This window comes from Sphingopyxis sp. (assembly GCF_035686825.1).
Taxonomy (GTDB): domain Bacteria; phylum Pseudomonadota; class Alphaproteobacteria; order Sphingomonadales; family Sphingomonadaceae; genus Sphingopyxis.
Map to the genome: position 1 here is coordinate 451,489 of NZ_DASRYZ010000004.1, position 44,167 is coordinate 495,655.

General features: G+C 63.5%; 41 protein-coding genes and 1 tRNA gene (1 of these 42 cut by a window edge). 29 read left to right on the forward strand and 13 right to left on the reverse strand.

Annotated features, from left to right (window positions below; genetic code table 11):
- Positions 1–1,679: the 3' portion of a TonB-dependent receptor gene (locus tag VFG17_RS10925; protein ID WP_325029491.1), read on the forward strand. It extends 745 nt beyond the left edge of the window; the window shows 1,679 of its 2,424 coding nt (coding positions 746–2,424); the start codon falls outside the window, past its left edge; the stop codon is at positions 1,677–1,679.
- Between the two features lie 79 nt (positions 1,680–1,758).
- Here the strand turns inward: VFG17_RS10925 and VFG17_RS10930 are convergent, their stop codons facing one another.
- Complete coding sequence (locus VFG17_RS10930; RefSeq protein WP_325029492.1) at positions 1,759–1,920, reverse strand: hypothetical protein; 162 nt, start codon at positions 1,918–1,920, stop codon at positions 1,759–1,761.
- A 358-nt stretch (positions 1,921–2,278) separates the two neighbouring features.
- Here VFG17_RS10930 and katG point away from each other — a divergent pair, with 358 nt between their 5' ends.
- Positions 2,279–4,474 (forward strand): catalase/peroxidase HPI, encoded by a 2,196-nt coding sequence (katG, locus tag VFG17_RS10935; protein WP_325029493.1) that lies wholly within the window; start codon positions 2,279–2,281, stop codon positions 4,472–4,474.
- 129 nt (positions 4,475–4,603) lie between these two features.
- On the opposite strand, the gene VFG17_RS10940 is transcribed toward katG, so the two are convergent.
- On the reverse strand, positions 4,604–5,260 hold the full coding sequence (locus VFG17_RS10940) for a hypothetical protein (RefSeq protein ID WP_325029494.1): 657 nt from the start codon (positions 5,258–5,260) through the stop codon (positions 4,604–4,606).
- 176 nt (positions 5,261–5,436) lie between these two features.
- Here VFG17_RS10940 and VFG17_RS10945 point away from each other — a divergent pair, with 176 nt between their 5' ends.
- Positions 5,437–6,021, forward strand: coding sequence for an inner membrane-spanning protein YciB (locus VFG17_RS10945; protein ID WP_325029495.1), 585 nt, complete (start codon positions 5,437–5,439; stop codon positions 6,019–6,021).
- On the opposite strand, the gene VFG17_RS10950 is transcribed toward VFG17_RS10945, so the two are convergent.
- Positions 6,022–7,269 (reverse strand): aspartate kinase, encoded by a 1,248-nt coding sequence (locus VFG17_RS10950; protein WP_325029496.1) that lies wholly within the window; start codon positions 7,267–7,269, stop codon positions 6,022–6,024.
- Between the two features lie 221 nt (positions 7,270–7,490).
- Here VFG17_RS10950 and ubiG point away from each other — a divergent pair, with 221 nt between their 5' ends.
- Both ubiG and VFG17_RS10960 read left to right on the forward strand, forming a co-directional pair.
- The gene (ubiG, locus tag VFG17_RS10955; RefSeq protein ID WP_325029497.1) at positions 7,491–8,216 is read left to right on the forward strand and encodes a bifunctional 2-polyprenyl-6-hydroxyphenol methylase/3-demethylubiquinol 3-O-methyltransferase UbiG; all 726 of its coding nucleotides are present in this window, start codon (positions 7,491–7,493) and stop codon (positions 8,214–8,216) included.
- Positions 8,204–8,806, forward strand: a complete 603-nt coding sequence (locus VFG17_RS10960) for a YdeI/OmpD-associated family protein (protein WP_325029498.1) — start codon at positions 8,204–8,206, stop codon at positions 8,804–8,806. The genes ubiG and VFG17_RS10960 overlap by 13 nt, the downstream gene beginning before the upstream one ends.
- Before the next feature lie 41 nt (positions 8,807–8,847).
- On the opposite strand, the gene VFG17_RS10965 is transcribed toward VFG17_RS10960, so the two are convergent.
- The 7 genes from VFG17_RS10965 to VFG17_RS10995 form a co-directional block, all read right to left on the reverse strand.
- Entirely contained in the window at positions 8,848–9,519 is a 672-nt protein-coding gene (locus VFG17_RS10965; RefSeq protein WP_325029499.1) for a glutathione S-transferase family protein, read from the reverse strand.
- 181 nt (positions 9,520–9,700) lie between these two features.
- On the reverse strand, positions 9,701–10,126 hold the full coding sequence (locus VFG17_RS10970) for a hypothetical protein (protein ID WP_325029500.1): 426 nt from the start codon (positions 10,124–10,126) through the stop codon (positions 9,701–9,703).
- 202 nt (positions 10,127–10,328) lie between these two features.
- Entirely contained in the window at positions 10,329–14,858 is a 4,530-nt protein-coding gene (gene gltB, locus VFG17_RS10975) for a glutamate synthase large subunit (protein WP_325029501.1), read from the reverse strand.
- A 27-nt stretch (positions 14,859–14,885) separates the two neighbouring features.
- Complete coding sequence (locus VFG17_RS10980) at positions 14,886–16,046, reverse strand: DUF2059 domain-containing protein (RefSeq protein WP_325029502.1); 1,161 nt, start codon at positions 16,044–16,046, stop codon at positions 14,886–14,888.
- A gap of 22 nt (positions 16,047–16,068) precedes the next feature.
- Positions 16,069–17,511, reverse strand: coding sequence for an NAD(P)-dependent oxidoreductase (locus tag VFG17_RS10985; RefSeq protein WP_325029503.1), 1,443 nt, complete (start codon positions 17,509–17,511; stop codon positions 16,069–16,071).
- Positions 17,512–17,670: 159 nt separating this feature from the next.
- Positions 17,671–18,471, reverse strand: coding sequence for an undecaprenyl-diphosphate phosphatase (locus VFG17_RS10990; protein WP_325029504.1), 801 nt, complete (start codon positions 18,469–18,471; stop codon positions 17,671–17,673).
- Positions 18,471–19,409, reverse strand: coding sequence for a complex I NDUFA9 subunit family protein (locus VFG17_RS10995; protein WP_325029505.1), 939 nt, complete (start codon positions 19,407–19,409; stop codon positions 18,471–18,473). The genes VFG17_RS10990 and VFG17_RS10995 overlap by 1 nt, the downstream gene beginning before the upstream one ends.
- 201 nt (positions 19,410–19,610) lie before the next feature.
- Between VFG17_RS10995 and VFG17_RS11000 the strand changes: the two genes are divergently transcribed.
- Together VFG17_RS11000 and VFG17_RS11005 are read left to right on the forward strand one after the other, a co-directional pair.
- Positions 19,611–19,697 (forward strand) — tRNA-Leu (locus tag VFG17_RS11000).
- A 173-nt stretch (positions 19,698–19,870) separates the two neighbouring features.
- A complete protein-coding gene (locus tag VFG17_RS11005; protein ID WP_325029506.1) occupies positions 19,871–21,097 on the forward strand; it encodes a tyrosine-type recombinase/integrase in 1,227 nt (408 codons plus the stop codon).
- 5 nt (positions 21,098–21,102) lie between these two features.
- Here the strand turns inward: VFG17_RS11005 and VFG17_RS11010 are convergent, their stop codons facing one another.
- Positions 21,103–21,303, reverse strand: coding sequence for a helix-turn-helix domain-containing protein (locus VFG17_RS11010; protein WP_325029507.1), 201 nt, complete (start codon positions 21,301–21,303; stop codon positions 21,103–21,105).
- Between the two features lie 520 nt (positions 21,304–21,823).
- On the opposite strand from VFG17_RS11010, the gene VFG17_RS11015 reads away from it, so the two are divergent.
- The 13 genes from VFG17_RS11015 to VFG17_RS11075 all read left to right on the forward strand — a co-directional run bounded on the left by VFG17_RS11015 (position 21,824) and on the right by VFG17_RS11075 (position 35,005).
- Positions 21,824–22,573, forward strand: coding sequence for a DUF7146 domain-containing protein (locus VFG17_RS11015; protein ID WP_325029508.1), 750 nt, complete (start codon positions 21,824–21,826; stop codon positions 22,571–22,573).
- Positions 22,574–22,605: 32 nt separating this feature from the next.
- Entirely contained in the window at positions 22,606–24,615 is a 2,010-nt protein-coding gene (locus VFG17_RS11020; RefSeq protein WP_325029509.1) for a chromosome partitioning protein ParB, read from the forward strand.
- Positions 24,616–24,754: 139 nt separating this feature from the next.
- Entirely contained in the window at positions 24,755–29,050 is a 4,296-nt protein-coding gene (locus VFG17_RS11025; RefSeq protein WP_325029510.1) for a strawberry notch family protein, read from the forward strand.
- A gap of 14 nt (positions 29,051–29,064) precedes the next feature.
- On the forward strand, positions 29,065–29,208 hold the full coding sequence (locus tag VFG17_RS11030) for a hypothetical protein (RefSeq protein WP_325029511.1): 144 nt from the start codon (positions 29,065–29,067) through the stop codon (positions 29,206–29,208).
- A gap of 143 nt (positions 29,209–29,351) precedes the next feature.
- Positions 29,352–29,834: a hypothetical protein gene (locus VFG17_RS11035; RefSeq protein WP_325029512.1), complete on the forward strand. Its 483-nt coding sequence runs from the start codon at positions 29,352–29,354 to the stop codon at positions 29,832–29,834.
- On the forward strand, positions 29,827–30,870 hold the full coding sequence (locus tag VFG17_RS11040) for a hypothetical protein (RefSeq protein ID WP_325029513.1): 1,044 nt from the start codon (positions 29,827–29,829) through the stop codon (positions 30,868–30,870). The genes VFG17_RS11035 and VFG17_RS11040 overlap by 8 nt, the downstream gene beginning before the upstream one ends.
- Entirely contained in the window at positions 30,870–31,145 is a 276-nt protein-coding gene (locus tag VFG17_RS11045; RefSeq protein ID WP_325029514.1) for a zinc finger domain-containing protein, read from the forward strand. The genes VFG17_RS11040 and VFG17_RS11045 overlap by 1 nt, the downstream gene beginning before the upstream one ends.
- Before the next feature lie 33 nt (positions 31,146–31,178).
- Positions 31,179–31,814 carry an antitoxin of toxin-antitoxin stability system gene (locus tag VFG17_RS11050; protein WP_325029515.1) on the forward strand — a complete coding sequence of 212 codons (636 nt, stop codon included), beginning with the start codon at positions 31,179–31,181 and terminating at the stop codon, positions 31,812–31,814.
- Positions 31,795–32,055 carry a hypothetical protein gene (locus tag VFG17_RS11055; protein WP_325029516.1) on the forward strand — a complete coding sequence of 87 codons (261 nt, stop codon included), beginning with the start codon at positions 31,795–31,797 and terminating at the stop codon, positions 32,053–32,055. Before VFG17_RS11050 ends, VFG17_RS11055 begins: the two co-directional genes overlap by 20 nt.
- A gap of 91 nt (positions 32,056–32,146) precedes the next feature.
- Complete coding sequence (locus tag VFG17_RS11060; protein WP_325029517.1) at positions 32,147–33,340, forward strand: DUF932 domain-containing protein; 1,194 nt, start codon at positions 32,147–32,149, stop codon at positions 33,338–33,340.
- Positions 33,341–33,397: 57 nt separating this feature from the next.
- Positions 33,398–33,706 carry a hypothetical protein gene (locus VFG17_RS11065; RefSeq protein ID WP_325029518.1) on the forward strand — a complete coding sequence of 103 codons (309 nt, stop codon included), beginning with the start codon at positions 33,398–33,400 and terminating at the stop codon, positions 33,704–33,706.
- Positions 33,707–33,989: 283 nt separating this feature from the next.
- Positions 33,990–34,226 carry a hypothetical protein gene (locus VFG17_RS11070; RefSeq protein WP_325029519.1) on the forward strand — a complete coding sequence of 79 codons (237 nt, stop codon included), beginning with the start codon at positions 33,990–33,992 and terminating at the stop codon, positions 34,224–34,226.
- 77 nt (positions 34,227–34,303) lie between these two features.
- The gene (locus VFG17_RS11075) at positions 34,304–35,005 is read left to right on the forward strand and encodes a hypothetical protein (protein ID WP_325029520.1); all 702 of its coding nucleotides are present in this window, start codon (positions 34,304–34,306) and stop codon (positions 35,003–35,005) included.
- Between the two features lie 33 nt (positions 35,006–35,038).
- Here the strand turns inward: VFG17_RS11075 and VFG17_RS11080 are convergent, their stop codons facing one another.
- Entirely contained in the window at positions 35,039–35,230 is a 192-nt protein-coding gene (locus VFG17_RS11080; protein ID WP_325029521.1) for a hypothetical protein, read from the reverse strand.
- Positions 35,231–35,522: 292 nt separating this feature from the next.
- On the opposite strand from VFG17_RS11080, the gene VFG17_RS11085 reads away from it, so the two are divergent.
- The 7 genes from VFG17_RS11085 (at position 35,523) to VFG17_RS11115 (ending at position 41,862) form a co-directional block, all read left to right on the forward strand.
- A complete protein-coding gene (locus tag VFG17_RS11085; protein WP_325029522.1) occupies positions 35,523–36,167 on the forward strand; it encodes a hypothetical protein in 645 nt (214 codons plus the stop codon).
- Positions 36,168–36,178: 11 nt separating this feature from the next.
- Entirely contained in the window at positions 36,179–36,364 is a 186-nt protein-coding gene (locus VFG17_RS11090; RefSeq protein WP_325029523.1) for a hypothetical protein, read from the forward strand.
- A gap of 15 nt (positions 36,365–36,379) precedes the next feature.
- Complete coding sequence (locus tag VFG17_RS11095; RefSeq protein WP_325029524.1) at positions 36,380–36,640, forward strand: hypothetical protein; 261 nt, start codon at positions 36,380–36,382, stop codon at positions 36,638–36,640.
- A 74-nt stretch (positions 36,641–36,714) separates the two neighbouring features.
- Entirely contained in the window at positions 36,715–37,191 is a 477-nt protein-coding gene (locus VFG17_RS11100; RefSeq protein ID WP_325029525.1) for a hypothetical protein, read from the forward strand.
- 108 nt (positions 37,192–37,299) lie between these two features.
- Positions 37,300–38,985, forward strand: coding sequence for an ATP-binding protein (locus VFG17_RS11105; protein ID WP_325029526.1), 1,686 nt, complete (start codon positions 37,300–37,302; stop codon positions 38,983–38,985).
- Between the two features lie 70 nt (positions 38,986–39,055).
- Positions 39,056–39,244: a hypothetical protein gene (locus VFG17_RS11110; protein WP_325029527.1), complete on the forward strand. Its 189-nt coding sequence runs from the start codon at positions 39,056–39,058 to the stop codon at positions 39,242–39,244.
- A gap of 365 nt (positions 39,245–39,609) precedes the next feature.
- Positions 39,610–41,862 (forward strand): HsdM family class I SAM-dependent methyltransferase, encoded by a 2,253-nt coding sequence (locus VFG17_RS11115; RefSeq protein WP_325029528.1) that lies wholly within the window; start codon positions 39,610–39,612, stop codon positions 41,860–41,862.
- Here the strand turns inward: VFG17_RS11115 and VFG17_RS11120 are convergent.
- Positions 41,793–42,553, reverse strand: a protein-coding gene (locus VFG17_RS11120; protein ID WP_325029545.1) for an IS5 family transposase whose coding sequence is annotated in 2 segments (ribosomal slippage) — positions 41,793–42,229 and positions 42,229–42,553 — 762 coding nt in all. Because the reading frame shifts where the segments join, the coding sequence is not laid out codon by codon here. The two genes, VFG17_RS11115 and VFG17_RS11120, sit on opposite strands and share 70 nt — an antisense overlap.
- 111 nt (positions 42,554–42,664) lie before the next feature.
- Here VFG17_RS11120 and VFG17_RS11125 point away from each other — a divergent pair.
- The gene (locus VFG17_RS11125; RefSeq protein WP_325029529.1) at positions 42,665–43,498 is read left to right on the forward strand and encodes a hypothetical protein; all 834 of its coding nucleotides are present in this window, start codon (positions 42,665–42,667) and stop codon (positions 43,496–43,498) included.
- A 1-nt stretch (position 43,499) separates the two neighbouring features.
- Positions 43,500–44,030 (forward strand): hypothetical protein, encoded by a 531-nt coding sequence (locus tag VFG17_RS11130; protein ID WP_325029530.1) that lies wholly within the window; start codon positions 43,500–43,502, stop codon positions 44,028–44,030.
- Positions 44,031–44,167 lie beyond the last annotated feature (137 nt).

Sequence of the window (44,167 nt, forward strand, 5' to 3'; positions counted from 1 at the left end):
GCATCCGCGGCCAATTGCTCTGGCGGCCGACCGACAATCTCGACATCACGCTCGCCGGCGACTGGAACCGGCAAGAGGCGGTGTGCTGCGGCTCGGTCTTCGTCCGCACCGGTGAGACGCAGCGGCCGCTGAACCGCCAGTTCGCCGCGCTCGCGGCGGCGCAGGGCTATGCCTTCCCGAGCGAGAATCCATATGACCGGCTCACCGACCTCGATGCGAACCTCAATGCGGGCAACGAAATCGGCGGCGCGTCGCTGCGCGTCAAATGGGACGTCGGGCCGGGCACGCTGACCTCGGTGACCGCGTGGCGCTATTGGGACTGGCAGCCCGAAAACGACCGGGACTTCACCGGCCTGCCGATCGTCACCAGGTCGCAGAACCCGTCGCAGCAGGATCAATATACGCAGGAACTGCGCTATAATTACACCGGCGATCGCTTCGATTTCGTCATCGGCGGCTTCTATTATTACCAGCGTATTGACACGCAGGGCACCGAAGGCCATGGCCCAGCGTCGAGCCGCTGGACGATCAATCCGTCGAACCCGCTGTCGAACGATCCCTCGGTGCTCGACGGCCTGACCGCGATCAACACGCAATATCTCAAAAACACCAGCGCGGCGCTGTTCGGGCAGCTGAGCTGGAAGGTCACCGATCAGCTGACGATCCAGCCCGGCGTCCGCGTGAATTATGACAAGAAGGACGGCTACTACCAACGCCTCGTCTTTGCCGGCGATGGTTCGCCGGTGACGGCGGACCTGACCGATGCGGTATCGGCCGCCCGGCTCGGCGTGTTCACGCCGCAGGAATATGCGCCGTCGTTCAGCGACTGGAATTTCAGCTACGATTTGACGGCGACGTGGAAGGCGGCGAACGACCTGCTCTTCTATGCGACCTATGCGAAGACGTTCAAATCGGGCGGCATCAACCAGAATGGTGTGCCGAACGGCGCCGACGGCGACCCGATCCTCGCCGCCGCGACGGTGAAACCCGAATCGGTCGATCATTATGAGGCGGGGGTGAAAGCCGAGTTTTGGGATCGGCGGGCGACCTTCAATCTCAGCGCGTTTCGCACCGACATCAAGAATTTCCAGGCCAATGTGAACAACGGTCAGTTCGGCGTGCTCCGCGGCTATCTGGCCAATGCGGGCAAGGTCCGCACGCAGGGCGTCGAATTCGACTTCTCGGTGCGACCGAGCGAGCGATTCCGTGCCTATGCGAATGGCGCCTATACCGATGCCAAATATGAAAGCTTCGTCGATGCGCCGTGCCCGCCCGAACTGTCGGGGGGGACCGCCAGCGCGCCGAATTGCGACATTTCGGGGCAGCGTCTGCCCGGCGTGTCGAAATGGGCCTTTTCCTTCGGGGCGGAGGCCAATGCCGAGTCCAGCCTGTTCGGGCAGGATGGCCAATTCTATCTCGGTTATGACGGAAGCTACCGGTCGGACTGGTCGTCGAACCCGTCGCCGTCGGCCTACACCTGGATCGAGGGCTACTCGCTTTCGAACTTCCGCGCCGGTTTCCGGACCGAAAGCGGCCTCGACATCTTTGGCTGGGTGCGCAACGCGTTCGACCGGAATTATCTCGAGCAACTGAGCGTCGGACCGGGCAATACCGGCCTGATTACCGGCTTGCCGGGCGATCCGCGAACCTGGGGCGGAACGATCAAGGCCAGCTTCTGATCGTCCCTTACCCGCAAAAGAAAAGGGCGGCCCGCCCAAAAAGATATGGGGGGCCGCCCTTTCTCATGCAGGCTGCTGGTCAGCGCTGCTGCGGGTTCTTGTTGCGATCCTGGTCGGACCGCTGACCGCCTTGCTGGCGATCCTGACCGCCCTGCTGTTGCTGCTGGCGGCGTTGTTCCTCGTCGCGATCAGCCTGCGGATTCTTCTGGTTCTGCTGGTTCGGGTTGGGGTTGTTAGCCACTTTCCATCTCCTTTTGCCGCGTCATGCCATCATGCCGCGACATTCGACCAACCCTCAGGCCAGGCAGATGTTCCTCCCTGTAGCCGGGGCGTGGCGGGTGCGGGATGGGCGCCCCTTTTTCGCGGCAACTCTCGCGCGCTTGATCGGTTCATTCGATGACTGAATTCAGCTTATTCGGTTATGTCGATGGGGAAGCGCGGCCTATCCTTCCCCGGTCAGAACGAAAGGATGGCGCCATCGACTCGACGCCCGCCCATGCCGGCCGTCCGCCAGCGACCCCCGTCGCTCGCGTCATGCGCCCGTCATTCCGCGGCGCCCCGATACGGCATTCCATAACAAATAAACGAGGAGAGACTGCATGAACGACCCCACCCCCATCGATCCCGCCGGCGGCTGCCCCGTCCATCAGCCCGGGGGCGTTCGCGCGCTGCTCGGCCGCACCAACAAGGACTGGTGGCCCGAAATGCTGGCGACCGAGATCCTCAACCCCAACGGCTCCTCGAACCCGCTCGGCGACGATTTCGATTATGCGAAGGCGTTCAAGTCGCTCGACTATCAGGCGCTGAAGGACGACCTGACCGCGCTGATGACCGACAGCCAGCCCTGGTGGCCGGCCGACTATGGTCATTACGGCCCCTTCTTCATCCGCATGGCGTGGCACGCCGCGGGCACCTATCGCACCGCCGACGGCCGCGGCGGCGCCAACAGCGGGCAGCAGCGTTTCGCGCCGCTCGACAGCTGGCCCGACAACGGCAATCTCGACAAGGCGCGCCGCTTGCTTTGGCCGATCAAGCAGAAATATGGCAACAAGATCAGCTGGGCCGACCTGTTCATCCTCGCCGGCAATGTCTCGATCGAAAGCATGGGCGGCCCGGTGTTCGGCTTCGGCGGCGGCCGCGCCGACGTGTTCGAGCCCGAGCGCGACATCTATTGGGGCAGCGAGGACAAATGGGTGAACCAGGGCGTCCAGACGCGCATCGCCCCCGAACATGGCATGCACGAACTCGAAGGGCCGCTCGCCGCGATCCAGATGGGGCTGATCTACGTCAATCCCGAAGGGCCGGGCGGCAATCCCGATCCGCTTCAGTCGGCGCGCGACATCAAGGCGACGTTCGAGCGGATGGCGATGGACCATGAAGAGACCGTCGCGCTGACCGCCGGCGGCCACACGTTCGGCAAGGCGCATGGCAATGGCGATGCGTCCAAACTCGGCAACGCGCCCGCGGGCGGCGATCTCGTCGCGCAGGGCTTCGGCTGGGTCAGCAGCAACGAAAGCGGCGTCGGCGAACATGCGGTGACCAGCGGCCTCGAAGGGGCCTGGGTCAACACGCCCACCGAATGGAGCGAGAATTATTTCCGCCTGCTCCTCGACTACGAATATGAACTGGTGAAATCGCCCGCGGGCGCGCAGCAATGGCAGCCGGTGAACCAGAAGGAAGAGGATATGGCCCCCGCGGCCTGGGACTCGTCCAAGAAGGTGCCGACGATGATGACGACCGCCGACATGGCGCTGAAGGTCGATCCGGAACTCCGCAAGATTAGCGAAAAATTCCGCAGCGACCATGAAGCGTTCAAGGACGCCTTCGCGCGCGCCTGGTTCAAGCTGACGCACCGCGACATGGGGCCGAAGGTCCGCTACCTCGGCCCCGAAGTGCCCGCCGAGGACCTGATCTGGCAGGATCCGATCCCCGCGGGCAGCAAGCCGTCGGACGCCGACGTCAAGGCGGTGAAGGACAAGATCGCGGGTAGCGGCCTCACGGTCAGCCAGCTGATCAAGACCGCCTGGGCTTCGGCGAGCACCTATCGCAAGTCCGACTTCCGCGGCGGCGCCAACGGCGCGCGCGTCCGCCTCGCGCCGCAAAAGGACTGGGAGGTCAACGAACCCGCGATGCTCGCCAAGGTGCTGGGGACGCTCGATGGTCTGCGCGGCAACCTGTCGATGGCCGACGCGATCGTCCTCGGCGGCGTCGTCGGCCTCGAGAAAGCGATCAAGGATGCGGGCTTCAACGTCGCGGTGCCCTTCACCGGCGGCCGCGGCGACGCGACCGACGAGCAGACCGACGCCGACAGCTTCGCGGTGATGGAGCCCGAGGCCGACGCGTTCCGCAACTATCTCGGCAAGAAGAAGCTCGCGGTGAAGACCGAGGAGATGATGCTCGATCGCGCCTCGCTGCTCGGCCTGTCGGTTCCCGAGATGACCGTGCTGATCGGGGGGCTCCGCGTCCTCGGTGCCAATCATGGCGAGCGCGGCCACGGCCATTTCACCAAGCGCTCGGGCCAGCTGACCAACGACTATTTCGTCAACCTGCTCGACATGACCAATGTCTGGAAGGCGGTCGATGGTTCGGACGACCAGGAATATGTCGCCACCGATCGCAAGGGCGGCGGCGAGACCTGGCGCGCGACCCGCGCCGATCTGATCTTCGGCTCGAACTCGGAGCTGCGCGCGGTGGCCGAGGTCTATGCCGAAAGCGGGCATGAAGAGAAGTTCGTCAAGGACTTCGTCAAGGCGTGGACCAAGGTGATGAACGCCGACCGTTTCGACCTCGCCTGATCTTCTGGCGCCGCTGCCCGCGCATCATGCCGCGCGGGCAGCGGCGGCCGCAAAAGACGACGGGTCGCGGGCCCGCTCCCGGGGACATGGGCCTGGGGGCGGGTCCTTTTTTGGGGGCAGATGGCCGGCTCAGGTCGCCAGATTGCTGACCCGCTTCAATTCCGATCTGAGGCGTTGCTCATCGAAGGCGTGCTGCTCGAATTCGCCGCCGCGTTCGACCCAGAACAGAAAGAGGTGCGCGGACCAATGGTTGGGGTTGGGCTGCGTTCTCCCGTGGCGCAGGTCGATACCGCGATAGAGGACCGCATCGCCCGGCTGCATCGCGACCGCGGTAAAGGGTTCGTCGCCGAAATCGTCGACGCACGGCCCCTCGCCATCGACGCGGACCGAGCCGACTTCGAGCGGCCAAGGCAGATCGTCGCTATAAGCGAGCGTCAGTGACACGCTATGTTCGCACGATGGGCGGTCCGAATGGACGCGGCAGATATCGTCCTTCCGATAGATACGAAAATAATCGTAGCTGGGCAGCAGGTCCGCCCCGGTGAGCTCTTCGACGATCGGCGTGAGGCCCCAGAGGAAGGTCGTCAGTGGCCGGTAGAAATGGCCCGAGATGTCGACCGTCGATTGGTTCGAGAGGGGGTGCGACTTGGCAAAGGTCCCGAAGGATTTCCCCGCGCCGGCAAGGTCGATCTCCAATTGCCGGAAGAGATTTGCGGCGACCTCCGGCGGGACCAGGCCCCGGATCGTCGCATAACCGTCTTTCGCATAATCGCCTTCGATTCGCATCGGATTCTCCGCCTCCCTTGGGCCGCTTCCCAAGCCCGCTCTCGATGCGCGATTTCGCAACTCCGGCGGATATTTGCAACCCGCGCGCATGTTAACACTGTAAATTTCTACTTGACCTCGCAATCTGCTCCTGCCAATGTTTACGTCGATAACATTGAGTCGGAAAGGACAGGCGGATGAAAACCTTGCTTTATGCCATCGGGCCGATGCTGTTCGACTCGCTCGGTGTGCTCGTCTTCGCGGTGCTGCTGGTTGCGGGGGCGGGGATCGTTCCCGCAACGATCGCGGGCACCGTCGTCGCGCTCGGCGTCGTCGGTTATGAGCTCGCGCGCAGAAAAAAGGTCGCGGCGCTGCAATGGATCAGCCTCGCCTCGGTGCTCTTCACCGCCGCTGCGACCTTGTTCACCGGCGATCCGCGCTTCGTGATGGCGAAGCCGACGATCGTCTATCTGATCGTCGGCAGCGTGATGCTGCGCAAGGGCTGGCTCAACCGCTATATCCCGCCCGAACAGCTCGCGATCGTCGGCGATGTGATGGATCGCTTCGGCATGATCTGGGCGGCGCTGATGTTCACAAGCGCGGCGCTGAACCTCGTCATCGCGCTCTTCTTCACCGCATGGTGGCCGCTGTTCATCGGCATCTTTCCGCTCGCGTCGAAATTCGGCCTGTTCGCGGTCCACATCGCGGTCGTGCACGTCATCACGCAGGCACGGCTGCGCCGCCGCGCAAGCGGCGAACTGCAGCCGTTCGCGGCGGAGTAATTAGTCCGCGTCGAGCCCGTAGGCGGTGTGGAGGACGCGCACCGCGAGTTCGGTTTCATCCTCGTCGATCAGCACGCTGACCTTGATCTCGCTGGTCGAGATCGCCTGGATGTTGATGCCGCGATCGGCCAATGCGCGGAACATTGTGCTCGCGACGCCCGCATGGCTCTTCATGCCGACGCCGACGACGCTGATCTTCGCGACCTTGTCGTCGCTGATGATGCGGTTGAAGCCGATCTTGTCCTTCGCGCCTTCGAGCAGGTCGATCGAGCGCAGCAGGTCGACACCGGGGACGGTGAAGGTCACGTCGGTCTCGCCCTTTTCGCGGCCGACATTCTGGATGATCATGTCGACGTTGATTCCCGCCGCGGCGAGCGGGCCAAAGATGTTTGCGACCGCGCCCGGCTTGTCGGGAACGCGCGTGACGATGATCTTCGCTTCATTCTTGTCGTGGGCGATGCCGGTGATCAGCTGCCGTTCCATCTGATGTTCCTCTATTTCCTCGTCGCTGACGATCATCGTGCCTTTTGCGGGAGCCTCGTCGCCCTCGACGAAGCTCGAGAGCACCTGCACGCGCACGCCCATCTTCATCGCGAGCCCGACCGAGCGCGTCTGGAGCACCTTGGCGCCGACGCTCGCGAGTTCGAGCATTTCCTCATAGGTGACATAGTCGAGCTTGCGTGCGCGCGCGACGATGCGCGGATCGGTGGTGTAGACGCCGTCGACGTCGGTATAGATGTCGCAGCGGTCGGCCTTCACCGCCGCCGCCACGGCGACCGCGCTGGTGTCCGATCCGCCGCGGCCGAGCGTCGCGACGCGGCCGTCGTCCATCATGCCCTGAAAGCCCGGGATCACCGCGACCTCGCCGCGTCCCATCGCGGCGGTCAGCGCGCCGGTGTCGATGTCGATGATGCGCGCGCGCGCGTGCGCTTCCTCGGTACGGATCGGCAGCTGCCAGCCGAGCCAGCTGCGCGCCGGCGTGCCCATCGCCTGCAGGGTCAGCGCGAGCAGGCCCGACGTCACCTGTTCGCCCGCCGCGACGACGACGTCATATTCGGCGGGGTCGTAGCGCGGGTTCGCCTCGCGGCAGAAATTGACAAGCCGGTCGGTCTCGCCTGCCATTGCGGAGACGACGACCGCGACCTCGTTGCCCTGCGCGACTTCGCGCGCGACGAGCTTCGCCACGGTGCGAATCCGCTCGGTGCCCGCCATCGACGTGCCCCCGAATTTCATCACGATCCGCGCCATGTCGCCCCGCTTTCCTGAATCTGGTTTCCGCCGCGACTTTTCCTAGCATTTCCGCGGCGCTCGCGTCGTTACGGAAGGGGGAGGGCGATGGCAAGGCGGCGATTATCCCGTCGGGATATATTTTCTTGGCGAGGGGAAACCGAAACAGGGTTTTCCGTCGAATATCCATGCTGCGAGGTAATTTTCTTGCGCCAAAATGGCGGCGGTGGCAAATCGGCGGCATGAGTGCCGCCACGATCAACCCGCACGAAGCCGCCCATTTCGGCGCGCTCGCCGCCGACTGGTGGGACCCGCACGGTTCGTCGGCGATGCTGCACAAGCTCAACCCGGTGCGGCTTACCTATATTCGCGACCGCATCGACGCGCATTGGCAGGTCGACGCGCGCGAGCGCCATGCGCTTGCCGGGCGCAGCGCGCTCGACGTCGGTTGCGGTGCGGGGTTGCTCGCCGAACCGCTCGCGCGGATGGGCGCGAAGGTCACCGGCGTCGATGCGGCGCCCGAGAATATCGCGGCGGCCAGGGATCATGCCGCGGGGCAGGGGCTCGCGATCAGCTATTTTGCGGGCGAACTGTCCGCGCTGCCGCCCGCGACCTTCGACCTTGTCACCTCGATGGAAGTGGTCGAGCATGTCACCGATCCAGCGGCCTTTATCGGCGAACTCGCGGCGCGGCTTGCGCCCGGCGGGTTGATGATCCTGTCGACGCCGAACCGGACGATGCTGTCGAAGCTGCTGCTCGTCGAGGCGGCCGAGCGCGTCGGCGCGGTGCCGCGCGGGACGCACGACTGGGACCAGTTTCTGAAGCCCGAGGAGCTGACAAAACTGCTCGAAGGTGCGGGGCTCGAGGTCATCGACCGCACCGGCCTGTCGCCCTCCGCCGCCAAGGGCTTCAAGCTCGGCGGCAGCGAGGCGCTCAACTATCTGGTCGCGGCGCGGTGGCCGGCCTGACCCGCGACCCGCGCATCGACGCCTATATCGCGAAGCGGCAAGCCTTCGCGCAGCCGATCCTGAACCATCTGCGCGAGCTTGTGCACAAACATGCGCCGGGTTCGGAAGAAACGCTGAAATGGGGTGTCCCCCATTTCGTGCTGAACGGCCAGAATCTTGCGGGCATGGCGGCGTTCAAGGAACATGCGACCTTCGGCTTCTGGCGCGACGAGGAAGTCACGGGCTCGCCGCGCGACACCGGCGCGATGGGCAGCATGGGGCGGCTCGCGTCGCTTGCCGACCTGCCGGACGACAAGGCGATGGCGGATTATATCAGGAAGGCGGCGGCGCTCTGCGCCGAGGGCAAGCCTAAGCGCCCGGCGCCGAAACCCAAGCCGGCGCTCGACCTGCCCGACGATCTCGGCGCGGCGCTGAAGGCCCATGTCGCGGCGCAAGGCCATTGGAATGCGTTTTCCCCCGGCAAGCGGCGCGACTATATCGAATGGGTGCTCGAGGCGAAGCGCGAGGAAACGCGCGTCAAACGCATCGAAACGATCGTCGCGCAGGTCGCCGAGGGCAAGGACCGCAATTGGAAATATAAGAGCTGCTGACTAGCCCGTCGCCCCCGCCTCGCGGGGGCGACGTTTATTTGTCAGAAGTCCACATCCTCATAATATTTCGGCGGCGACACGATCTCCATCCGCTCCGCCAGCAAGGGGCGGAAACTCGGGCGCGACTTCAGGCCCGAATACCAGCCCTTGGTCTGCTCGTGCCCCGTCCAGTCGATGCCGCCCAGATAGTCGGCGACCGAGATATGCGCCGCCGCGGCCAGGTCGGCGAGGCTCATCGTCGCGCCGGCGAGCCAGGTGCGGTGGTCGATCAGATAATCGACATAGTCGAGATGGTTGTTCGCCGCCTTCATCGCCTCGCGCAGCGCGCCGCCGTCGGGCGGCTGGCGGTGGACGATGCGCTTCTGCATCCGCTCGAACAGCAAGGGGCCGGTGACTTCATAATAGAAATCATGGTCGAACCAGGCGGTCAGCCGGCGGATCTCGGCGCGGTTCGCCGCGGTGCCGTTGATCATCGCCTTGCCTTCGACCGTCTCCTCGAAATATTCGGCGATCGCCATGCTGTCGATCAGCACCTGGCCGCGCGCCTGATCGACCATCACGGGGGTGCGGCCCGCCGGATTGAGATCGATGAATTCGTCGCGGCGCTCCCACGGCGATTCGCGCACCAATTCATATCCGACACCCTTTTCGCCCAGCAAAAGGCGGACCTTGCGCGAAAAGGGACAGAGCGGGAATTGATAGAGTTGCCACATAAGTCCGGCATAGCGGCAGCGAGGCGTCGCGCGCAACGGCTATGGATGGGTATTCAACCCTCAACGTGCCCCTGCGAAGGCAGGGGCCCATCTCCTGCCGTCGCGGTCTCAACCACCGTCGGCTTGATATTCGACCTTCGGAAGATGGGCCCCTGCCTTCGCAGGGGCACGGAAGCTAAATCTAGCGTCGCGCGTCGGCGCGCTCGCGTTCCCACTGCGCGGCAAGGTCGCGTGCCATGTCTTTGAGCACCGGCGCATAAGCCGCGAGCGCCGCCGCGGCATGGCCCGCCATGCGCGTCGTCGCGCGGACATCGTCGCCCATGCGTTCGGCATAATAGGGATCGCGCCCCGTCACTTCGCCGAGCGTCGCGTCGGGCGGAATATAGGCGGCGTCGGACTCGGGATCGACTTGCGCCATCGCCCGCGCGAGCGGGCCGACCTGCATCTGCATCAGCGCGCCGACCATCGCGGTGATCGTTTCGGCCATCCGGTCCTGCGCGACGGGATCGTTGAGCACGGCGACGGTGTCGTTCATCTCGCTGGCGGCCGCGGGCAGCGGCGCCGCGAGCGCGGCGAGGGGGAGGGCGATGAGGGCGAGACGGGTCATGACTCGGTCCTTTCGAGGGACGAGGGGGTGCAGTAAGGCGGTGTCTTTAGCCCAAAGACGCTTTCGCTGGGGTGAACATATCATGCCTTGCGGCGGACCGATGCAAGGACGCGTCTAACCGTCGCCCCCGCGAAGGCGGGGGCCGCTGGAGATACGGCGCAAGGCCGATGGCGGCCCCCGCCTTCGCGGGGGCGACGAATATCTACTCCGCCGCGACCACCTCGACCTCTTCCTCGTTTAGCGAATGCGTCAGGCGGCTCAGCATTTCCTTCGGGCACACCTGCCAGAAACGCGTCCGCCAGCGGTCCCAGTCGGCGAGCACTTCGGCCGACCATTTGCTGCCCGTCGCCTTGGCATGTTCTTCGACCAGTTCCTTGAGCACCGCTTCCCAATGGCCGCTCGCGAGCCGCTGCCAGACGATCGATTCGCCGTTCACGCGGCGCTCGAACTGCTCGTCGGTGTCGAGGATGAACGCCATGCCGCCGGTCATGCCCGCGCCGAAGTTCGATCCGACGGGGCCAAGGATCACCGCGGTGCCGCCGGTCATATATTCGCAGCCGTTGGCGCCGCAGCCCTCGACGACGACGCGCGCGCCCGAGTTGCGGACCGCAAAACGCTCGCCCGCCTGACCCGCCGCGAGCAGCGTGCCCGCGGTCGCGCCATAAAGGACGGTGTTGCCGACGATGCTGTTGTGCTGGCTCACCAGCGGGCTCGACACCGTCGGGCGCACGATGATGCGCCCGCCCGACAGGCCCTTGCCGACATAGTCGTTGGCGTCGCCGAACACTTCGAGCGTCACGCCCTGGCACAGGAAGGCGCCCAAGGACTGCCCCGCGGTGCCGCGCAGCCGCACCTGCACATGGTCGTCGGCGAGCCCCTTCATCCCGAAGCGCGCGGTGACCTCGGCCGACAGGCGCGTGCCAACGGCGCGGTGCGTGTTGCGGACGTTATAGGTCAGCTGCATGCGCTCGCCGCGTTCGAACAACGGCTTCGCATCGCTCAAAATCTGCGCGTCGAGGCTGTCGGGCACCGGGTTGCGGAAGCTGGGCCCCTGCGAACGGCGCTGATCGTCGGGCGCGTCGACCTTGGCGAGGATCGGGTTCAGATCGAGGTCGTCGAGATGTTCCGCGCCGCGGCTGACCTGACGCAGCAATTCGGTGCGGCCGATCACCTCGTCGAGGCTCGTGACGCCGAGCTTCGCCAATATCTCGCGCACTTCCTCGGCGATGAACGTCATCAGATTGATGACCTTCTCGGGCGACCCCGTAAACTTCTGGCGCAGCTTTTCGTCCTGCGTGCACACGCCGACGGGGCAGGTGTTCGAGTGGCACTGGCGCACCATGATGCAGCCCATCGCGACGAGGCTCAACGTCCCGATGCCGAACTCCTCGGCCCCCAAAATGGCGGCAATCACGATGTCGCGCCCGGTCTTGAGCCCGCCATCGGTGCGCAGGCGGATACGGTGACGCAGGCCGTTGAGCGTGAGCACCTGATTGACCTCGCTCAGCCCCATTTCCCACGGCGTGCCGGCATATTTGACGCTGGTTTGGGGCGACGCCCCGGTCCCACCGGTGTTCCCCGCGACGAGGATGACGTCGGCATGCGCCTTCGCGACGCCCGCCGCCACCGTTCCGATCCCCGCGCTGGACACCAGCTTCACGCACACACGCGCCTTCGGATTGATCTGCTTCAAATCATAGATCAGCTGCGCCAGATCCTCGATCGAATAGATGTCGTGGTGCGGCGGCGGCGAGATCAGCGTCACCCCCGGCGTCGCATGGCGCAGCCGCGCGATGAACTCGGTGACCTTGAAGCCCGGAAGCTGGCCGCCTTCGCCGGGCTTGGCGCCCTGCGCGACCTTGATCTCGATCTCGTCGCACGCGCCGAGATATTCGGCGGTGACGCCGAAGCGGCCGCTCGCGATCTGCTTGATGTTGCTGTTGGCATTGTCGCCATTGGCATAGGGGCGATAGCGTTCGCTCGCTTCGCCGCCCTCGCCCGACACCGCCTTCGCGCCGATGCGGTTCATCGCGATCGCCAGCGTCTCGTGCGCCTCGGGCGACAGCGCGCCGAGCGACATCCCCGGGGTGACGAAACGCTTGCGGATTTCGGTGATCGCCTCGACGCTGTCGAGCGCGACGCCCTGCGCCGGATAGTTGAACTCCATCAGATCGCGCAGGTAAATCGGCGGCAGGTCGGCGACCCCGCGCGCGAATTGCAGATAGGTCGAATAGCTGTCGGTCGCGACCGCGGTCTGGAGCAAGTGCATCAGCTGCGCCGAATAGGCGTGCGCCTCGCCCCCCGCACGCTGGCGATAGAAGCCGCCGATGGGGAGGGTGGTGACGCGCGCATCGAACGCCGCCTCATGCTTCTCGGTCGCGTTGATGAACAGCGACTGATAGCCCTCGCCCGAAATCTTCGCCGGCATGCCGGGGAAGAGGTCGTTGACGAGCGCGCGGCTCAGCCCCACCGCCTCGAAATTATAACCGCCGCGATAGGAGGAGATCACCGCGATCCCCATCTTGGCAAGGATCTTGAGCAGCCCGTCGTCGATCGCCTTGCGGAAGCGCAGGCGGCAATCGTCGAGGCTCAGTTCGCCGAACAGCCCGCGCGCCTGCCGGTCGGCAATCGCCGCTTCGGCCAGATAGGCGTGGACGGTGGTCGCACCGACGCCGACGAGCACGGCAAAGGCATGGGTGTCGAGCACCTCGGCCGACCGCACGTTGATCGAGGCGTAGCTGCGCAACCCCTTGCGCACGAGGTGCGTATGGACGGCGGCGGCGGCAAGCACCATCGCCATGCCGACGCGGCCCTCGCCGATACTCTGGTCACTCAGGAACAGTTCCGAACGCCCCGCGCGCACCGCATCCTCGGCCTCGCGGCGGACGCGCGCGATCGCCTCGCGTAGCGTCGAGGCATCGCCGCCGGCGGCAAAAGTGCAATCGATGTCGGCAACCGCATCGCCGAAATAGGCGCGCAGCCGGTCCCAATCCTCGCCGACGAGCACGGGGCTGTCGATCACGAGCACATGATCGCTCTGCCCCTTTTCGTCGAGGATGTTGGCAAGGTTGGCGAAGCGCGTCTTCAGGCTCATCACATGCCGTTCGCGCAGAGAGTCGATCGGCGGATTGGTGACCTGGCTGAAGTTCTGGCGAAAGAATTGCGCGACGTGGCGCGGCTTGTCGGAAATGACCGCGAGCGGCGTGTCGTCGCCCATCGACCCGATCGCTTCCTTCGCATCCTCGACCATGGGGCTCAGGATCAGCTCCATATCTTCCATGGTCAGCCCGGCGGCGACCTGGCGGCGGAGCAATTCCTGCCGGTCCCATGCGGGCAGGCTCGACTTGCCGCCCTTGGGCAGGTCGGCCATCGTGCGGAAACCCTTGACGCGCGAGGCATAGTCGGCGGCGTCGGCGATCTTGTCCTTGATCGCGAGATCTTCATAAAGCGTGCCGTCGTCGAGATCGACCGCGATCATCTGGCCCGGGCCAAGGCGGCCCTTCTTGCGCACGCTCGCTTCGGGCAGCAGCACCATCCCGCTTTCGGACCCGACGACGAGCAGATTGTCGGCGGTGAGCGTGTAGCGCAGCGGACGCAGCGCGTTGCGGTCCATGCCCGCGACCGCCCAGCGGCCGTCGGTCATCGCGAGCGCGGCGGGACCGTCCCACGGCTCCATCACGCTGGCGAGGTACGAATACATCGCGCGGTGGTTGTCGGGGACGTCGCATTCGGTCGTCCACGCTTCGGGCACGAGGATCAGCTTCGCGGTCGGCGCATCGCGGCCGGCGCGGCAGAGCGCCTCGAACACCGCGTCGAGCGCGGCGGTGTCCGACGCGCCCGCGGGGATCACCGGCTTGATGTCTTCCGAATGCTCGCCGAATGCGAGGCTCGCCATCTTGATCTCGTGGCTCTTCATCCAGTTCTTGTTGCCGCGGATCGTATTGATCTCGCCATTATGCGCGAGGCAGCGGAACGGCTGCGCCAGCCACCATTGCGGGAAGGTGTTCGTCGAATAACGCTGGTGGAATATCGCGACGCGGCTCTCGAACAGCTTGTTCGTGAGGTCGGGGAAGAAGTCGGCAAGGCTTTCGGCGAGGAACAGCCCCTTGTAGATGATCGAGCGCGCCGACAGGCTGCACACGTAAAAGTCGGCGATCTGCGCCGCGATCACCTTCTTCTCGATGCGGCGGCGGACGAGGTAGAGCTGCTTTTCGAACTCGTCGATCGACTGCTCGTCGGGCATCGGCCCCGCGATCATGATCTGCTCGATCTCGGGGCGCGTGCGCTGCGCCTTGTCGCCGATCACCGAGACATCGACCGGCACCTGACGCCAGCCATAGATGGTGAAGCCCGCGTCGATGATTTCGGACTCGACGATCGTGCGGCATTCCTCCTGCGCGCCCAGATCGGTGCGCGGCAGGAAGACCATGCCGACCGCGAGGCGGTTCGGGCGCACCTTGTGCCCCGACGCGGCGATCGCGTCGTCAAAGAAGCGCACGGGCAGGTCGACATGGATGCCCGCCCCGTCCCCGGTCTTGCCGTCGGCGTCGACCGCGCCGCGGTGCCACACGGCACGCAGCGCCTCGATCGCCGCCTCGACGACGCGGCGCGACGGCTTGCCGTCGGTCGCCGCCACCATGCCGACGCCGCAGGCATCGGATTCAAGGTCGGGGCGATACATGCCTTCGGCCGCGAGCCGCGCGTGATCGGGGGTGGGGTAATGGGTCATCATCTTCGTCCTGACGGGATAGGCTGACGCCTATTCGGAGGGGGTCTTGTCCAACCGCTCGCGCGCCTTTTCGACGGCGGCGGCTTCGGCTTCGATATAGGCGGCTTCCAGTTCCTCGACGCGCTTGCGATCGGCTTCGGACCAGTTGCTGCGATCATATGCGGTGGCTTCGACCGCGACGGCGGCGTCAGCGGCGGCCTCGGCCGCATCGGCGGCCGCTTCCGCGGTGGCGACATCGGCTGCGGCGTCGACCGCATAATCGTCGGCGGCTTCGGCCGCGACCGCGTCGGTCGCTTCCATGTCGGTCTTCCACATGTCGCGCTGTTCCTTCAGCACGCTGACATCGACCTTCATCAGCTTGGCGAGCTTGCCGAGTTCCTTGTCGTCGAAGTCCGAAAGCTGCTTTTCCTTGGGCAGCTCCTTCAGATCCTTCTCGATCTCGGGGGCGCGGTCGATGAATTTGGTCACCAGCGGCGGCACCGCCTTGATCACCGCGACCATCACTTCGGGATCGGCCTGCAACGCCATCCATTCGCTGGCGTAGAGATTGCCCGTCGGCGTCGCGAGAAAGGTGTTGAGGTCGGTGAGCTGCGCGCCGGTGAACTTGCGCGCATAGGCCTTGGCCAGCCCTTCGCGCATCGGCGGTTCCATATCGGCCAGCACTTCGCTGATCAGCGGCTTGATCACGCGGTTGATCTGCTCGTCGCGTTCCTTGCGATGCGGGTCGAACATGTCGGCGACCTTGCCCTTGGTCGCTTCGTCGAGCTTGGCGATCTGGTCGGTTTCGACGCCGGTCTTGATCGAAAGCAGCAGGTCCGACTGACCGCCGAACTCGCCCATGATCGTCTTGAACATCTTGCCGTACAGATTGTCGACCATCTTCTCGATGCTGCCGGCCGGGATCAGCGCGGCGGTCGTCTGCTGCGCCAGCGTCAGGCGCGCCGGGTCGATCGGCGGCAGGTCGCTCGTGTCGAACATCTTTTCGATCAGCGCGATCGCCTCGTCCATTTCACGCTGCATCTTGGCCTTCGCCTCGGCGGCGGCAGCCTCGCTGTCGAACGGCGTCTCGCTGCCGTCTTCGGCGGTGATGACTTCGGCTTCGGGCGCTTCCTGCTGCGCGGCATGGGCGGACACGCCCAGCGGCAGCATCGCCACGGCACCGGCAAGCAGGATCGATTTGAACGACGGCATCATAGATTCCTTCCCCTGTTGGTCATGCCGCCTTCTTTTCGCTCTTCGCTTTGACTTTCAACCACTTTGCCATCTGTTCGCTGACATCGCGGCCGTCGCGGATGCCCCACACGACCAGGCTCGCGCCGCGCACGATGTCGCCTGCCGCAAAGACACCCGGCAAACTGGTCATCATCGTCTGGTGATCGACGCGCAAAGTGCCCCAGCGCGTGACCGACAGGTCGGGCGAGCCGAACAGGTGCGGCAGCTCCTCGGGGTCGAAGCCCAGCGCCTTGATCACCATGTCGGCGGGGACGTCGAACTTGCGGCCGGGATCGGCCTCCGGGCTGCGGCGGCCGCTCGCGTCGGGGGCGCCGAGGCGCATGCCCGCGACCGCGACTTCCTTCACATGCTTGTCGGCGGTGAAGCTTTCGGGGGCCGAAAGCCAGACGAACTCGACGCCTTCTTCCTCGGCGTTCGAAACCTCGCGCTGCGACCCCGGCATATTCTCGCGGTCGCGGCGATAGAGGCACTTCACCGATTTCGCGCCCTGACGGACGGCGGTGCGGACGCAGTCCATCGCGGTATCGCCGCCGCCGATGACGACGACATGCTTGCCCTTGGCGTCGAGGCGCCCGTCGTCGAACGCCGGAACCTCGTCGCCGAAGCTCTTGCGGTTCGACGCGATCAGATAGTCGAGCGCGGCGATCACGCCGTCGGCGCCATTGCCGGGGACGTTGATCTCGCGCGCCTTATAGACGCCCGTCGCGACCAGGATCGCGTCATGCTTCTGGCGCAGTTCGTCGAGCGTCGCGTCCTCGCCGACCGCGAAGCCGAGGTGGAACTGGATGCCGCCTTCCTGGAGCCGGTCGATGCGGCGCATCACGACATCCTTTTCGAGCTTGAATCCCGGGATGCCATAGGTGAGGAGGCCGCCCGCGCGGTCGTGCCGGTCATAGACATGCACCTCATGCCCCTGCGCGCGCAGATATTCGGCGGCCGTCAGGCCCGCGGGACCCGCGCCGATCACGCCGACCGACTGACCGGTCGCGGCGCCGACGTGCAGCGGCTCGACCCAGCCCTCGGCCCAGGCGGTGTCGGTGATATATTTCTCGACGCTGCCGATCGTCACCGCGCCATGGCCCGAGAACTCGATGACGCAATTGCCTTCGCACAGCCGATCCTGCGGACAGATGCGGCCGCAGATCTCGGGCATCGTCGAGGTCGCGTTGCTCAGTTCATAGGCTTCGCGGAGGCGCCCCTCGGCGGTCAGCCGCAGCCAGTCGGGAATATGATTGTGCAAGGGACAGTGGACCGAGCAATAGGGCACGCCGCATTGCGAGCAGCGCGCCGCCTGTTCGTCGGCGTCGGGCGCCGCGTAACGTTCGGCGATCTCGCGAAAGTCGCGCGCGCGTTCTTCGGCGGAGCGCTTGTCCGGATAGGATTGTTCACGCCCCACAAACTGGAGCATGCGTTCGGAAGCCATGCAGTATCCCCTTCGTTGAGAGGCGAAATGCATGGGCCGAAACGCGCTGTCACGGGCGAATTGCGGGATAGGTCAATAATACTTACCTAAATCGGGCGTCAAATTTGCGCCAAAATAGGTTCGCGCAATTATCTTTCGTCGATTAGTATCGTTTCGGACCTATCTCATGCCGAGCCAGATCAGCGCCGCGACGCCGACGATGATTCGGTACCAGGCGAACGGCGCGAAACCATAGCGGGTGACAACCGCGAGGAAGGCCTTGATCACCGCCCAGGCGACGATGAAAGAGACGAACGCGCCGACCGCGATCAGGCCGAGGTCGTTGGTGGTGATCGCGTCGCGATGCTTGAACAGCTGGAGTACGGTCGCGCCGGTCAGCGTCGGAAGCGCGAGGAAGAAGCTGAACTCGGCCGCGGTCTTGCGGTCGACCCCGAACGACATCGCGCCGAGGATCGTCGCGCCCGATCGGCTGACCCCGGGGATCATCGCGATGCACTGGACCAGCCCGACGAGGATCGACTGGCGCGCCGACACATTCGCGACCCCGCCGACATCGCGCGTCTTCGCGAACCGCTCGACGAGCAGGATCGCAAAGCCGCCGATGACGAGCGCCCAGGCAACTATGACGGCATTTTCGAGCATCAGCTCGATATAGTCGCCGAACGCGAGCCCGAGGACGACCGCCGGGAAGAAGGCGAGCAGCAGGTTGCGCACAAAGGCGATGGCGACCGGATCGCGGCGGAAGAAGCCGGTGAACATCTCCCAGAACAGCTTCCGGTACAGCACAACGATCGCGAGAATCGCGCCGGGCTGGATCGCGATGTTGAAGATCGCCCAGCGCGCGGCATCATAGCCGAGAAGTTCCGTCGCAAGAATCAGGTGCCCGGTCGAGGAGACGGGCAAAAATTCGGTCAGACCCTCGACGATGCCGAGGATGATTGCGGTCAGCCAGATACCCATTATCGCGAGGCAAGCTCGGCAAAGCGGCCGTGGCGGCGATACTGGACCAACCAGCCGTCGGCGACCGAGGCGAGCGAGGCCGGCACGACGCCAAGCTGCGCGAAACCTTCGGCACCTTCGGCGACGACATTGTCGCGCTGGAGCATCAGCCACTGATCCTTGGTGATCGGCGCGCCGGGTGCCCAGCCGAAGCCGCTTGCGAGCGCCGATGCGACGACATCGGGGACATCGACGAACAGCGGCGAACGTCCGGTCGCATCGGCGATCCAGCGAAGCAATTCGCCCATCGTCAGCACCTGCGGCCCGCCCAGCTCATAGGTCTTGCCCGCGGCATCGCTGCCGAGCGCCGCGACCACCGCATCGGCGACGTCGCCGACATAGGCGGGCTGGAATTTCGCATCGGGTGCGATCACCGGAACGACGGGCGCCATGCGCATCATCGTGGCGAAACGGTTGATGAAATGATCCTCGCGGCCGAACAGGATCGACGGTCGCAGTATCGCGGCACCAGCAAAGGCCGCGCGCACCGCGGCTTCGCCGTCGCCCTTGCTGCGGCCATAGGCTGAGGCGCTTTCGGGGTCGGCGCCGATTGCCGAGACATGGACGAGCGCGCCGGCGCCCGCCGCCTTCGCCGCCGCCGCGACATGGCCCGCGCCATCGGCCTGCACGGCTTGCATGTCGGCGAAGGCGCCGGTGAGATTGATCACCGCATCGCTGCCCTGCACCGCACGCGCCACGCTCGCGGGGTCGCGGACGTCGCTCGCCACGAACTGCGTCTGGCCGAGACCGCCGAGCGGTTTGAGGAAGGTCGCGGCACGCGGTTCGCGCTGGGCGATGCGGACGCGGGCGCCGCGTGCAAGCAGCCGCTGCACGACATAGCGGCCGAGGAAGCCGCCGCCGCCCAATACCGTGATCAATTGCGCGTCGAATTTCCGCATGTGTGTCCGCCTGTATCGATTCTCTTGGAGGGCGCGAGGCGCGCCGACGGGCCTCCCCATGCCGCGAAGCGGGAAGGGGAGCAAGGGGCGAGGCGGCAATATGACGCAAAACCGATCTCTTTGCGATAAAATGCACGCCAGCCGCCGCGACGCGGTTGACAAGCCGTCGGCCGCGCCGCTAAGCGCCCGCTCCTACCCCGTGCCCAGATGGCGGAATTGGTAGACGCACCAGCTTCAGGTGCTGGCGATCGCAAGGTCGTGGAGGTTCGAGTCCTCTTCTGGGCACCATTGACTTTTCCGGCAACGTCCGGGAAAGTCCAGCAAGCGGCTGGTTTTACAGCATTTTTTCAGAGAGAATCGCTGAATGGAATCCGGGCTCATCCAGCCGGAACCATCAGCATACCATCAGCTTTGATGGTGTTTTTGATGGTTCCGGGCAGCCCCCTGAAGGTGAAACCATCATGACGCTGACTCACATCCAGATTTCGAACGCTAAACCCGGGGAAAAGGCCTATAAATTGGCTGACGCCGACGCCCTGTACCTCGTGGTGAGGCCGACCGGGGCAAAAGTCTGGCGAATGAACTATCGTCACCTCGATCGACAAAAGACTCTCTATTTTGGCTCATGGCCGGAGGTCGGACTTTCCGATGCACGCGAACTGCGCGACGCCGCGCGCAAGAAAATCGTGGCCGGCGTTGACCCCGCCGCGGAAAAGAAGGTTGCGCGCCTCACGCAGAAGATCGCCGAGGACAATACGTTCAAGGCGATCGCGGCAGAATGGAAGGCGAAGAACGAGCGGGAGGAACGCGCGCCGGCGACGCTGCGCAAGATCAGCTGGTTGCTCGACATCGCCAATCCGATGATCGGCAGCCGTCCGATATCGAAGCTTACACCGCAAGAAATCCTGGCGGTGCTCCGCAAGGTTGAAGCAACAGGACGATATGAGAGCGCCCGGCGCATGCGCAGCGTGATCAGCAGGGTATTCCGTTACGCCATCGCTACCGCGCGGGCCGACCGCGATCTCGCAGCAGACCTTCGCGGGGCGCTAACCACGCCAAAGGTGAAGCACCATGCAGCAATTACAAACCGGAAAGAGACTGGCGCGCTGCTGCGTGCAATCGACGGGTACACCGGCCATGAGCTCACGGCGATCGCGCTTCGATTGACGCCGCATCTTTTTGTAAGGCCGGGGGAACTGCGCCAGGCGGAATGGGCGGAGATCGATTCCGAGGAGAATGTTTGGTCGATCCCGGCTGAAAAGATGAAAATGCGCCGTCCGCATTGTGTTCCGCTTTCCCGGCAAGTTCGCACGCTGCTGCAGGAATTGCATGCCCTCACAGGGGATGGGCGCTACCTGTTCCCCTCTTTACGGACGCCGCGTCGGTGCATGTCGGAAAATACCGTCAGCGCCGCGCTGCGCCGGCTCGGATACAGCCGCGATGAGATGACGGCCCATGGGTTCCGTTCAACGGCCGCGACGCTGCTCAACCAGATGGGCATGTGGCATCCCGACGCAATCGAGAGGCAGATGGCTCATCTCGATGCCAACGCCACCCGCCGGATTTACACCCGCGGCGAATATTGGGAAGAGCGCGTCCGCATGATGCAGCATTGGTCCGATTATCTCGACAAGCTCCGCGAAGGAGCACAGATTCTCCGGCCAGACTTCGGCAATGCCACGGGTTGAGCTGGCTAACAGCCGGTCAGGGCCTTCAAGCTCCTGTAGGGGATCAACGTGGACCGGCCGACCTTGACGGTTTCAAGGTCGCCGGCCTCGATCAGCTCATAAATCCTCGACCGGCTGATACCGGTGAGTTGGACTGCGGCGGATATTCGCACCGTAAGCGGCTCGATGACAATCGCATCAATCTGTTTCGGGGTGGGGTCCGACATAATTCGTTGCTCGCTCGAGGAATTGGCTGAGCGGCGGCCCCTTCCGTCGCCGGTTTCTCCATAAGCAATTTGCCGCGATGCCGTCGCTCCTTCAACGACCGGGGAACGGCACTGCCGCTTCCAGGCACCGGAGAGCCCCTCCTCTTGGCCGGATCGGCGCGATTTCGTTTCGGCGGCGGGAGGCGAGAAGCCGTAACGGGTCCCTTTTCCTCGTGAACAGTTCGCTCCCGCCACGAAAAGCGGGCGGTCGTGCGTCCAGCCATCGTCTCGCGGGCCAGCTGAGAATCAGGTCGTTGAAGGGATGGGTAGGGGAGTTGGAGGGTGTGGTATTATGTAATGACAGGGTTACGCGATGCCTTCCCCCATTTCTTATTCCGAAATCTCTCGTCTGGAAGCCGCCGGTTCGGATCTCGTCCACCGACTTGGTGGTAGCTGGCATCGATCCTCAGGGATGTGCCGCTGTCCCGCTCACGACGATCGATCACCGAGCCTCTCGGTTCGCGTCGGTGATACCCGACTCTTGTTCAAATGCTTTGCCGGGTGCGACACGGGCGACGTGCTGCGCGCCATTCGGCGGCTCGATCCGAATGCTATTGCCGCCAAGGGCGAGGGTATTCCTCAGAATCTCCAACTCGGTCGATGGCTGCAGCAGCGCGCCCGCGATTTGTGGAGAAACGGACGCCCGATACCGGGGACGATCGCAGAGACTTACCTGCGAAATCGGTCCATCGACATCGCGCCGGATTGCTTGCGCTTCTGCGACCAAACGCCTCTCGGCAAGGGCAAGATGGCCACGTTCCGTCCTGCAATGCTCGCCGCCGTCACCGACGATTCCGGTTTGCTCGCTGTCCAGCGGACTTTTCTGGACAGGCTGGGACGCCGTTCGCGGGACCTCCGCCGGCCCCGACGCCTGCTGGCTCATCCATCCGCCGGTGCGGTTCGTCTCACGCCGGCCAACGACACGCTGGGCATCGCCGAAGGCGTCGAAACCGCGATCTCCGCAATGGTTCTACTTGGCATTCCCGTCTGGGCAGCTCTCGGAAACGAACGCTTCCCCCATATCGGCATCCCGAAATGCGTGTCCCGCCTCATACTGCTGCCCGACAATGACTATGCCGGGCGCATCGCTGTACCGCTTGCCGAGAAGGCCCACGCGATGCCTGGACGGCGCATCGACACGATCTGGCCATGGAACGGTCGCAACGACTGGAACGACGTGCTCCGGGAAGGAGGGAAGGGGGAGGGCGACTGGCGGCGCCAAGTGGCCTGAATGTTCAGGTTGCTGCCGCCGGGAGACTGACTATGACTTATCCCATCGTATATGCGTTGGCGCGCAACTGCGTCGCTTCGCCGCTCAACGTCCGGACCGAGAGCGATCCCGACGCCGACGCCGAACTGGAGGCGATGATCGGCGAGGCCGGCTTCGTGCTCCAGAACCTGATTGGCACCGCGATCAAGCGCAAGAAGGACAGCTACAGTATCTTCGGCGGCGGCCGGCGTCTCGGGCGCGTCCATGCTCTGATCGAAAAAGGCCAGCTTCCGGACGACTTCTGCGTCCCGGTCATGGTGATGCCGGACGCGAAGAATGCCATCGAACTCAGCCTCGCTGAAAACCAGAAACTGCCGATGACCGCCGCCGATGAATGCACCGCATTCAAGAACATGATCGAGAAGGAAGGCAAGACGCCGGGACAAGTCGCCGCGCGCTTCGGCAAGACCGAGCGCTTCGTCCTCGGACGTGTACGGCTCGCCGATCTCCACGAAACAATCTTCGAGGCACTGCGCAAGTGTGAAATCACGCTCGAGGTTGCCAAGGCCTATGGCAGCACGTCGGATACGGTTCGCCAGGCCCGTGTGTTCGAGCAGTATAAGGACAGCTACTACAAGGACGATGTCTATACGATCCGGCGCGAGCTCGCCACCGGCTGCTATCGCGGCGGCGATCCCAAGGCGTTGCTCGTCGGCCGCGAGGCCTATGTCGAAGCGGGCGGGCGGATCGATTCCGACCTCTTCTCCGACAGCGCCTCCGAAACCTGGATTGACGGCGACATTCTCGATCGCCTGGTGGACGAGAAACTCGCGGTCGAAGCCGAGGCGATCCGTGAACGCGAGGGCTTCGCCGAAATTCGCGCCGTGCCGACGATGCGTGTCTCGTTCACCGAGCTCGATGGCCTTCGCCCGGTCCGCGGTGAAGTTCCCCCGCCGACGGCGGAGGACGAAGCGCGCTGCGACGAAATCGAGGCCGAGATGAACAAGATCGCGGAAGCCGCGAGCGAAAGCGACGACGGCATCACCGATGACGACGAGCAGCGTTATCGCGATCTCGAATGCGAACTCCGCGACATCCAGAATCGGCCCCCGGTCCTGACCGACGAGCAGAAGGCGTTGGCCGTCGCGTTCGTCGTCATCGGCGAGGATGGCCAGCCGCGCGTCCATCAGCAGGTCTATATGACGCCCGAGCCCGTGGACGAGGATGTCTACGAGGACGGTGTCGGCAACATCGACGGTGCGGTCTCTGCGAAGCCGGGGATCAGCCAGCGGCTCGCCGACGAACTCGCGACGATGAAGGCGGAACTGCTCCGTGTCCATGTCGCGAGCGACCCGCGGTTCGCGCTCGATCTCGGCACCTTCGTGATGGTCGATGCGGCGCAGCGGCGCTATGGGGCGAGCGATCTGGCAAGCGAACTGAGGGCCGATGCGGCGCCGTCGCGGGTCATCGGGTTCGAGAGCGGCACGGCGGCGGCCGAGGAGTGGGCGAAGCTCGATGCCGGACTCGACCGGAGCTGGATCGATACCGATGTGGGCGTCACCGGTCGCTATGATGCCTTTTGCGCGCTCAGCGAGGAGGCGCGCGCGGCATGGCTCGGCTGGGCGATCGCCCGCACTATTCATGCTGTGCCCGGCAGGACGACCGGCAGCGAGTTCGTTGACCATCTCGGTAGCAAGCTCGGTATCGACGTCGCCGCGTGGTGGCGTCCGACCGCGAACAACTATTTCAAGCGGCTCACCAAGACGTCGATCCTCGACCTGTTCGCGGAAATCGGCGGCAGCGAACTCGGCCAGCGCTACGGCGCCTCGAAGAAGGACCTCCTCGCTTCCTCGGCCGAGCAGCTCTTCGCGGGCAACATCATCGTCGAGGCGGACGTCAAGGAAAAGGCACTCGCCTGGCTCCCCGACTCCATGCGCTTCGAGCATCCCGTCGCCGAGCCGGAGAACGACGATGCCGAAACCACCGGCGCCGCCGAGACGCCGACGGACGAAGAGCCGGTCGATGATGGCGACGAGGACGAAGTGATCGCCGACGCGGCCTGATCCGGCGGAGCCGACCTCGATAGGGGCCGTGACCACGCGTCGCGGCCCCTTTTTTCATGCCGCCTTCCACTCTGGAGGAGAGGGGGAGGGCTGTGTGCGGCGGGGGCAGGTGCCCCGGAGCCAGTTCAGGAGAGCTTCCATGACCCTTCCGCTTTTCAGCATCGCCGACACCCCGGATTCTGGCGCCCGGGAAAAGGCCGAACGTCTTCACGGCGTCGCACGGGCTCTGCAAACCCGGCTCGCCGCGCCGCAATCGGTGACGCGTTCGCTCCTCAAGGGGCTCATGTCCGAGGCGTTCGGCGGCTCCGATGCCGACGGACACTGGTCGATGCGCGATGCCTATGACGCACTCGAAGCGGCCCAGGCTGCAGACATGCTGTCGCTCGGTGACGGCCATAGCCCCGACAGCCCGCCCGAGGATGACTTCTCGGCCATTCTCGCGTTCGAGAAGGCGCTGCCGACCCAAACCTATCGCAGCGAGCATCAGGTCGAGATGCAGCAGTTCAGCACGCCGACCGCGCTGGGCTGGCTCGCGGCCCGTGCTGCGGCGGTTACGGCCGACGACCATGTGCTCGAACCGTCGGCGGGCACCGGCATGCTCGCGGCGCGCGCGGTCGCCGCCGGCGCCGCCGTGACGCTCAACGAACGCGATCCCTGCCGCGCCGCGCTGCTCGCCCTCGTTACCGACAGCGACGTCACCACCCACGATGCCGAGTTCATCAACGACCATTTGCCTCCCGAGGTGCTGCCGACGGTCGTTCTGATCAATCCGCCTTTCAGTCGCAGCGAAGGCCGGGGCGAGGACCGCCACGCGGGCGCCCGTCACCTGCGCTCCGCGCTCCTCCGCCTCGCCGACGGCGGACGCTGCGTCGCGATCATGTCGCCGGCCTTCGCGCATGACGGCAGCGGTGCCCGCGGCTATGTCTCGGTTGCCGAGATCGCGCGTCCACGCGTGGAAATCACGATCCTCGGTCGCCCCTACGCCAAGCATGGCACCGGCATCGCGGTCCGGTTGATCGTATTCGACAAAGGTTGGGTCGGCGTAACCGAACGCCACACGGTCGATACAATCGAGGCGGCGCTGCCGATCGTTCTCGCGCTCCCGCCGCGCCTTGATCCGACCGACGAACCGCCACCGGCCTCTCCGGCTGTCATCCCCATGCGATGGGCGCTCAAAGCCGCATCGGCGCCGCTCTTTTCGGGCCTTGCCACTCCCAAGATCATCGCGCCGTCGCGGATCGCTGCGAAGGACGATCCGGCCGAGCCGCTGGCCTATTCGGTTCGCGATGCGCCGCTGCCGGTCGGCGACCCGGTCGGCATCTACGCCCCATGGCGGCTCGCCCGTATCGATATTCCGGACGCTACGTCCCATCCCGACAATCTGGTTGAATCGCTCGCAATGGCGTCGGTGCTGCCGCCGATTCCCAGGTATCGGCCACTCTTCCAGAACCGAGCACGCAGCGCGCTGTCCGACGCCCAGCTCGAAGCGATCATCTATGCGGGTGACGCCTTTTCGCGCGACCTGCCGGGCCGGTTCGTGCCCAACGAGGCGGGCGACCAACTCCGCGAGGATGCCGACGGGCACGCTTATCGCATGGGCTTCTTCATCGGCGACGGCACGGGCGTCGGCAAGGGTCGCGAAGGCGCCGCCATCATCCGCGACCAATGGAACTGCGGTAACCGCCGCGCTCTCTGGATTTCGAGGGGCGCGACGCTCCTTGAAGATGCCCGCCGCGACTGGACCGCGCTCGGCGGCCTTCCGATCGACATTCAGCCGCTCGACGCGTTTCCGCTTGGGCAGCCGATCGGTATGGCGAGCGGCATCCTCTTCCTCGCCTATGCGACCCTGCGCTCGCAGCGCCACGACCAATGCTCGCGCCTCCAGCAGATCCTCCAGTGGACCGGCGCCGATTTCGAAGGCGTGATCCTGTTCGACGAATCCCATTCGATGGGCAATGCCGCAGGCACCAAGGACGAATACCGTCAGGCCAAGGGCTCCGAACAGGGTCTTGCCGGAGTTCGCCTGCAAAACGCCCTCCCGCGCGCGCGCGTCGTCTATGAATCGGCGACCGGCGCCACCAAGCCGGAGAATCTGAGCTATGCGTCGCGGCTCGGCCTCTGGGGCCCCGGCACGGCCTTTGCCAACCGCGACGCATTCCTCGCAGCGATGACAGACGGCGGCATCGCCGCGATGGAGATCGTCGCCCGCGACCTCAAGTCCATGGGTCTCTATACGGCGCGCGCGCTGAGCTTCGCTGGCGTCGAATATGACCCGCTCGAACACCAGCTCACCCCCGACCAGATCGAAATCTACGACGCCTATGCCGACGCATGGGCGATCGTTCACCAGAACTTGGGCGAGGTGCTGAAGGCGTCGAACATCGTCGACCGCATGTCGGGCGAGACGATGAACGCCATGGCCAAGGGTTCGGCACTCAGCCGGTTCGAGAGTGCGAAACAGCGCTTCTTCTCGCAGGTGCTGATCTCGATGAAGATGCCGACGGTCGTTCGCGCGATCGAGGAGGAACTGGCCGCGGGCCATGTCGCCGTCGTGCAGCTGACAAGCACGGCCGAGGCGATCCTCGAACGCCGGCTTGCGGACCTGTCGCCGGACGAGCGCGCCAACCTTGCGATCGATGTCTCGCCGCTCGATACGCTGATCGATTATCTGAAGACGGCCTTCCCGACGCGTCAGATGCGCGGCTTTCGCTCATCCGACGGAGCGATGCGCTCCGAACCGATGCATGATGGCAATGGCAACGCGGTTTTTTGCCAGGAAGCCATCGAAGCGCGCGACAATCTGGTCGAAAGCCTCTGTTCTATGCCGCCGGTCCCGGCCGCGCTCGACTTCCTGATCGCGCATTTCGGGACCGACAAGGTCGCCGAGGTCACGGGCCGGACGCGCCGCGTTGTCCTTGACGGGCAGGGGCGGCAGAAGCTCGAGCGCCGCAGCGCCAGTTCCAATATCGCCGAGACCGACGCCTTCATGTCGGGACGCAAGCCGATCCTCGTCTTCTCGGAAGCGGGCGGCACCGGGCGCTCTTATCACGCCGACCTCGATTGTCCGACCGCGAACAAGCGGCGCATCCACTTCCTGCTCGAGCCGGGCTGGCGCGCCGACATCGCGATCCAGGGTCTCGGTCGCACGCATCGCACCTACCAGTGGAAGCCGCCGGTGTTCCGCCCCGTCACGACCGACTGCAAGGGCGAACGCCGCTTCATCAGCACCATCGCGCGCCGCCTCGATACGCTCGGCGCGCTGACGCGCGGCCAACGACAGACCGGCGGCCAGAATCTGTTCGATCCGGCCGATAATCTGGAAAGCAGCTATGCTCGCGAAGCGCTCACGCAATGGTATCATCTGCTCCATGCGGGTAAGCTTGCGAGTGTCGGTCTCGAGCAGTTCCAGATCATCACCGGCCTGAAGCTCGTGGACGACAATGGTACGCTGCTCGACAAGCTGCCGCCGATCCAGCGCTGGCTGAACCGCATCCTCGCGCTTCGTATCGCGACCCAGGATGCTATCTTCGAGGAATATATGGGGCTCATCCAGGCCCGCGTCGATGCTGCCCGCGAAGCAGGGACGCTCGATCTTGGCGTCGAGGCGATCCGGGCCGAGCGTATCGTCCAGCTCTCGGAGCAGGTTCTCAGGAAAGACCCGGTCTCCGGCGCCGAAACGCGGCTGCTCCGCCTCGAGCTTCACCTCAAGCCGCGTGTCACGGGCTGGGCGCGCCTCTACAAGATCTGGGGCGGTTCGTCGGACGTCCAGTATCTCCGCAACAGTCGTTCGGGACGCGTCGCCCTTTGTGTTCCATCTTGGTCGATTACCGATGAGGACGGGAGGCCCGTCAAGATGATGGAGCTTGTCCGGCCGACAGGGTCGAACCGCATCCAGCTTGCCGGGCTCGGGCATACGCATTGGGCGGAGATCGACCGCGAGAGCTTCCAGAGCTTCTGGGCGGCCGAAGTTACCGAAGCGCTCGACAAGGTCGATATCGAGACGATCAGTGTCGCAACCGGCCTACTTCTCCCCGTCTGGAACAAGCTGCCGCAGGATGATGTTCGTGTCTGGCGGATCGACGATGCGGCGGGAACGTCGATCCTTGGCCGTATCGTGATGCCCGGGGCGATCGAGAAGCTGGAATCCGCTTTCGGCCTCACCTCCTCGATCATGCTCACACCTGACGAACTGATGCAGGCCGCCCGGCATGGCGATGGCGCCCTCATCCCGGGGCTGCACGGCGCGCGGCTCGTGTCCGCCATGGTCAACGACAGCCGCCGGCTCGAGATCCGGGATTTCCGACCTCAGGATCGCGAATGGCTGAAGGCGCGCGGCGCGTTCAGCGAGGTGATTGCATATAAGACCCGGCTCTTCCTCCCGGCGGGGAAGGCCGATGAGATCTTGAGCTCCGTCATCGCCGGGCCTCCACAGTGAAGTCGAACCTCTCCGTGGGAGACGCAGCTATCGGCTGGTCAATCGGCAGTTTGTCGAGGCTTCCACGCCGCGATGCCCGTGATAGCTGCCCGGCGAGCATGCCGCTCGCGACCTTGCCGATCGACGGCACCATATTCGAGCATCTCGACGAGGGCTGACTTGCTGATCTTGGCTCGTCGAACGCGGAGCTGGCGCGCTTCAATGCTCGCACCGCGAAAGCAATTCGCCGGAGGAGGGAAGGGGGTGGCGCGGGGCGTGGCGGCGGAATGGTCTGCCGACCACCAAGAAGATGGAGGTTCCCATGGCAGACCGGGCATCCGCCATGATCCAGATCGGGGGCACGATTTCTGGCGACCTGATACCGGCACTTCTCGAAGCTATCGAATGCGATGGCGGGAAAGCCGATTGGGAAGGAAATGCGATCGAGCTTTCGCATATCGCCGCCGGACATATCCTCGAAGTTTGCGCCTATGAGCTTGTCGGCGGTCAGTTCGAATGTGTCGAAGCCTTCTGCCGCACTCACGGCATCGCCTTTGTTCGGCGCTCGGACGCATGTTCCGGAGCATTCGGACCCGAGCGCGCCGTTCACACGGGCGATGGGGCGCCTCGATATTATGAGGTCAATGATTTCGGCCGGATCGTCCTGACGCAGCGAGAGTTGAACGACCTGGGTTCGATCGCCGCGGCGAACGCCTGGTTCGAAGCGGGCGATTTCGCACTTCCGCTCTTGTCCATCGGAACCCGCGCAAATCCGTCCTCTGGCCAGGAGAATGACGATGGCTGAACATTATCTCGAGGCAAGCTTCAGCTTCACCTGCACCGATGGCGAAATGGCGCTGCTCAAGGAGATATTCGAGGCAGCGAGCGACATGATGGGCGATATTGTCCCACCGGCACCGAGCCCGAAAATCCTCGAATTCTTCCCTCCTGAAAACGATGATGATCCGTGGAGCGGCCTTTGCGCGATATTCTGCGATGCGGATTTTCCGGATTTCGGTGCCCGTATCGAGGCGGGAACTGTGTCGATCGACGGGGCCGGACAGATCGCGCATATCCATGGCACGCCATCCTTCCAACCCGACCCGGTTGCGATGGTGATCCATCGGTGCTGTGCCGAATCCCTTCTTCGCGGCCCAATCGGTTTCGAATGGTCGGAAAGCTGCTCCAAACCTCGCGAGGGCGAGTTTGGCGGCGGCTGGTGCGCCATCTTCGCGGATCGCATCGAGATGCACTCGACGCGCGAAGCCTTATCGGCGGCGCTTGGGCCGTTGGTATCGGGCAATCCACCTCACTCGGCTTCCGACGCCTGGGCTGAGCGTCCGGGCCATCCGCTTGCGGACTGGAAATACCAGATCGCGAACGACGACACGCGCCTTGGCTATCGAGACTGGATTGCGGCGCGCGAGGTCGCCGAGCTGCACGATACCGCCGGATATCCCGACGCGACCTCGCCTGTCCCGGAGGCGCCCGGACTCTATCTGCATCTCTATCACGGCCGCAAGGATCCCCACGAGAATCTCGAAGACTGGGGCAGCGAAGGGCCGGTGATCGGCCCGCTCGCCTATCTGCACACGACCTATATGTGCGACGTCAAGTTTGCGGCGGCGCCCGACGTGATGGAGTGCTTCTTCCCTGCGGTCATGACCGAATGGCGCGCGCGGGGATTGTCCAACGTCGCGGGTCCGCTCTGCGATTGGCGCCTGACCGTCTTCAACGATTATATCGAATATGACGGCATCTACTATGGCGACTGGACTGTGTTCGTCGCCACGCCCGGCGAGGTCGACGAGCGGTTCGCCAAGACCGCGGCGCCTGCGTGATGGCGCACATCGTCAAAGGCGAAGCCTTCTGCCAGAAACCGGGCTGTGCAAAGTCCTGGCCCCGCGATCCCGTGCTCGAGGTCGTCTGCCCCGACTGCAAGGCGGCTGTCGGTGCCGACTGCCGCCGACCGAGCGGGCACAGCGGACCCTTTGTCGAGCTTCACGCCACGCGCGACATCCTTGCCGATCGCGAGGGCAAATATGGCCCGTGCCCGCTTGGGTTTTGCGGCCTCGATCGCGCATCACCTCAACTGGGCCTGCCGCTGTTCGATTGAACTGCGGCGTCGCTAATCGGAAGGTTTTCCGCATTGCCCGAAATCATCCCCATCACGGTCTACCAGTTCGACGAACTCGATGATTCCGCCAAGGACAAGGCGCGGCGGTGGTATCGCCAGGGCGCCTTCGACCATGACTGGTACGACTTCGTCTTCAGCGATTTCGAGGCGATCTGTGATATCCTCGGCGTCACGCTTCGCACCAACCCTGTTTCCCATGTCGGAGGCACGAAGTGCGAAGAGCCGCAGATTTTCTTCACGGGCTTCGCCAGCCAGGGAGACGGCGCCTGCTTTGCCGGCAGCTACGCCTATCGGTCCGGATCATCGAAGGCGATCCGGGGCTATGCGCCGCAGGATGCTAGGCTTCACCGGATCGCCGACGCGCTTCGCAACATCCAGCGCCAGCACTTCTATCAGCTCAGCGCCGATATTCGTCACCGCGGTCGCTATTACCATGAGTATTGTATGGAAATCGCGGTCGAGCGCCGCGGGATTCACGTTGTTGCTCTCGCGGAAGATACCATCGTCGAAGCAATGCGCGACCTTGCCCGCTGGCTCTATCGGCGCCTCGAAAGCGAATTCGAGTATCTGACGTCCGAGCCGGCCATCGACGAGGCCGTCATCGCGAACGGCTACACCTTCCTGGAGAATGGCAAGCCGTTCAGTTGACCGCGTTTGGCCTTGCCTCACTGATGGTTGTCGATACCAAGAAGTCACGATCTGGGCCGTCTGCGGACTGTGCAATTCGAACCGTCTCGGCACAAATCGGACGATCGCTCAAGACGGCGACTGGAACTGGATCCGCGACCGCAACCTCCGCGGCGTCTCTATCGAGAACGCTGCCGTGGACGATATCCGCGCCGTCGAAAAATTCTGGCTCATCGACCTTGTGACGCGCCGCGCGATCTGACTGGCCGCGGGGAGGGAAGGGGGCGGGTTCGGGGCGAGCCGGTCCGTGATTTCGGCCCGGCTCGACGTCCCACTCTTGTCGGAGATTTCCCATGAGCAGTCTTGTCCCCGCCGCTGACCATTCGGTCGGAAGCGCCTATCGCGTCGACATCTCCCGGGGCCGCAACATCGGCCGCGTTTCGTCCGAATGGTTCTCGCGTCCCGATGACGAGCGCTTCCTCTCGCTGACCGATCTCTATGATGTCGTTCGCGCCCGCGCCGACCGCGCTACCACGCGCGTCGTCGACAGCAAGGCGATCCGTGTCGAGGCGCGGAGCGATAGCCCCGAGCGTCTCTCGCTGATGGTCCCCGACGAAGAACGGCCCGTTGCTCCAACGAACTGGGCATTCGGACAGCTTTGCAGCCTCGTCGGCGCGCCCGCGTCCTATCTTCGCGAGCTTCCGGCTGCGCTTGCCGGCATCAATCTTCAGCATGGTCTCGTCGCACACCGCGGCGAGCAGGTGAAACTGCTGCAAACCGAAGATGGGCGGACTGAACTCCGCGCCGCGACCGGACCCGAATACGGCCGTATCTGGGATTACGAGCTCGTGGAGGCGGTGATGAAGATCGCCGGCGACGGCGTCGGGCAGACACGGTGGAAGGTCCCCGGCGTGCTCGACTGGTCGAACATGCACTATAACCCCTATGTCGACGTCACGCGCGACACGACGACGCTCTACGCCTCCGACCGCGACGTCTTCATTTTCCTTGTCGACGACACGCACCCGATCGAGGCGGGCAAGCTCCCCAATGGCGACCCCGACCTCTACTTCCGCGGCTTCTACTGCTGGAACTCCGAGGTCGGCGCAAAGACGCTCGGCATGGCAACCTTCTATCTCCGCGCCGTGTGCATGAACCGTAACCTCTGGGGCGTCGAGAATTTTGAGGAGGTGAAGATTCGCCACTCGAAATTCGCGGCCAACCGCTTCGCCCATGAAGCAGCGCCGGCACTCGAGCATTTCGCGGAGTCCTCGCCGATGCCATTCCTGAGCGGCATCAAGACCGCGCGCGAGCGCATCGTCGCCCGCAAGGGCGAGGATCGCGAGACGTTCCTGCGCAAACGCGGCTTCTCGAAGGCGGAAACCGCGAAGATTGTCGCAACGGTGCTCAATGAAGAGGGGCGCCCGCCAGAGACGATCTATGATTTCGTGCAGGGCATCACGGCCTTCGCGCGCACCAGGACCAACCAGGACAGCCGCCTCGAAGTCGAGAGCAAGGCCCGCAAGCTCCTCGAAACCGCCCACTGACGTCCGAAGCCGCCGGTTCGTTCGATCCGGCGGCTTCCCATTCCATGGAGACCCGCCATGACCGATGCGCGTTACCGCCTGCTCGATACGATGCAGGACCTCCTGTCCAACTATCTCCTCGACGAAAGCCCCGACAATGTGACGTGGGAAGATTTCGACCCCGACGTCGACGGGCTGCGTTCGAGCGTCGTCGACCTCATCGACAAGCATTGCCGGGGTACGGTCTCGACTGCTGTCGTCGCACCCTGGCTGGTCGATGTCGAGTTCTTCAGCGGCGATGCTTGCTTTGCGACTGTCGTCTATACGATCGACGCTTCGACACCTGAGGGAGCGGAGCACCACGCGCTGTCGATGTCGCTACAATGACCCGCGCATACCGGACCTGTCGCGCGCCGCAACCGCGCGGCCGATGGACGAGCCCGACGCGCCGATATGATTGTCGATCGGACCCGGTGATGGCGCGAACGGAGCTGCCGCGGGCGACCGGGGCGACGAATTTCGACCCGAGCCCCCTTCTTTGCCCGTCATCGATGCGCGCCGAGAGGCATCATCTATCCTTGAAGGTCATCACTGTGCGAGATCGATGCCGGTCGCGCGGCGTGTCCTTTCTTGCCTTGGCTGCCTGACCATAGCCGAAAAGGATCCGACGATGTTGAATCCATTCCAGCAAATTTGCACCGCCGCATATAGTGAAGGTGACTTTGCCCACATTGAAAGCGCCGAGCAGGCTCGCAATGTGGGCGATCCGCTCTTTGCCTTTCTTTTGGCCGAGCTTGCATCGAGCGAGGGCTGTGATCGCCGCGAAGAAGCGCTGCGCCGTCTGGAAATGGCTACGGCGGATATTCGCCGTGTTATCGACGCGATCGATCAAATGGCTGCCATCTGATCGATCCAGCCTCCCCGAGCGCCGCCGTGCGCTGAGTGCCGGTACATATCCACGTCATAGCCGAACAGGATTATATCATGTCCGACATTAGTATCCGCGCCTTCGCGCAATTGCTCGCGCGTGCCCGTGCCGCGATCGAAACGCCGGCCGACCTCGATGACGCGGCCCGCACCGCGGTGATCGAGGATATCGCCGCGTTCGGGGACAATCTTGCACAGAATGCGATTCCGTGGGGCTTCGACATCCACATCGGCTCGATCGATCATAAACATGGCACCAACCATTATGCCGCGCTGACCCAGGAAGCGCTGATGGCGGAGGTCGCGGAATATTGCCGGATATGGTGGTCCGAAATCGATGATGAGCGCGATCCGGCGACACTCGACGATGAAATGATCGCGACCACCTATTTCGAAGATCATCCAACCGAATATCTCAAGACCGACCGCGTCCATATCAATCCGCCAAGCGCTAACATGCAGACATCCAGCCTCGAGACCGGGCACTATTGCGTTGTTACCACGGCCCATCTGTCGAATGCGACGGCGGGCATGCTTGATGAATGGTGCGCAGCGGCAACCGCCGACCGGCCGATCAATGTTGCGAGCACCATTTACGGATGGTTTGTACCGGCGCGCGACGTGGATGAGCCGACGCGGGCCAAGCTGCCAGCCGACCTCCTCGCCGCGATGAAATTTGCTCGCGCACATGGCTTCGACCATATCCTGTTCGACTGCGACGCCGGCAGCGTCGAGGCGTTACCGAAACATGACTGGTGAAGCCTGTCCTTGGTATGTTTGGCCTTGTTCTCGCTAAGCCTGCGCCCGCGCATCGAGTGTTTCCAGCCGATCGGCGGCAAGCTCCGCGACGTTGGCCTGGATCACATGGCCGCGATTGCGCAGGATTTCGCCGAGATCCCTGACCATCGCGATCAGATCGCCGGTCGGGAGCGGACCATCAAGCGCGCGCAACAGATGGCGTTCTTCCTCGTCCAGTTCTCGCATCTTCATTCTCCGCGGGACGCATTTTGGGCAGACCTGCAATCTAGCACATTCTGACGACTGCCGGTGGCGTCAATTCTCCACTCGACGATGAATTGCAGCGCCACGACGTGCACCGCACGAACCCGGTCCCGAGGGGCGCCCGCTCGCTTGCCTACCCGTCGCCATCGATCGACGGATGTGGGACACCGCAGCTGCGGGTACTTGGGTTGGCTTCCATTGCCCCGCCAAGTGGGAGGAGAGAGGGAAGGGCCGGGGCGGGCGCAAGAGGCGTCCGGACGAAGGAGTCCGTCCCATGTCCTACGATGTCGCATTCCGCTTCCAGCAGGCGCTTGATCCTTCGGCACTCTCGACGCTGCCGGCCTGCCTCCACGCGCTGATTGCAGCCATCAAGGACTGCCGAAATGCCGGCAATCCCGACGAAACCGATCCGGCGGTGTTGTTGCTCGCGCGGCATCTCGGTGCCGTTGCGGGCGCCGCGGGGGGCGACGACGCCGCGCTTCGGCGCGCCTGCATGGACCGCATTGCCGACATGCGCAGCAAATCCACACTCGTCGTGCTTGCGCATAGGGGCGTCAGTTACGATGAGCAGGCAAAGAAGCTTTTCCATAGCGATGGTCGCAAGGCCTTGAAGCGGCTTGCCGAGGCTCTTCGCATCGAGGACGGCAGCTATGACCTTCGCTCGAACAAGGGCGGCATCGCGGTCAGCGGCGAGATCATCCTTCATGGTGAGGAAATCTATGTCCAGCTCGGGCTTGGCATCGGATCCGGCCATGAGGTGATGTTCCGCCGTGTCGCCGGGCGGAAGGACTATTGCGGCGACCGCAACCACTGGGCCGCGGTCGGCGAACTGCTCGTTCCTGAGCGCCTCGCCGCGCGCATCCGGCGCGAGCTGCACCTCGTCGACCCCGGGACGCCGCTGATGCGGCTGGTCGCCTGAGGAGATATCCCATGGACATTATCGTTTCGCGTTCCCGCATCGCGGGGGCGCTGCCCCATTATGTCTATCGCGCGTTGGTTCCGGTCGAGGGGGTTCCGGTGGAGCGCTGTGTGATGGCTGGCACCGTTACCGCGCCCCGGATAGCCGGACGCGTCGCTTGCATTCGGATTGCTCCGATCATTGCGCCCGAGCGCTAACTCGCGACCCACCCTGTGGAGCGGGCCGCGCTTGCCTCCCGCGTCGGGGCCGTCGGACGCCGGATCGAGTGGCTGATCATTCGCACCTTCTTCCCCGAGATGACCGCGGACTCGTTACCGATTGTCTACCAGCTCGACCCTGATCCGGGCGACGCCTGCGTCTGGTCCAATATCGACGATCTCACCGGCATCTTCGATCGCGTCGAGCGCGAGTTCGCAAGTCTCACAGCTACCGACCTCGGTCTGCGTCAGCGCGACGGCCTCTGGGCTGCCTGATTGCCGTCGTCGACGAACTGCCCAGGGCGCCTGCCTTTCGCATGAATACTTCACTCCAGCAGAAAGGTCCTTCGATGACGGTCATCGGACATAATCACATCCGGAAAGTCGAGAACTTCGACAGGTTCGATATTCTCGCGCACCCGCTTCCCCATCGTGACGACCGCGTTTTCTATCCGGCAGAGCCCGATGGCTTTGGCGCCGTGACCTATGCTTCGCACGACGTGATGATCGCGAGGCCGACCGGCGTCGGTAGCAAGGGCCGGCTCGCGATACTGATGCACCATGGCGGCGGCCGTCACGTCCTCGAATTCTACGAAAGCACCTTGCCGATCGCTTCGGCGCTGCTCGCGCTTCCGGAACGTGAGCAATATGCGCTCGCCTATACGATCTTCGAGCAAGCGGACGAATGCTCTGCCGGAGCGCGCTCCGCCGAGGCGGAGCGATGGGCTGAGGCCTATGTCGACGGGCGCATCCGAAAGCGGCGTCGCGGACGCGCGCGGCATATCTATGTCGAAACCGAGGCCGAGAAGGCACTTCGTGCCGCGTGAACCCCAAGCTGCCCACGCAAAGGCTCGGGACCGATCGCCATCGGCCGAGAGGAAAGGGGGCACGAGTGTGCGGCGGCGATGAGGCTGCCGTGCAAACGGAGAATTTCCATGACGCTTCCCGCTCAAATCCGCCCGTTCGTCGGCGAACAACTCATCACCAAGGTATCGCGCCTGTTCAACGGGACGATCACTGACGTTCTCAACGAACTTTTCCAGAATGCCCGCCGTGCCGGTTCGCAGCGGATCGACGTCGATCTCGGCGATCATGAAGGCAAGCCGGCCCTCTTCATTGCCGACGACGGCGCCGGCATCGATGATCCCGCCGCGTTCGTGACGCTCGGCCTCTCTGGCTGGAGCGACCAGATCGGACGGCGGGAAGACCCCGCCGGAATGGGGGTGTTCAGTCTCGCCGGGAAGCGCGTGACCGTTCGATCCTTTTCGAAAACCGCCAATTCTGGATGGGCGATCACGATCCCCGAAGATGGGTGGCAGGGAGAACAGCCACTGACGGTCGAAGCCTGCGAGGTCCGCAAAGGCACGCAGATCATCATCGCCATGCCTGTCGAATGGTTGCCCAATCTCCTGTCGAAGGTCGAAGCCGCGGCGAAGCATTTTCCAATACCAGTCCGTTCTCAGGGCGCGGTCTTGCTGCGCGAGGATTTCCTCAAGGGCGCCTGCCGGATCGAGGAGTGGCGTGGCTGCCGGATCGGAATCTTCAGAGATTCCTATGACATCGCGAGCGACCCGCGCATCAATTTTCATGGCGTCAAAGTTCCCTGCCGAATGCCCGCCATCGGGGAAATTGACGCACGGCGGAAATGGACGGTCCGGATCGATATCGTCGACGCGTCCTCGCTCCAGCTCGTTTTGCCAGCGCGCAAGGAGATGGTCGAGAATGCCGCACTCGCCGATCTGCGGGTTGAAGTGCAAGCAGCCATTTACCGGTCCATCGCGCTCAAGGGCGAGCATCGCCTGTCGTTCACAGACTGGAAGTGCGCGATTGCGCTTGGCGTCGACCTTCCCGAAGCCAGCCCATGGCTCTGTGCATGGCGTCCGCGAACTGCGGACGGCAACGCCTTCGTCGAGGACGAGCGCGTCGAAGCTGTCCCGATGATCCTGATACCCAGGCACGAGGCCGATATCGAACAATGCGCGGCGAAGGTGTTGACCGAGGAGACACTCGGCTTCCGGCCAGTCTTCGCTGAAGACAAGTTCTCCGGCTATCGATGGTACGACGTGCTTCCGCGCGTCCCCGGCCTGCCCTTTGCAGTCGAATGGCAGGGCCAACTGTTCCACTATGCCGACGATGACCAGATGCTCGAGCATGTTGAATCGGGCGGGGTGACGGCGATCACCCTTGATGTTCCGATAGTTCGCTCCGCCGGGCTCGATGAACCCGCCGCGATGCTGAGCCTTCCTGTCGATATGCTCGTCTGCGCGAACGCGAGCAGCCATGTCGACGAAGCACATGTTTTTGTCCGGGAAGGCGCAATCGTCACGCCCCAGGCGCTCGCGCAGCTGATCGAGGATGCGGTTTTCGCTTACGACGAGGATTGCGACAGCGACAGCTGGGGCAGGCAGCATGACGATTTCATCCGCGATGCACGCAACTTCGCGAACAAGCTCCTCCTCGGAAAGGACGAGGCACTCCTCGAACAGATACGAACGGCCTTCCGCGACGATGTCCAATGGCTGATCCCGGAGGGGCGAACCCTCACCCTGGAGGCCGATGTCGCCAAGGTTCGAATTGCTCTGGCAGTCACTGATTCCGAAACCGAGCCCACCGCTGCATAGCATTCGGACCAAGCCAGGCTGGCGACCTTGCGTCCGCCTCCGCCCTTACCCACACATGCCGGAGTGAGCCATGACCGCCCTGTCACCCCTGCGGGCGCGGCTCGCCTCGTTCGACCACGCCTATGCCGTAGCGATTCAGCGCCGCGGCACCACCGGCCGTGGTCAGTTCATCATGTGGACCGGCAATCCGATCCAGCCATTTCGTGTTTCTCTGACTTTGCCGACACTCGGTGAGCAACTGCTGGTCTGGGTAGCCTGAGGCCCCCATTGCCCGAGCACACATTTGGCGTAGGCGCCATTCATATTAGACAACGACCTCACCAGATGCATGTCGCTCCGTCAGATTCCTAAGCCAAGCGTCAACACGTCGAGCTTCAAAGAAATTTGGTCAGGAATGCGCCTCAAGTCGGTCGTTCGATCACCGATTGAGATGCGCTTCAAAGCAGTCATTCTGCCGATGCGCTAGCCGGTTTTAGATCATTGCGGTTGCATGAAGAGTCCGCTCGCGATATCTGAATACCAGCGGCTGGGCGTCGCCGTAATTTTCAGGGGGCACCATGAGCGACGGTAGCGGCAAAACCGTGCTTCATTCCCGATTCCGCCCCAGTCTACTGCGCTGAACCAATGATCCCGTTCAAGGATATCATAGTGGAGCACGGGGGGGATCCAGCCTGCTTCCTCAACTTTGATGATGAGGATGACCAAGTTCACCTCTTGCCTTACGCCACGCTGTCAGCAGCACGATCAACAGGGAAGACCGATCCAATTTCGGCACTGATGGGCGTGTACGAGTGGCAGAGCGGGCCATTGTTTATGCTTGTCGATGGCGACGCGGTGACGGGTGACCCGGAAGGATTGGCGCGTCTCCGGCGCTTGGTCGCAATGCGCGGCGACGCTCCGTACATCGCGGTGCTCCAGATGGGGAGGCTCAGCTTTCACAGCGTCGGCTTGGACAATGAATCCTTCGACGCAACGCGGGCAATTTCCGAAGAGCTGGACGACCTCGGCATGGTCATCCCATTCATCGCTAATACACGGCCGAATGCGTCGTCGCGTCAGGTCTGGATCAGCGACGTAATTTTGAACCTTTTGACGGCCGCGCTCGATGCCCTCGTGGCTCTGAAAATCGACGACGGGGACGCTATTTCGCTAGTGGGGCGAGCGCTATTTACGCGCTTCTTGGCTGATCGCGGGCTGTTGCCCAACACTGTTAGCCAAGCTTGCGATGGCGGAATCAACCACCTTTTTGACAGCGCTGCAAGCGCGGCAAAGGTGTCGGTCTGGCTTGATGAAACTTTCAACGGTGATTTCCTGCCGCTGTCGGACGCCAGCATCCAATCCATTCCGGAAGCGGCGTTCCAGACCGTTGGAAACATCATGCGGCGGGCCCCGGACGGGCAATTGCCGATCGAATGGGCGGAGGATTGGGCAAGGCTCGATTTTGCACACATCCCCGTGGGGGTACTGAGTCAAGCTTATGAGCGCTACTTGGGCCGGCACCAGAAGGACAAGCAGCGTAAGGAGGGCAGCTACTATACGCCGAGGCACATCGCCGATCTTATGGTTCATGCAACGTTCGCGACCTTGCGGCGCGAAGGCGTAGCGCACACGGCGAAAATACTAGACCCGGCGGCGGGGGCGGGAGTTTTTTTGATCACCGCGTTTCGGCAAATCGTAAAAGAGCGTTGGCAGCACGATGGCAAAAGGCCCGACACGAAGGCGCTCCGCCAGATTCTCTACGACCAAATCCGCGGATTTGATATCAATGACTCCGCGCTGCGCTTCGCGGCACTTGGTCTTTATCTAATCTCGATCGAACTCGATGCTGCACCCAAGCCCGTCGAGAAGCTCAAGTTCAGCCGAGATCTTCGTCAGACCGTCATTTTTGAACTCGGTCAGCGCGACGAGGCAGCAGATGGCAGCCTCGGAAGTCTGGGCGACCAAGTCGGCCCCGAGCACGCTGGCCAATATGATCTGGTGATCGGGAATCCGCCCTGGTCTTCTGCAACAGGTCTCGCCGACTGGCCATCGGTCATCAAGAGAACAGCTCAGATCGCCCGCGAACGATTGAACGACCGGATCGCGGCGCCGCTTCCCAACGAAGCGCTCGATTTGCCGTTTGTCTGGCGCGCAATGGAATGGGCGAAACCGGACGGACAGATCGCCTTCGCCTTGCATGGCCGCCTGCTATTTCAACGTGGCGAAGGCATGGACAAGGCGCTTGCGGCGCTCTGCCGGGCTATCGATATTACCGGTGTGGTGAACGGCGCAGAGGTTCGCCAATCGCAGGTTTGGCCCAAAGTGGCTGCGCCATTTTGCTTGTTCTTTGCTCGCAATCGGTGCTCCGCCGCGGGCTCCGCTTTTCGGTACGTCAGCCCCCATCTAGAAGGCCCGCTTACTGCCAGCGGAGGGTGGAGGATTGACCCGGCCGATACCGAAACCATCGCAATCGACGAGCTAAGACAAAGACCCGAGCTACTGAAAATCCTGTTTCGGGGCACGCGGCTCGACCTTGACATCTTCGAGCGCTTGTCCGCGACGCAATTTTCGACATTTGGAGAGTATTGGCAGGGTCTGCATGGCGGTACCGTCAACCAACCGAACTGCGCCGGAAAAGGCTTCGGAAATCTCTTTGAAGGTAGCAGGCCCAATCCCCTCGAAAACGATCTGCCCGGCTATTCCGCGGAAAAAATGCTCGATTTGCCTTTTCTGGATCACGAAGCGTTTCGTAGCGTGCTCTTGGACACGTCGAGCTTCCGACTGTTTCGTGATCTGGGCATGCCACGTCTAGGGTCAGGACTCATTGATCAGAGCCAGAAGATGACGGTTGCGGCGAGAGCGATGGCGGAGAAGAAGGCTCTGGGGCATCTGTCGTAACGCGTAGCGACCCGCCTCCAGTCCTTGAGGCGACCGAACATGATCTCGATGCGGTTGCGGCGTTTGTAGCGACGCTTGTCGTATTTTACGGTCTTGTTCCGTATTTTTCGGCCCGGGATGCAGGGCGTGATCCCCTTTTCCTGCAAGGCGTCGCGGAACCAGTCGGCATCATAGCCTCGGTCTGCCAGCATCCATTGCGCTTTGGGCAAACTGTCGAGCAAAGCGGCTGCGCCAGTGTAATCGCTGACCTGCCCAGCGGTCATGAAGAAGCTGATCGGACGACCATTCGCATCGGTCACAGCATGCAGCTTGGTGTTCATGCCGCCCTTCGTGCGGCCGATCAGGCGTCCCGGACCCCCCTTTTTACCCCAAGGCTGGACGCCGTGCGGTGCGCTTTGAGATAGGTCGCGTCGATCATGATCGTCTTGCGTTCGGGAGCCTGAGGTGTCGCCAGGCCTTCCATCATGCGGATGAAGATGCCTTTGTCGCTCCACCGCTTCCAGCGATTGTAGAGCGTCTTTGCCGGGCCATATTCTCTCGGCGCATCCCGCCACCTCAGCCCATTACGATTGACGAAGATGATACCGCTCAGAACGCGCCGGTCATCAACCCGCGCACGGCCATGGCTCTTCGGAAAATAGGGCTGAAGACGCGCCATCTGCTCGTCCGTCAGCCAATACAAATCACTCATCATTCAGGCTCCTCGCGGTGAGCCTGAATCACAGCGGCCTGCTCAAATCAATGGGTCCTGACCCTAGATCAGCGGCGCTCGCTGAGCCTCTATACTGGGCCGATGCTGCTAGTGAAAAAGTCCCCCGATGCCAGAGACGGGCGGATCAGGACGGCCGTTTCGCTAGACGACCTGACATTCAACCAAAGCTATTACGGCTATACCGCGCATCGTCAGGAATCGGCCCCCGATTTAGTCAAATATCTTTGCCTGATTATCAGTAGCAAAATCGCGCTTTGGCACGCCTTGATCACAAGCGGTGGCTTCGGTGTTGAACGCGACCCGGTCGAGAAATTTGTTATCCAAGAAGCTCCGTTGCTGCCTTTCGAGACGCTAACGGCAGAGGATCGCGCATGCGCTACCGCGCTTTTTGCTGAGCTCGCAGACGCCGAAACACCTGAGGTTTGGCAGAAAGTCGACGAGTGGGTGGGATCACTGTTCGATCTCACACCCGATGACATACAGGTGATCTCCGACACACTCGCCTTTGCGCTCCCCTTCGGTAAAAACCGAATCGCAGCTCAGGCGCCCGTTGGCGCACTTGCTCGAGCAGCTTTCTCCGAACGGTTGGAAGCTGAGCTAGCTCCTTGGGGTGAGAATTTCGGTCGCCAGTTTACTATCACGGCTGTGGAGGCGCCGCCATTGTCGCCCTGGCAATTTATCGCGGTCGCAGCCGGCGCCGGCGAGAGGAAGGCGTTGGCCGATCGGCCACTTATGGAAGCAATGCGGCATATGGCAGACACGATGTCCGCAAGCGAACTTCTGTATTGGGATGAGCAATTGGATTGCCTTTTCGTAGGCCGGCTTAATCAGGCGCGCTATTGGTCGGTTAGCCAAGCGCGTCTCGTGGCGCGGCGCATTATCTGGGCCAATGTCGATTTTCTGTCGGGCAGGCGCACTGCATAACATGGCAGTTAAGCAGGCGCGCCCCAACCATATAGCTGAGTTAACCAGCGGTGTGCGTTTGCCTCTGGTTCAGATCGACGATCGTCATTTGAAGATAATCCTCGAGACGATCTCGCTGGCATGGCATGAGCTTCTCGCCAATGGAACCCCGGCTTTGCTCAGCGGTGACGAGGCTGAGGTAAACGCCCTCCTCGAGCCACGGCTCAATCATTTCTGCCAAACGCAGAGGCTTTGGAAGGATCTGGTTCACTCAGTGCATCGAGGCCGAGAATCAATGAGTTATAACGGTGCCAAGATTGAAGGTCGACCCGATCTGTCGCTCGTATTCACCGTCGGCAACCGCAATTTTCCTTTCTGCATCGAGTGCAAGATCATCGATCATCCAAACGCAAAGCGCGTTGGTCTATACTGCAAAGAGGGTATCGCACGTTTCGTTGCCGGGGAATATGCATGGGCGCACCGTTCGGCGATCATGCTGGCTTATGTCCGGGACGGTTCATGCGTGACGAGTAGGCTCGCACCTTATCTGTAACCGTGTCCTGAAGGCCGCCTTGCGGGAAGCTGCTCTGGGGTGCTGATAGCCGCTCTTTGCGAGGAGCGGTGATGAACGAGGATGTTGGAGCGTCGGGAGCGAGTGCTCTTACGACCGGTCATATGAGTAATCGTATG

Excerpts from the sequence above, each read along its gene's own strand:
- gltB (WP_325029501.1), bottom strand. The coding sequence starts at position 14,858 with ATGATGACCCATTACCCCACCCCCGATCACGCGCGGCTCGCGGCCGAA.
- VFG17_RS11025 (WP_325029510.1), top strand. The coding sequence starts at position 24,755 with ATGACCCTTCCGCTTTTCAGCATCGCCGACACCCCGGATTCTGGCGCC.
- VFG17_RS11020 (WP_325029509.1), top strand. The coding sequence starts at position 22,606 with ATGACTTATCCCATCGTATATGCGTTGGCGCGCAACTGCGTCGCTTCG.
- VFG17_RS11040 (WP_325029513.1), top strand. The coding sequence starts at position 29,827 with ATGGCTGAACATTATCTCGAGGCAAGCTTCAGCTTCACCTGCACCGAT.
- ubiG (WP_325029497.1), top strand. The coding sequence starts at position 7,491 with ATGAGTGCCGCCACGATCAACCCGCACGAAGCCGCCCATTTCGGCGCG.
- VFG17_RS10980 (WP_325029502.1), bottom strand. The coding sequence starts at position 16,046 with ATGCCGTCGTTCAAATCGATCCTGCTTGCCGGTGCCGTGGCGATGCTG.
- VFG17_RS11115 (WP_325029528.1), top strand. The coding sequence starts at position 39,610 with ATGATCCCGTTCAAGGATATCATAGTGGAGCACGGGGGGGATCCAGCC.
- VFG17_RS11110 (WP_325029527.1), top strand. The coding sequence starts at position 39,056 with ATGACCGCCCTGTCACCCCTGCGGGCGCGGCTCGCCTCGTTCGACCAC.
- VFG17_RS11075 (WP_325029520.1), top strand. The coding sequence starts at position 34,304 with ATGTCCGACATTAGTATCCGCGCCTTCGCGCAATTGCTCGCGCGTGCC.
- VFG17_RS10985 (WP_325029503.1), bottom strand. The coding sequence starts at position 17,511 with ATGGCTTCCGAACGCATGCTCCAGTTTGTGGGGCGTGAACAATCCTAT.
- VFG17_RS10940 (WP_325029494.1), bottom strand. The coding sequence starts at position 5,260 with ATGCGAATCGAAGGCGATTATGCGAAAGACGGTTATGCGACGATCCGG.
- VFG17_RS10965 (WP_325029499.1), bottom strand. The coding sequence starts at position 9,519 with ATGTGGCAACTCTATCAATTCCCGCTCTGTCCCTTTTCGCGCAAGGTC.
- VFG17_RS11055 (WP_325029516.1), top strand. The coding sequence starts at position 31,795 with ATGGCAAGCCGTTCAGTTGACCGCGTTTGGCCTTGCCTCACTGATGGT.
- VFG17_RS10950 (WP_325029496.1), bottom strand. The coding sequence starts at position 7,269 with ATGGCGCGGATCGTGATGAAATTCGGGGGCACGTCGATGGCGGGCACC.
- VFG17_RS11045 (WP_325029514.1), top strand. The coding sequence starts at position 30,870 with ATGGCGCACATCGTCAAAGGCGAAGCCTTCTGCCAGAAACCGGGCTGT.
- VFG17_RS11010 (WP_325029507.1), bottom strand. The coding sequence starts at position 21,303 with ATGTCGGACCCCACCCCGAAACAGATTGATGCGATTGTCATCGAGCCG.
- VFG17_RS11090 (WP_325029523.1), top strand. The coding sequence starts at position 36,179 with ATGGACATTATCGTTTCGCGTTCCCGCATCGCGGGGGCGCTGCCCCAT.
- VFG17_RS11080 (WP_325029521.1), bottom strand. The coding sequence starts at position 35,230 with ATGCGAGAACTGGACGAGGAAGAACGCCATCTGTTGCGCGCGCTTGAT.
- VFG17_RS10970 (WP_325029500.1), bottom strand. The coding sequence starts at position 10,126 with ATGACCCGTCTCGCCCTCATCGCCCTCCCCCTCGCCGCGCTCGCGGCG.
- VFG17_RS11100 (WP_325029525.1), top strand. The coding sequence starts at position 36,715 with ATGACGGTCATCGGACATAATCACATCCGGAAAGTCGAGAACTTCGAC.
- VFG17_RS11060 (WP_325029517.1), top strand. The coding sequence starts at position 32,147 with ATGAGCAGTCTTGTCCCCGCCGCTGACCATTCGGTCGGAAGCGCCTAT.
- VFG17_RS10995 (WP_325029505.1), bottom strand. The coding sequence starts at position 19,409 with ATGCGGAAATTCGACGCGCAATTGATCACGGTATTGGGCGGCGGCGGC.
- VFG17_RS11065 (WP_325029518.1), top strand. The coding sequence starts at position 33,398 with ATGACCGATGCGCGTTACCGCCTGCTCGATACGATGCAGGACCTCCTG.
- VFG17_RS10990 (WP_325029504.1), bottom strand. The coding sequence starts at position 18,471 with ATGGGTATCTGGCTGACCGCAATCATCCTCGGCATCGTCGAGGGTCTG.
- VFG17_RS11005 (WP_325029506.1), top strand. The coding sequence starts at position 19,871 with ATGACGCTGACTCACATCCAGATTTCGAACGCTAAACCCGGGGAAAAG.
- VFG17_RS11085 (WP_325029522.1), top strand. The coding sequence starts at position 35,523 with ATGTCCTACGATGTCGCATTCCGCTTCCAGCAGGCGCTTGATCCTTCG.
- VFG17_RS11130 (WP_325029530.1), top strand. The coding sequence starts at position 43,500 with ATGGCAGTTAAGCAGGCGCGCCCCAACCATATAGCTGAGTTAACCAGC.
- katG (WP_325029493.1), top strand. The coding sequence starts at position 2,279 with ATGAACGACCCCACCCCCATCGATCCCGCCGGCGGCTGCCCCGTCCAT.
- VFG17_RS11035 (WP_325029512.1), top strand. The coding sequence starts at position 29,352 with ATGGCAGACCGGGCATCCGCCATGATCCAGATCGGGGGCACGATTTCT.
- VFG17_RS11070 (WP_325029519.1), top strand. The coding sequence starts at position 33,990 with ATGTTGAATCCATTCCAGCAAATTTGCACCGCCGCATATAGTGAAGGT.
- VFG17_RS10945 (WP_325029495.1), top strand. The coding sequence starts at position 5,437 with ATGAAAACCTTGCTTTATGCCATCGGGCCGATGCTGTTCGACTCGCTC.
- VFG17_RS11105 (WP_325029526.1), top strand. The coding sequence starts at position 37,300 with ATGACGCTTCCCGCTCAAATCCGCCCGTTCGTCGGCGAACAACTCATC.